Below are 56,394 nucleotides of genomic sequence, written 5' to 3' on the forward strand. Positions count from 1 at the left end.
GCCGCGCAGGTCGTTGACCGCGAACTGGCGGCAGAGAATGCGCGTGGCGCTTTCGGCGTCAAACAGCCACTCGCCCTGGCGGCGCAGGCCGCGATGGTTGGCAAGCGCGTCGGGCAGCGCCATGCTCTCGGGCAAAATCAGCTCCGCCGGGGACAGCCGCGTAAGCTCGGCGAGCATCTCCGCTTCGCTTTCCACTTCCAGCACCGAAAAGCGCCCGCTGGAAAGCTCCAGCCAGGCAAGCCCCCAGGCATCACGCGCGGGGGCAACGGCGGCCAGCAGGTTATCCTTTCGGGCGTCGAGCAGCGCTTCGTCGTGGAGCGTGCCGGGCGTGACGATACGCACCACGCGGCGCTCCATGGGGCCTTTGCTGGCATGCGGGTCGCCGATCTGCTCGCAGATCGCCACCGATTCGCCGGCCGCGACCAGTCGTGCCAGATAGCCTTCGGCGCTATGGTAGGGAATGCCCGCCATGGGAATGGTCTGGCCGCCGGACTTGCCGCGCTGGGTCAGGGTGATGTCCAGCAGCGCGGCGGCACGGCGGGCGTCGTCGAAAAACAGCTCGTAGAAATCCCCCATGCGGTAAAACAGCAAAACGTCGGGGTGGTCGCGTTTGATGTTGAGATACTGCGCGATCATCGGCGTGTGCGCCGGGGTCGTGGTGGTCATGGCTATCCTGACGTTGGCGGCGCCGGGGCACCTGCATGCCCGGCGGGCGTAGGCGGATGAACGGGCGTAATGCGTGACAGACGTTTCGTTGAGTCAACGTATGCGGGTATTCTACGCCCAACCCACCCACGACATGAAGGAGGGCGCATGGCGCCAAGCGTTGAGAGCCTGAAAAACCTGGATCTATCGCTGTTGGCCCAGCGGCTGGGTAAGCTTTGCTGCGAGCACGGCGTTGAGGTCACCACCGCTGAGTCGTGTACCGGCGGCGGTATCGCCGAAACCATTACTTCGGCGGCGGGCAGCTCGGCCTACTTTGCCAGCGGCTTTGTTACCTACGCCAACGCGGCCAAAACTCGCATGCTCGGCGTAAGCCAGGCTACGCTGGACGATCACGGCGCGGTCAGCGAAGCGGTGGTCAAGGCGATGGTGGCCGGTGCCTGCCGGGCAAGCGGTGCCGATATCGGCGTGGCGGTGAGCGGCGTGGCCGGCCCCGGCGGCGGCAGCGACGACAAGCCGGTAGGCACGGTGTGGCTTGCCTGGGGCAGCGAGCAAAACCCGCGAGCGGAGTGTCTGCATTTTCCCGGCGACCGTCAGGCCGTGCGCGAACAAGCCGTGCGTCAGGCCATGGCCCGGCTGGTAGAAGCGCTGGACGGATACAACAAGGCAGCGTAACGCGGGGACGGCCTTTGTTTGTCGGCATTTTTTTGGCATAATGCTGGTTAATTATACAGCCTATAGAGAGGAAGTACTGAATGGCTCAGGATCAAAACCGCAGCAAGGCGCTGGAAGCCGCGCTTGGCCAGATCGATCGACAGTTCGGCAAAGGCACCGTTATGCGTCTGGGCGATGCGCCCCGGGTAGCCATGCCGTCGGTGTCCACCGGTTCGCTGGGGCTGGATATTGCCCTGGGCATCGGCGGGCTGCCTTACGGTCGCGTCGTGGAGATTTTCGGCCCGGAGTCGTCGGGCAAGACGACGCTGACGCTATCGGTGATCGCCCAGGCGCAAAAGCAGGGCAAAGTCTGCGCCTTTGTCGACGCCGAGCACGCCCTTGACCCAAGCTATGCCGAAAAGCTCGGCATCAACCTTGACGATTTGCTGGTTTCCCAGCCGGATACCGGCGAGCAGGCGCTGGAAATCACCGACATGCTGGTACGCTCCGGCGGCGTTGATGTGATCATCATCGACTCCGTGGCAGCCCTGACCCCGCGCGCCGAGATCGAGGGCGAAATGGGCGATGCCCACGTTGGCCTGCAGGCGCGGCTGATGTCTCAGGCGCTGCGCAAGATTACCGGCAATATCAAAAACGCCAACTGCATGGTGGTGTTCATCAACCAGATCCGCATGAAGATCGGGGTGATGTTCGGCAGCCCGGAAACCACCACCGGCGGCAACGCGCTGAAGTTCTACTCCAGCGTGCGCCTGGACATTCGCCGTACCGGCTCGGTGAAGTCCGGCGACGAGGTGACCGGCAACGAAACCCGGGTGAAAGTGGTTAAAAACAAGGTCGCGCCGCCGTTCCGCCAGGCCGAATTCCAGATTCTTTACGGCAAGGGCATCTACCACGCCGGCGAAGTGGTCGACCTTGGCGTACAGTGCAGCCTGGTCGACAAGGCCGGCGCCTGGTACAGCTACCAGGGCAAGAAAATCGGTCAGGGCAAGGCCAACGCCGCCCAATACCTGGAAGACAACCCCGATACCATGGAAGAGATCGAATCCCAGATCCGCGCCCAGCTGCTGGCGCAGCCCGAGCCCAAAAAGGAAGAAGAGCCGGCCGGCGCGGGCAAGGATAAAAAGGACAAGAAAGCGGCCGAAGAGCCCACCGCGCCGCGCGGTGAAGAGCCGCTGTAAGCGTGGCTCCGTCAGGCTTTCAGCATGGTTCGCCGTCTCCCCGGGAGATGGCGATGAACTTTCTGGCCCGGCGCGAATATGCCCGGGCCGAACTGGAGCACCGCCTGGCGCGCAAGGGTGTCGAGTCGGGCGTCATTGCCGACTGCCTGGATACCCTGGCCGAGCAGGGGCTGCAGTCCGATGCGCGCTTTGCCGAAAGCTTTGTGCGTGCCCGGGTGCTGCGCGGCCAGGGCGTGCGGCGTATCAAAAGCGAGCTTTCTCAGCGCGGCGTGGCATCCGAGGTGCAGCGCCGAGCGATTGCCGAGGTGGAGGCGCAAGAAAACGTTGACTGGTTTGCGCTGGCCGCGGACACCTTGGCCCGGCGTTTCTCCACCCCCGGTGATTCCCCCAAAGAGCGCGCCCGCCGGGAGCGCTTTTTGGCCTCCCGGGGCTTTGAATTTGACCAGATTCGCCATGCGCTGGCCTGCCTTTAACGCCGCCTTAGCGCGCCTGCCGGACCTGTCGGATGCGGCGCTTGCGTTGCACGGCGGCTTTAGTCGGCGCCCAAGTTCGCTATAATGGCGTTTTGCGACCCCGGCGGGTAGCGTATCAAGCGCCCTGGGGCATCACGCTTTCTCGTTACGGATACCCTATGCAAAGCGCAGACATCAGACAGGCCTTTCTGGATTTTTTCGCGCAAAACGGCCATACCGTTGTGCCGACCAGCCCGCTTGTGCCGGGTAACGACCCGACGCTTTTGTTTACCAACGCCGGCATGGTGCCGTTCAAGGACGTGTTTCTGGGTCGCGATCCGCGCCCCTACGTGCGCGCCACCTCGGCCCAGCGCTGCGTGCGCGCCGGCGGCAAGCACAACGACCTGGACAACGTCGGCTATACCGCCCGCCACCACACCTTTTTTGAAATGCTGGGCAACTTCAGCTTCGGCGACTATTTCAAGCGCGACGCCATCCGCTACGCCTGGACGTTTCTCACCGAGACTCTGGGGCTGCCGGCGGAAAAGCTCTGGGTGACCGTGCACACAAGCGACGACGAGGCCGAGCGCATCTGGAAAGACGAGATCGGCGTGGACCCTGAGCGTTTTTCCAAGCTCGACGAAGACAACTTCTGGCAGATGGGCGACACCGGCCCCTGCGGGCCCAGCTCCGAGATCTTTTTTGATCACGGCGAAGGCGTCTGGGGCGGGCCGCCCGGCAGCGCCGAGGAAGACGGCGACCGCTACATTGAGATCTGGAATCTGGTGTTCATGCAGTACGACCGCGACGCTGAAGGCACGCTGCACGAGCTGCCCAAGCCGTCCATTGACACCGGCATGGGGCTTGAGCGAGTGGCCGCGGTGATGCAGGGCGTGCACTCCAACTACGAAATCGACCTGTTCCAGAACCTGCTCAAGGCAGCCGCCAAGGCGACCGGCCACGATGATACTCAGGCGCCGTCGCTGTGCGTGATCGCTGACCACATCCGCTCCTGTGCGTTTCTCATTGCCGACGGTGTGATGCCGTCCAACGAGGGCCGCGGCTACGTGCTGCGCCGCATCATCCGCCGGGCGGTGCGCCACGGCCACAAGCTGGGCGCTGCCGAGCCGTTTTTCCATACCCTGGTGGCCGCGCTTGACGCCGAGATGGGCGACGCCTACCCGGAGCTGCGTGAAACGCGCGAGCAGATCGAACGCATCCTGCTCAAGGAAGAGCAGCAGTTTGCCCGCACGCTGGAGCACGGCATGGGCCTTTTGAACGCCGCCCTCGACGAGCTTGCCGGCGATGTACTGCCCGGCGAAACCGTGTTCAAGCTTTACGACACCTACGGCTTCCCGTTTGACCTGACCGCGGATGTCTGCCGCGAGCGCGGCGTGGCGCCCGACGAGGCGGGCTTTCAGCGCGAGCTTGAGGCCCAGCGCGAGCGCGCCCGGGCGGCCAGCCAGTTCGGCGCCGACTATACCGCCGCGGTGGATATCGAAGGCGAGACGCGCTTTACCGGCTACGAGCAGCTCTCGGGCGACGCTCGGGTGGTAGCGCTGGTTGATGCCGAAGGCAACGACCTGGCCGCCCTGGAGGCCGGTCAGAAAGGCATTGTAGTGCTTGACAGCACGCCGTTTTACGGCGAGTCCGGCGGCCAGGCCGGCGATACCGGCTATCTGTTTGTGGCCGGCGGGCACTTCCAGGTCACCGACACGCAAAAGCAGGGCGGCCATCACCTGCATCAGGGCGTGATGGTAGAAGGCACCCTGACCGTCGGCGCCGAGGCGCACCCCGAGGTAGACGCTACCCTGCGCCAGGCGACGGTGCGCAACCACTCCGCGACGCATCTGTTGCACAAGGCGTTGCGGCTGGTGCTGGGCGATCACGTCCAGCAAAAGGGCTCGCTGGTGACCGCCGAGCGGCTGCGCTTTGACTTCAGCCACTTTGAGTCCATGACGGCCGAGCAGCTGGCGGAGGTCGAGCGGCGGGTCAACGAGCAGGTGCTGGCCAACGCGCCCACCCTGGTCGAAGAGATGACCCTGGCCGAGGCCAAGGACAAAGGTGCGGCAGCGCTTTTTGAGGCCAAATATGCCGACAGCGTGCGCGTGCTGACCATCGGCGCTGATGATTTTTCCATCGAACTTTGCGGCGGCACTCACGTAGCGCGCAGCGGCGATATCGGCTGCTTTCACATCGTCAGCGAAGCCGGCATTGCCTCGGGCGTGCGCCGTATCGAGGCGATTACCGGCAAAGCCGCGCTGGCCTACTTCCACGCACAGGAGGCCTGCGTACACCGCCTCGGCGAGCGGCTGAAAGCCAAGCCCGAGCAGGTCGAGACCAAGGTCGAGGCGCTGCTGGAGCGCAACCGCACCCTGGAAAAAGAGCTGGAGCAGGCCCGCGCCAAGCTTGCCAGCGCCGCCGGCAGCGACATGCTCGGCCGGGTCTGCGAGGTGGCCGGCGTCAAGCTGCTGGCCACCGAGCTTGACGGCGTCTCCGGCAAGGATTTGCGCGGCATGCTGGACCAGCTGAAAAACAAGCTGGGCTCCGGGGTCATCGTGCTGGGGGCAGCCGACAAAAACGCCGGGAAAGTGAGTCTGATTGCCGGGGTCACCAAGGATTTGACCGGCCGGATCAAAGCCGGCGAGCTGGTCAACCACGTCGCCTCCCAGGTGGGCGGCAAAGGCGGTGGCCGGCCGGATATGGCCCAGGCCGGCGGCAGCCGGCCGGAAGCGCTGCCACAGGCGCTTGACAGCGTGCCGGCCTGGCTGGAAAACGCGCTACGCTGAAAAACAGGGCCGGGGCGGGGCTGCCCCGGCCCTGTTTGTCTCTGCCTGTCTTTTTCGTTCCGTACTTTCTGTACTTTTCACTCCCGAGCGTATAAGGAAAACAACTCTCTATGGCACTATACGTACAAAAGTTCGGCGGCACCTCAGTGGGCTCGGTTGAGCGCATCAAGGCCGTCGCAGCAAAAGTCAAAGGCTTTCGCGATCAGGGCCACCAGGTCGTGGTGGTGGTCTCGGCGATGAGCGGCGAAACCAACCGCCTGACCGATATGGCGTCCTCGCTCAACGGCGATCCCGACCCGCGGGAAATGGACATGCTGCTGTCCACCGGCGAGCAGGTGACCATTTCGCTTTTAGCCATGGCGCTTCAGCAGCAAGGCGTGCCCGCCACTTCGCATACCGGTGCCCAGGTCGGCATTCATACCGACAGCGCCTATACCCGAGCGCGCATTCAGCGCATTGAAACCGATGATGTCAAAGCCGATCTCGATGCCGGTAAAGTCGTCGTGGTCGCCGGCTTTCAGGGCGTTGATGAAGACGGCAACATTACCACGCTCGGGCGCGGCGGCTCGGATACCACCGGCGTGGCGCTGGCAGCGGCGCTGGGCGCCGACGAATGCCAGATCTACACTGACGTTGACGGCGTTTACACCACCGACCCGCGGGTATGCTCCAGGGCCAGCCGGCTGGAAACCATCACCGTCGAAGAAATGCTGGAGCTTGCAAGCCTGGGCTCGAAGGTTTTGCAGATTCGCGCGGTTGAATTTGCCGGCAAATACAACGTCCCCCTTCGGGTGCTGTCGAGTTTCGAGGACGGCCCCGGCACGCTTATTGTGGCAGAATCCGACAAAGACGAGGACTCTATGGAAGAACCGCTGATTTCCGGTATCGCATTTAATAAAAACGAAGCCAAGCTGACGCTTTTGAACACGCCGGATATTCCCGGGGTGGCATCGCGCATTCTGGATCCGATCGCTGCGGCCAACATCGAAGTCGACATGATTGTGCAAAACGTAGCGCCGGCCGGCGACTACACGGATTTCACGTTTACCGTGGCCAAGGGCGATTACAAGACCACCAGAAAGCTCATCGAAGAAACCATTCTGCCCGATCTGGGCGGCGGCGAGCTGCGCGGCGATAACAACATCGCCAAGGTGTCGCTGGTGGGCGTAGGGATGCGCTCGCACGCCGGGGTGGCATCGAAGATGTTTCGCGTGCTGGCCGAGGAAAACATCAATATCCGCATGGTCTCCACCTCCGAGATCAAGATTTCCGTGGTCATCGATGAAAAGCACATGGAACTTGCGGTCAAGGCGCTGCACAAGGCGTTTGGATTAGACCAGGCCGATATTGAACAAGACTAACGATGCCATCGTTACAAGCTTCTACGCCGCTGAGGGAGGCTCTGTTACCCTCTGGCGGCGCGCTCTGACTCAACGGGAAGAGTGCGCTACGCGCCGACACCGTGAGCGACCACGATGCCAGGACGCATCATAACCGGCCATCGCCGACGGCGGTGGCATGCTGCAATCAACGTCTGAGAAGGAGATCAGCCATGCTAATCCTGACGCGCCGCGTTGGTGAAACCCTGATGATTGGTGACGAGATCACCGTGACGGTGCTCGGTGTTAAGGGCAACCAGGTGCGTATCGGCGTTAATGCGCCTAAAGACGTGGCTGTCCATCGCGAAGAAATTTATCAGCGCATCCAGCGTGAGCTTGATAGCGAAGGAAACGAGGAAAGCTGAAAGGTTGGCTGGTCCGCCCCGTGCCCGCATACGCCGGGTCATAACGCCCGCCAGCTCGGCAAAGCGCGAAAAAAATCGACGAAAGGGTAGACAGGGTAGGCTGATATCGGTAATATTCGCGCCGTGCCGTTAAGGAGAGGTGGCCGAGTGGCTGAAGGCGCTCCCCTGCTAAGGGAGTATAGGGTTTGTAGCCCTATCGAGGGTTCGAATCCCTCTCTCTCCGCCATGACTGCACACGCAAAACGGTATGCGCCCGTAGCTCAGCTGGATAGAGTACCTGACTACGAATCAGGTGGTCGGAGGTTCGAATCCTCCCGGGCGCACCACCAAGGTATCAGGATCGACGCTATCGCTTGCGCACCTGACAGCGTTTTGCCAAAACCTGACGCACGCCTTGGCAACCTTTATACAGGCAAGGCCTGAAAAAGCGCCCGTAGCTCAGCTGGATAGAGTACCTGACTACGAATCAGGTGGTCGGAGGTTCGAATCCTCCCGGGCGCACCAGTTTATGAAAAACCCGCTTCTTTCGAGAAGCGGGTTTTTTGCTGTTCAAGGCCGGCGCGTCGTCTGGGCTATTGGCCGGCCGGGGGCGTGCTGGCTGATAGCGCAGCCAGCAGCTCGTCCAGCGTTGTCAGGCGCTTAACGCGGTGGAAATGCAGGTCGGCTTCGCCGCTTCGCTGGCGCATCTGTGAAAGCCACTGTTTGACCAGCGAGGTAACAATGCGCTCGGGCAGCGTTTGGCGCTGGCGGCGGGCATAGGCCTGCAGCACCTCGGCGCGCATCGGCCAGGTGGTGTCGGCCAGGCGCTCGCCGGTACGCTGCCAGTGGCGTATACGGCCGGCAAGCCAAGGGTCGGCCAGCGCGCTGCGGCCGAGCATCACGTCATCGCAGCCGGATAGCGTGCGCGCTTTCCAGTAGTTTTCCAGCGTCCAGATATCGCCGTTGGCGACCACCGGTATGGCCAGGTGGCGCCGTATCTTGCCGATCCACTCCCAGTGGGCCGGCGGGCGATAGCCCTCGTTGCGAGTTCGGGCATGTACCACCAGCCGGCAAGCACCCCCTTGCTCGGCGGCCTGGCCGCAGGCTACGGCCAATTGCCTGTCGGCGAACCCCAGACGAATCTTGGCTGTGACGGGAATCCGCTCGCCGACGGCATCAAACACGGCCCGCACAGCCCGGTACACCCGCTCCGGACGGCGCAGCAGCGAGGCCCCGCCGTCGTGGCGATTGACCAGTTTGGTCGGGCAGCCAAAGTTCAGGTCAATACCGGTAGCGCCAAGCTTCAGTGCCTGCCGGGCGTTGGCCGCCAGCGCTGCCGCATCAGAGCCGAGCAGCTGAAGGTGCACCGGCACGCCGGTAGGCGTGGCGTTGGCGCCGGTTTCAAGCTCCGGGCAGTGTTTGTAAAACACTCGGGGCGGCAGGCGAGCGTCCACCACGCGAACGAACTCGGTTACCGTCCAGTCAAAGCCCGGGCGAGCGGTGAGAAGCTCGCGGGTGACCGCGTCGATGACGCCTTCCATGGGAGCAAGGCCGATGCGGCCGTATGGCGTAGGGCGGCTCATGAAGTGGCGTCCCGGGACGCGGCGCTCAGCGTGACGCTGGCTTTCAGGCGGTTTTCCAGCGGTGTCGAATCAACGGCAATATCACGCGGCCAGCCAAGCGTCAGGCAAACGCCTTCGCCGTCGTAGTCCGCGGCGGTCACGGGAATGTCGTTATCGCTGCACCAGGCGCGGGCCTCGGCTTCCTGGGCAAAGCCAAGGCGCAGCGTGTAGGCATCGCGCTCGACCACCTCGCGGGTCGGCAAGCCTTCCAGCGCGGTACTCACCGCCTGGGCATAGGCGCGGGCAAGCCCGCCGGTACCCAGCTTGGTGCCGCCGAAATAGCGAATGACCACGCAGCCGATCTCGCCCAGACCGCTGCCGTCGAGCACCTGATACATCGGCCGTCCGGCGGTGCCGCCGGGCTCACCGTCATCGGCAAAGCCGATGGCTTGCTGCTCGCCGGGCGCACCGGCAATAAAGGCGGTGCAGTGGTGGGTGGCGCCGGGGTGCGCGCTTTGGGCGGCGGCCAGCAGACGTTCGGCATCCGTCGGCGTGGGCGTGCGGCACAGCCAGGCAATAAACCGGCTTTTTTCGACGTCGATCTCCGTTACCCGAGGGGCATCCGTCGCCGGACAGGGAATGAGGTAGCGCATTGGGGCTCCGTTGCATGGGCGTTGTGTTGAACGCAACGCAGAATGATGACATCGCCGGTGAACGGCTGGCAATTGCACCGGGCCCGTGGCCGCACAAACGGCGTACGCGCTGTGCACGGGTTTTACATTACACAGCTCAGCGTGCGGTGGCGCCAGCGGTGTGGCCGTGCGTCGCATTATGGCTGGCGAGCCCGGGGCTTTACGTGTAAAGTCCGGTCCGCCAATATCTGCCTGGAGAGTCCCCTTGAGCCTGTGCCTTCAAGCCCGCAAGCTTGCCTGCGAACGCGACGATCGCTGGCTGTTTACCGATCTTGACGTGGATATCAAAAGCGGTGAAATCGTACGGGTGGAAGGGCCCAACGGCTGTGGCAAAACGACGCTGCTGAAGATTCTCGCCGGCCAGCTGAGTGACCATGAAGGAACGCTTTTCTGGAACGGTCGCCCCTTGCGCGAGATGCGCGATGCCTTTCTGGCCAACCTGCTGTATCTGGGGCATTCGCCGGGGGTCAAGGCAGGGCTTTCAGCGCTGGAAAACCTGGCCTGGTACCAGGCTTTGGGCGGCGAGCGTGGCGGCGAGGAAGACCGCCTTGAGGCGCTGGCGCGCGTGGGACTGAAAGGCTTTGAGGACGTGCCCGCCGGGCAGCTTTCTGCCGGCCAGCAGCGCCGGGTGGCGCTGGCACGGCTGACGCTGACGCCGCGCGCGCTGTGGGTGCTCGATGAGCCGTTTACCGCCATTGACCGCGACGGCGTGGCGGCGCTGGAGGCCGCACTTGACGAGCATGCCCGGGCCGGGGGCTGTGTGATTGTGACCACCCACCACGAGCTGGCAGCATCCCCCCGGCTACGGCGGCTGCCGCTGGGCCAATAAAGGCCGTGCGGTATAAAACGCGGCAAGCAACGAGGCGCCAAGCAATGGACAAGGCCATGGCAAACGAAACAGAAACGGCGGCAAACGCCTGGCAGCCTGCCGGGGGCAGCGTGGGGGTTGCGCTTGGGGCGACGCTCAAGCGCGATCTGGTGCTGATGCTGCGCAGCCGCGGCGAGGTGATCAACCCGCTGGTGTTCTTTGCTCTGGTGATTACGCTGTTTCCCATCGGTATCTCGCCGGATCCGGATCTTTTGCAGCGCATCGCACCGGGCCTTTTGTGGGTGGCATCGCTCCTTGCCGCGCTGCTGTCGCTGGATAGCCTGTTTCGCGGCGATTTTGACGACGGCAGTCTGGAACAGCTGCTGCTTGCCCCGCAGCCGCTGGCCGCGCTGGCGCTGGCCAAGGTGGCGGTGCACTGGCTGTTGACCGGGCTGCCGCTTGCGCTGATGGCGCCGCTTTTGGGCATCATGCTTTCGCTGCCGGCGGGAAGCTACGGCGTGCTGGCGCTGTCGCTGGCGTTGGGCAGTGCCAGCCTGAGCGTGATTGGCGCCATTGGCGCGGCGCTGACGGTGGGGCTTTCCCGGGGCGGCGTGCTGCTTTCGCTTCTGGTACTGCCGCTTTATATTCCCGTGCTCATCTTTGGCGCCGGGGCCGTACAGGCCGCGATCATGGGCGATGGTGCCGGTGCCCATCTGGCTATACTGGGTGCGCTGCTGGCGGCGTCGCTGGCGCTTTCGCCCTGGGCGATTGCCGCTGCGCTGCGCATCAGTCTTAACGGTTGAGGAAAACCACTATGTGGGCGTTTATTCACAAGCTCGGGTCGCCTAAATGGTTTTACGCCATCAGCGCCAAACTGCAGCCCTGGTTCTGGGCCGTAGCCGGGGTGCTGATCATGGCCGGCACCGTATGGGGGCTGGCCTTTGCGCCGGCGGACTATCAGCAGGGCAACAGTTTTCGCATTATCTATATCCACGTGCCGGCGGCGTTTTTGGCCCAGTCGGTGTTTATCAGCATGGCCGCCGCCGGGCTGGTGTTTATGGTCTGGAAGATCAAGATTGCCGATATGGCGGCCAAGGTGATGGCGCCTTTCGGGGCTGCCATGACGTTTGTGGCGCTTTTTTCCGGTGCGGTGTGGGGCGTGCCTACCTGGGGGACCTGGTGGATGTGGGATGCCCGGCTGACATCCATGCTGATTTTGCTGTTTTTGTACCTTGGCGTGATTGCCCTGCGCGGCGCGTTTTCCAGCCGTGACGGCGGCGCCCGGGCCGCCTCGGTGCTGGCCATGGTCGGCGTTATCAACATCCCGGTCATCAAATATTCGGTGGACTGGTGGTATACCCTGCATCAGCCGGCCACCTTCAGCGTCACCTCCAAGCCGGCAATGCCTGTGGATATGTGGCTGCCCCTGCTGGTGATGGTGGTAGGGTTTTACAGCTTTTTTATCGCCTTGACGCTGATGCGCACGCGCAGCGAAATTCTGCGCCGGGAGTTTCGCAAGCGCTGGGTAAAAGACATGTTCCGGGAGGCACGCTAGATGGCGTTTACATCGTTTGCGGACTTTATCGCCATGGGCGGCCATGCGCCTTATGTGTGGTCGGCCTGGGGCGTTACGCTGTTTCTTCTGCTGGCGTCGGTGTGGCATGCACGCCTTGAGCGTCGCCAGCTCATCAAGGGCCTGAAGCGCCGCGACCGGCGCGAGCAGACGCATCAGGACAACGCAGCAGTGGCGGGAAACGCAGCTGCCGGGGGAGGTCATCATGACACCTAAACGCAAGCAGAAACTTTATGTCATTGTCGGCCTGGTTAGCCTGACCGCGGTGGCCGTGGGGCTGACGCTGTATGCGCTGCGCAGCAATATCAACCTGTTTTTCAGCCCGGTGGAAATCGCCCAGGGCAAAGCACCGTTCGAACGCCAGATTCGCGCCGGCGGCATGGTCAAGGAAGGCAGCGTGGCGCGCGATCCGGAAAGCCTGAACGTTGAGTTCACCGTGACCGACTACGTCGACGATCTGGACGTGTACTACAGCGGCATCCTGCCGGATCTGTTTCGCGAAGGGCAGGGCGTGGTCGTGGTCGGTGAGCTGCAAAAGGGCGGGCGCCTTCGCGCCGATCAGGTGCTGGCCCGCCACGATGAAAACTACATGCCGCCGGAGGTAGCCGACGCGCTGGAAGACGCCGGCTATCAGCCGTCGGATTTTGCCGAAAAGGCCGCCGATTCGGCCGCGGGTGAATAGCATGGGAGTGACCAACGCTTTCGCCGCTGTGCTTGCCCTTCGACTCGCAGCCGTGCCCGCAGCTGCAGCCGCTTTATCGGAGTCCCCATGTTGACCAAGATGATTCCCGAAATTGGCCACTTTGCGCTGATTATTGCGCTGTTGATGGCCATCATTCAGGCCGTGGTGCCGCTGGCCGGCGCGGCGACCCGGCGGCCGCTGTGGATGGCCTTTGACCGTCCAATGGCCGCCGGGCAGTTTGTTTTTCTGGCGATTGCCTACGCCTGCCTGACGGCCAGCTATATGGCCGACGACTTCAGCGTGGCCACCGTGGCCAACAACTCCAACTCGCTGCTGCCGTGGTACTACAAGCTCAGCGCGGTGTGGGGCAACCACGAAGGCTCGGTACTGCTGTGGAGTTTGATGCTGTCGGCCTGGGGCCTTTTGGCCTCGCTGTGGTCGCGCAGGCTGCCGCGCGACATGGTGGCCCGAGTGACCGGCATTCTGGGGCTGATCGGCGCCGGCTTTTTGCTGTTCGTGCTGGTGACCTCCAACCCTTTTGCACGTCTTCTGCCCAACATGCCCGAAGACGGCACCGATCTTAACCCGCTGCTCCAGGACTTCGGCCTTGTCGTGCACCCGCCGATGCTCTATATGGGCTACGTCGGCTTTTCGGTGGTGTTTGCCTTTGCCATTGCCGCGCTTTTGGGCGGCCGGCTGGACGCCGCCTGGACCCGCTGGGCGCGCCCCTGGACCAACGCCGCCTGGGCGTTTCTCACCGTGGGCATTGCGCTGGGCAGCTGGTGGGCCTACTACGAGCTCGGCTGGGGCGGCTGGTGGTTCTGGGACCCGGTAGAAAACGCATCGCTTCTGCCCTGGCTTGCCGGCACCGCGCTGATCCACTCGCTTGCGGTGACCGAAAAGCGCGGCTCGTTCAAAAGCTGGACGGTGCTTTTGGCCATTGCCACCTTCTCGCTTTCGCTGATGGGCACCTTCCTGGTGCGCTCTGGCGTATTGACCTCGGTGCACGCCTTCGCCAACGACCCCTCGCGGGGCTTGTTTATCCTGGTGCTGCTGGCCATTACGGTGACGCTGTCGCTTTTGGTGTTTGCCCTGCGCGCTCCGCGCGTCAGCCATAAGGTGGGCTTTACCTGGCTGTCCCGGGATTCGCTGCTGCTGGTCAACAACATCCTGCTGGTCATCATGACCGTGACCATCCTGCTGGGCACGCTGTATCCGCTGATTCTTGACGCCCTGGGGCTTGGCAAAATCAGCGTGGGCCCGCCGTACTTCAATTCGCTGTTTGTGCCGCTGACGGCGATCATGAGCCTGTTCATGGGCCTTGGCCCCGTCGCGCGCTGGAAGCAGATGCCGGGTCGCGAGCTGCTCTCCCGGGTGTGGCTTTCCGGCGTCGCCGCGCTGGTGCTGGGGGCGACGATTCCGCTGTTCTACGGGCCCGAGTGGAACGCCAAGGTCATGCTGGGCATGATGCTGGCGCTGTGGATTGTGCTGCCCATGGTGCGCGATATTGTCGCCCGGGTGCGCGCTTCCAGCAGCGTTGGCCGCGGCTTCAAGAAAATTTCGCTGGCCCACTGGGGCATGGTGCTGGGGCATCTGGGCATTGCTGTGACCATGGTCGGCGTGGCCGTGGTGTCCAACGACAACATCGAGCGCAACGTGCGCATGGCGCCCGGCGACTCGGTCGAAATGGCCGGCTACACCTTTACTCTGCAGAACCTGCGCGAACGCCGCGGGCCCAACTATCTGGCCGATACCGCGACCCTGCGCGTCGAGCGTGAAAACGGCACCCACTTCATGATGCGGCCGGAAAAACGCCTGTATCTGGCGACCGGCATGCCCATGACCCAGGTGGCCCTGCGCGCCGGCTTTACCCGCGATCTCTACGTTGCCCTGGGCGAAGACCTGGGTGACGGCAGCTGGGCTGTGCGCCTGCAGTACAAACCGCTGGTGCGCTGGCTGTGGCTGGGTGGGCTGCTCATGGCCGCCGGCGGCGTAATCGCCGTCATCGACAAACGCTACCGCCGCGTGCCGGCGCGGGATCGCCACGCCGAGCGCGCCGGCGCTGCCCCTGCCACCGCGTCTCGGGAGGCCACCGCATGAAGCGCCGACTGCTGCTGTTTTTGCCGCTTATCGCCTTTTTGGGGCTGGCGGCGTTTTTCTACTATCGGCTGGGCATGGACCCGTCGTACCGCGATTCCGCGCTGATTGAGCGGGACTTCCCGGCGTTCAGCGCCTCCACCCTGGAAGATCCGAATCGCACCGTGGATGAAAGCCTGCTCAAAGGCGAAGTCACGCTGGTGAACGTCTGGGGAGAGTGGTGCCCGGCGTGCAAGCAGGAAATGCCCCAGCTGCTGGACCTGGCCGAGCGCGGCATCCGCATGGTGGGCGTGGACTACCGAGATACGCGCGAGAAGGGCAGGCAGTTTCTTGCCGAGTACGGCAATCCCTTCGAGCTGAATATTTTCGACCCCGACGGGGACCTGGGCTTTGATCTGGGCGTCTACGGCGCGCCGGAAACCTTTCTGGTCGACGCCGACGGGGTAATCCGCTACCACCACACGGGCTACATCGCCCCGGAAGACGTGCGCGAGGTGATCGTGCCGGAGGTGAAAAAATGGCGCTGATTCGCTGGCTGCTGTTTGCTTTGCTGCTGACGCTGCCCGCCGCTGCGGTGGCCGTGGGTATCGAAGTGCGCGACTTTGACGATCCGGTGATGCAGGAGCGCTACCGCGACCTCACCGGCTCCATGCGCTGCCCGCTGTGTGAAAATCAGGCGATCGGCGATTCCGACGCGCCCATTTCCGGCGACATGCGCGACCGCGTATACGCGCTGCTGCAGGACGGCAAATCGGATACCGAGATCGTCAATCACATGGTTGACCGCTTCGGCGAGTACATTTTGTACAATCCGCGGCTGGAAAACCGTACCTACCTGCTGTGGGGCATCCCCGTCGCGCTGCTGCTCGCCGGGGCGCTGCTGGTGGCGCTGATTGTCCGCACCCGGCGCAACGCCTCGGCGGCGTCGCTGAGCGCAGACGAGCAGGCCCGCCTGGATGAACTGACTAAGCGCAAGAGGTCTTCATGACGCTGCTGTGGATTGGGTTTGCCGTACTGCTTTTGCTGGCGCTCGGCTTTTTGGCGCTGCCGCTGCGCCAGTCCCGCCGTTTGCACGATACCCTGGTTGATAACGACGCCAACGATACCGCCACCGAGCAGAACGTGGCGATCTTTAACCGCCGGCTGGCCTCTCTTGAGGCCGCCCGCGAGCGGGGCGACGTCAGCCAGACGCAATACGACGAAGATCGCCTGGAGCTGGAGCGCAATCTGCTGGATGACACCCGGCGCCTGTCGCACCGCCCGCTGAAGGCAGCCCGAGCAGGGCGTCTTGCCGTGCCGGCCCTTATGCTGGCCGTGGTGCTGGCAAGCGTGGTCTGGTATCAGCGCCAGGGCGCCGAAGGCGATCTGGCGCTGTACGCCGTGCAGCAGGAGGTGCAAAGCGACCCCGAGGGCTCGCTTGCCATGTATCTGGAACGCATGGAAGCCCAGGCCCAGCGCCAGCCGGATAATCCCAGCGTCTGGGGCGAGCTGTTTCCGCTGTACCGCCAGACCGGCCAGCCGCAAAAAGCCGCCAACGCGCTGGAAAACCTGATTGAGCTGGAAGGCCGGCACCCGTCGCTTCTGGCCCAGCTGGCGCAGATTCGCTTTTTCATGGCGGATCGCAAGCTCACCGCCGAACTGGAGGCGCTGGTCGACGAGATTCGCCAAAAAGACCCGCGCGAGCCCACCATGCTCAGCGTGATGGGGGTTCACGCCTTCGACAACGGTAACTACAAAGCGGCCATCGACCGCTGGCGCCGGGCCGCTGCCAACCTGCAAAACCCGGAGACCGTGCAGTCGCTTAAACAGGGCATCAAGGTCGCCCAGCAGCGCCTGGGCATCGAACCGGACGCCGTCGAGCCGGGGCAGGGCGTGAAAGTACGCGTCGCCCTGGACGAGGCGCTGCGTGATCGAGTCCCCGGCGATGCCACCGTGTTTGTTACCGCCCGGGACCTGGAAGGTGAGAAGCCGCCGCTGGCGGTCAAGCGCACCACCGTGGCCGCGCTGCCTGAAACGGTGACGCTAAGTGAGCGCGACGCCATGTCGCCGCAGGCCTCCATGGCCGATACCGATCGCGTACGGCTTGTGGTGCGCGTCTCGCCCTCGGGCCAGGCCACCCCGCAGCCGGGGGATCTGTTTGGCGATGTTGACAAGGTGGCCGTAGGCGCGCTTGAAGGCAGCGACGCCGTTGACGTCCGTGTCAACCGCGTCTTCGAGTAAGCCCTGCCGGCATGCGTTTAACGGCCATTCATCTGGCCGGGTTTAAATCTTTTGTAGACCCGGTCAGCGTCCCCTTCGACGGCAACATGACCGCCATTGTCGGCCCCAACGGCTGCGGCAAGTCGAACATCATCGACGCGGTGCGCTGGGTCATGGGCGAATCCTCGGCCAAGACCCTGCGCGGCGAATCCATGGCCGATGTGATCTTCAACGGCTCCACCGGGCGCAAGCCCGTAAGCCAGGCCTCCATCGAGCTCAAGTTCGACAACCGCGACGGCGCCATGGGCGGCATGTACGCCCAGTACGCTGAAATCGCAGTCAAGCGCCAGGTCAGCCGGGACGGCCAGTCGGCCTACTTCTTCAACGGCCAGAAATGCCGCCGCCGCGACATTGCCGATCTGTTCATGGGCACCGGGCTTGGCCCGCGCTCCTACGCCATCATCGGCCAGGGCATGATTTCTCGGCTGATCGAGGCGCGTCCCGACGATCTGCGTGCGACCCTTGAAGAAGCGGCAGGGATTGCCAAATACAAAGAGCGCCGGCGGGAAACCGAAAACCGCATGCGCCGCACCCAGGAAAACCTCGACCGCCTCGACGACATCCGCGAAGAGCTGGATAAACAGCTCGAACGCTTGAAGCGCCAGGCCGAGGCGGCCAAGCGCTACCAGACCCTCAAACAGCAGGAGCACCGCCTGAAAGGCGAACTGGCGCTGCTGCGTGGCCGGGCCCTGCGCGCCGAGCAGAGCCATCAGGAAAGCCGGGTGCGCGAGCTGGAAACCGCCGTGGAGAAAGACCTCTTCGGCGTGCGCCAGTGCGAAACCCGCCTTGAGCAGACGCGCGAGCACCACGATGAGCTAAGTGAGGTGCTCGACCGCCACCAGCAGGCGTTTTACGCCACCACCACCCGCATTGCCCGCATCGAGCAGGACCAGAGCCACCGTAAAAGCCGCCGGGCGCAGCTGGCCGCCGACATCGACGCGGCCCGCCGGGAGCGCGACGAACAGCGCCGGATCAGCGAAAGCGACGGCGAGCGCCTGGCCGCCATCGACGAGCGTTTGGAAACGCTCTTGCCGGATATGGAGGCGCTGGAAGAACAGCTGGCGCAGCTCGACGCCGAGCTGAGCGATGCCGCCCCGGCGCTGGAAGCGGCAGAGCAGGCCCGAAACGCCGCCGACGAAAGCTGGCGCGAGGCCAGCCGTGACGCCGAGCGCGGTCAGGATCAGCTGCGCGATCTGGAGCAGCGCATCCAGCGCCTGCGCGCCGAGCGCGACCGCCGCCGCGGCCAGCGCAGCGACATGGACGACCTGGCCGAGCTTGAGGCCCGCCACGCCGAGCTTCAGGCCACGCTGGAAGACGCCGAACGCGAAGCGAAGCGCCTGGCTGCGCAGCGCGAACACGACCGGGAAGCCCTGGCCCGCACCCGGGAAGAACAAAGCGCACAGGGTCGGCGCCGAGACGAGGCCCGCGCCGCGCTCAGCCGCATGGAAGGCGAGCAGACCTCCTTGAAAACGCTGATGGACGCCGCCCTTGCCGACCACGACCCGGCGCTGGAAGCGGCCCTGGAACAGCGCGGCCTGGCCGATGCCCCACGGCTTGGCGAAGTGATCGAGGTGGCCCCGGGCTGGGAGGCCGCCGTTTCCTGGCTGCTGTCGCCCTGGCTCAGCGCACGCATGGTTGCCCCCCGGGCGCTGGCCGCGCTGCCCGAGGCGCTGGCCGCTGACTGGTGCCTGCTGGATAACGCCGACGCCCCGGCGGCGCCGGGAACCCTGGCCGAAAAGGTGCGCGGCGCGGGCGCGCTGGGCCACTGGCTGGGGCGTATTTACTGTGTGGAGCGTGCCGCCCAGGCCGGCGCGCTGGCGCCCACGCTAGACCGCGTAGAAAGCGTGCTCAGCCCGGACGGCGTGTGGCAGGCGCCGGGGTTTGTGCGCCAGCAGGCCGCAGGCGAGGGCGTGGATGCCCTGCTGGTGACCCGGCGGCGCTACGCCGAGCTTGCCGCGCAGCAGGAAAAGCAAGCGGCGGCGCTGGAGCAGGCGCAGTGCGCGCTCGACGACGGCCGCGAACGCCTCAAAGCGCTGGAAGCCGCCGGGGAAGACCATGCCCGCCGGGAGCGCGAGCACGCCGCCGTTTTGCAGCAGGCAGCCCTGGCCGAACGCAGCCACGCCCAGCGCATCGAACACTTGCAAAGCCGTGCCGCCGAGCTTGACGAAGAGCTTTCCCGGCTCGACGAAGACGACGCCGAACTGACGCTTGCGCTTGAAGAGCAGCGCGAACGCTGGAGCGAGGCCATGGCACGCCTGGAGCAGGCCAGCGAACGCCGTGAAAACGCCCGCGCCGAAAGCCAGCAGCAGCGCGAGCAGCGCCAACGCCTTGAACAGCAGCAGACCCCACTGAAGGTCCGTCAGCAGGAGCGGGCGATCGAGCGCGAGCGGCTGACGGTTGAGCGCGACAGCCTGAACGCCCAGCGCGCGCGCAGCGACGAAGGCGAAGAGCGCCTGGCGCTGCGTATCGCCGAGCTGGAAGAAAGCCTTGAAGCGCTTTTTGAGCCTGACGAGCTGGCCGCCGAGGAGCTCGAAGGGCTTTTGCACCAGCGCGAACAGCAGGAGCGCCGGCTGACCGACATCAAAGATCAGGCCCAGACGCTGGTTGAAGCGCTGCGCCACGACGAGCAGGCCCGGCAGAACCACGAGCGCTGCCTGGAGCAAAACCGCGAGCAGCTTCAGCAGCGGCGCATGGACGCCCAGGCGCTTTCGCTCAAGGCCGCCGCCCAGGAGGCGCAGCTGGCCGAGCTTGAACTCAGCGCCGAGGCGCTGGAAAAGACCCTGCCTGCTGATGCCGACGAGGCCCGCTGGCAGGCCACGCTTGAGGCCACCGCGGACAAGATTCGCCGGCTGGGCGCGATCAACCTGGCCGCCATCGAGGAATACGACCAGCAGGCCGAGCGGCGCGACTATATTGAAGCCCAGCACGACGAGTTGACCGAGGCGCTTGTGACGCTGGAGCGAGCGATTCGGCGGATCGATCAGGAAACCCGCGTGCGCTTCAAGGCCACCTTCGACGAGGTAAACGCCGGGCTGCAGGCGCTGTTTCCCCGGGTGTTCGGCGGCGGCACGGCCTGGCTTACGCTCACCGACGACGACCTGCTGGCCACCGGCGTTGCGATCATGGCGCGCCCGCCGGGTAAGAAAAACACCACCATCCATCTGCTTTCCGGCGGGGAAAAGGCGCTGACCGCACTGTCGCTGGTGTTTGCCATTTTCCAGCTCAATCCTGCACCGTTTTGTATGCTCGATGAGGTAGACGCGCCGCTGGACGATGCCAACGTGGGCCGCTATGCCAAGCTGGTCAAGGAAATGTCAGAGACCGTGCAGTTTATCTATATCACCCACAACAAGATTGCCATGGAGGCCTCGGAGCGGCTCATGGGCGTCACAATGCAAGAGCCCGGCGTCTCGCGTCTGGTCGCGGTAGGCGTCGAAGAGGCCGCAGCGCTTGCCAGTGCCTGACCTTGGCGCAAAAGCCGGGGCCCCAGGTCGGATAGCGTCGGCTCATCCTGTAAGATAGCGGCGAACAACGGGGCTAAAAGCCGCGAAAAAAAGCACGCAAAGGTGAAAAATCGCAAGAACTGGCGCTGCTTATGGCAATCAAGCTATGCTTCAGGTAGAACGGCCGCAACGATACGTCAGGTGCTGTAGCTACATACGGCAATTATTACAACGACGCTTTGCCATCGGCTTATATAGCCGATAAAAGCAGCCGGCTAGAAAACCGGAAAACGACCCATGGAAAGTGCAACATGGAACTAAGAGAGTGGCTCATCATTTTGGGGCTGGCGCTGGTTTCGCTCATCGTCATTGACGGCATTCGCCGGCTTCAACGCCAGCGCCGCGTTCCGCGTCTGGATCAGGCCGAAAGCAGTGCGGCCGGCCGTGATGCCGAACAAGCCTCGCGCGATGCCGAGGTCGACTGGGAGCTGCCCAACGGCGGTGCCCGCGTGACCAAGCCGGCGGATTACACCGGTCTGAGCGAAAAACCGCCGCTGGAGCGCCAAGAGCCCGAGCATCCCGGGCCTTCGCGCGTGCTCGCTGGGTTTCGCCACTCGTCTTCCTCTGCGTCGCGCCGTGAAGCCCGCCCGCACAGTGAGCCTGGGCTGCGCGTGCCTGCCGCCGAAGGCCCGCCCGAGGCAGCGCCGCAGCACTCGGCCCGGGAAGAAACCGCGCCGGCGCATGAAGCCTCGCAGGATGGTACACAGCAGAACGTAGCCGACATGGCGCTACGCGCTGAGGCGGACGACGCCCGAGCGCATCAGGTCAGCCATCGCCCGGCGTCGCGTCGTCAGCTGCGCCGCGATACCGTCGGCGATCATGACGACCGCGATCATAACGACCATGGAGAGTATGGCGACCATGGAGAATATGACGACCATCGAGAGTATGACGACCATAGAGAGCATGACGACGACGAAGCATATCGGCTGGTGGACATCGAAGGCATGAGCCGTTCGGTCAAACAGCGCTTTGTCGAGCGTCGCCGCGCCAAGCAGGAAACCAAAAAGCGTCGCCGGCAGGACAAGGCGCACCGGGCCGAGGTGCGAGCCAAAGAGCAGGCCGAGCGCGAGGCGCACAAGCGCCAGGCCGGCCACGACGCCCAGGCCGAACACGCCCGGCCCGCGGAGCCGGCGCGCCAGGCCGACGCCGCGCACGCCGACAACGCCCCGATCGACCCCCGTCCTGCGGACGATCCGCCGATGGACCCGGTGCTGGAAAAAGCCCTGCGCAACGATATACCCGGCGGCTATGCCCGCAAGACGCTCAGTGCCGCTGACGAAGTGGTCGTTATCAGCGTGATGTCCCGAGAGCCCGAAGGGTTTGACGGCGTACGCCTGCTGAAGCTGCTGATGGCCTGCGGGCTGCGCTATAGCCGCGGTCTTGGCGTTTTTCACCGCTTCGAGACCGAAAGCGAAGACAGCGAGCTGCAGTTTTCCATGGTCAACGTGGTGAAGCCGGGATCGTTTCCCGTGGAAGACGGCGAGCCGTTTACCTGCCCCGGCATCACTTTTCTCATGCCGCTGCCCGGTGCCAAGGACAGCACGACCGCCTTTGAGGCCATGGTGGAGACGGCCATGGTCGTGGTGCGCCATATGGGCGGCGAGCTCAAAGACGAAAATCGCAGCGTGATGACCGCACAAACCATCGAGTTTGCCCGCCAGCGGGTGCACGAGTTTGAGCGCCGACATCGGCTGCACCGCCAGCTGCAGGCGCAGTAGGCCCGCCGCGCAAGGCCCCGGCTACGCACCCGCCGCCAGGCGGGTGTTGTGTTTTATCATGGGGCGCTTGTCTTCGCTTATCCGCCCGAGAGTTTGCCGCCATGCGCCAGTCTGATTTCTCATCGCCGTCTGCTCAGCCGTTGCCCGCCGCCGTGGATGACCAGGCCCGAGCCCTGCGTGCCGCGCTTGACGACGCCAACTATCGCTATTACGTGCTCGATGAGCCGACGCTGACCGACGCCGACTACGACCGCACGCTGCGCCGCCTGCAAACGCTTGAAGCCGAATATCCCGCGCTGGTGACGCCGGACTCGCCCACCCAGCGGGTAGGGGCGCCGCCGGCGGATGGCTTCGCCGAGATTGAGCACGCCGTGCCCATGCTCTCGCTTGCCAACGCCTTTGACCGCGACGAAGTCTTCGCCTTTGCCCAGCGCGTGGCCGAGCGGCTGGAGTGCGAGCCCGACGAGGTAACCTTTACCGCCGAGCCCAAACTCGACGGCGCGGCGGTTTCGCTTGTGTACGAGCGCGGCGAGCTGGTGCGCGGGGCCACCCGCGGCGACGGGCGCACCGGCGAAGACATTACGGCCAATTTGCGCACGCTGCGTTCGGTGCCGCTGGCGCTGCGCGGCGATAGCGTGCCGGCGCTGCTGGAAGTGCGCGGCGAGGTCATCATGCGCCACGCGGGTTTTGAGCGGCTCAACGCCAAGGCGCGTGAGGAGGGCGGCAAGGTGTTTGCCAACCCGCGCAATGCCGCCGCCGGCAGCCTGCGCCAGCTCGACCCAAGCGTTACCGATACCCGGCCGCTGGAATTTCACGCCTATCAAACCGCGCGCATCACGCCGGATTCGGGCGAGGCCAGCCACAGCGAACGGATGGCGCGTCTGGCTGAGCTGGGCTTTCATACCAGCCGCGAGCTTGAGCGGCTCACCGGGCCCCAGGCCGTGGTGGACTATTGCAAGGCGCTGGGCGAGCGCCGCGATACGCTGGGCTTTGACATCGACGGCGTGGTGATCAAGGTCGACAACCTGCGCCAGCAGCGCGAGCTGGGCTTTGTGGCCCGGGCGCCGCGCTGGGCCACGGCCTACAAGTTTCCCGCCCAGGAGGAAACCACCCGCCTTGACGATGTGGAGTTTCAGGTCGGGCGCACCGGCGCGATTACCCCGGTAGCGCGCCTTTCTCCGGTCACCGTGGCCGGCGTTACCGTATCCAACGCCACCTTGCACAACGCCGACGAAATTGCCCGGCTCGACGTGCGCATCGGCGACACCGTGGCGATTCGCCGGGCCGGCGACGTGATTCCCCAGGTGGTGCGGGTCGACGTCGACAAGCGCCCGGCGGATGCGCAGCAGATTGTCTTCCCCGAGCGCTGCCCGGTGTGCGAGGCCGAAGTGGAGCGCCCCGCAGGCGAGGCGGTGGCGCGCTGCTCCGGCGGGCTTTTCTGCCCGGCCCAGCGCAAGGAAGCGCTCAAGCACTTTGCCAGCCGCCGGGCGCTGGACATCGACGGGCTGGGAGAAAAGCTGATTGCCCAGCTGGTGGACAACGACTGGGTGCAAACCCCGGCCGAGCTGTTTGCGCTTACCGCCGAGCAGCTGCAGACGCTGCCGCGTATGGGCGAAAAATCGTCGCAGAACCTGCTGGACGCGCTAAAAGCGGCCAAGGCCACCACCCTGCCGCGTTTTATCTACGCGCTGGGCATCCGCGAGGTGGGCGAAGCTACCGCCGCCGGGCTGGCTGCGCACTTCGGCACCCTGAATGCGCTGGAGAACGCCGATCAGGAAGCGCTTGAGGCCGTGGACGACGTCGGCCCTATCGTGGCCGCTCACGTCCACACGTTTTTCCGCCAGCCGCATAACCGCGAGACCATCCAGGCGCTGCGCGCCGCCGGCGTGCACTGGGACGAGCAGGAAGTTACCGCCGGCCCCACGCCCCTGAAAGGCCAGAGCTGGGTGCTGACCGGCACGCTGGAAAGCATGACCCGGGACGAAGGCAAGGCCCGCCTGCAGGGGCTGGGGGCCAAGGTGGCCGGCAGCGTGTCAAAAAAGACCGCCTGCGTGGTGGCCGGCGAGGCCGCCGGCAGCAAGCTGGAAAAGGCCGAAACGCTGGGCGTTGAGGTGCTCGACGAAGCCGAGTTTATCGCCCGGCTACAAGCGTGGGAAAACGACACGTCGCGCTGAGCGAATCACGATCACGGAGGGCTGCATGAGCCGCTTTATCGAAGTGCCGGCGCGGATGCTGCCGGCGGATACGCTGACCGCGCTGCTGGAGGCGTTTGTGACGCGGCAGGGCTATGACACCACCGACACCACCGGCGCGGGCATGGCCGGCTGGGTAAACGAAGTTAAACAGCAGCTGGAACGCGGCGAGCTATTGATCGCCCACGACCTTGAGCTGGAGATGACTGAGGTGATGACGCTTGAGCAGTGGCGCACGTTTGGCCGGGATATCGCCGACGACGAAGAAGAAGGCGATATCTAGCCTTTTACGGCTGCTAACCGCTTTCTTCGCCGCGTATTAGCGCGCGGATCAGCCGCCGGCCGGGGTGCAGGTGGTCCGCCAGCGGCCCCTCCACCGGCAACGGCTCGTCGCACAGGCGCGAGGCGATCACCTCGGCGCACAGCGGCGCGCTTGAAAGCCCGCGCGAGCCGTGGGCGGCGCTGATCCAAAGCCCCGGGTGGTGCCGGCCGGGCGTGTCGAACGTGCGGGTAGCGTCCTTGTTAAGCGCCGCGTAGTCCGCCGCCCAGGCGGCGGCGTCCGGCACCGGGCCGGCGTAGGGGGTTTTGTCCGGGCTGGCCGCGCGAACGCCGGCTCGGCCCTGCATTTGCGCGGGGTCAAGCTCGGCGCCGGCCGCCTTAAGCCGGCGATACAGCGCGGGCAGCATCTTTTCCAGCTCGGTGAGGTTGTGGGCGTGGTCGGCCTCGCGCAGTGCGGTATCCGTGTCGCGGGGCACAAAGCTTGCGCCGACGGTGAGCACGCCGTTCAGCGCCGGCGGGGCGTAGCCGCCGGCACATACTACGCGTTCGGGGCCCGCTACGCCTGCAGGCAGCGGAATTTCGCTGATTTGGCCGCGCACCGGCTGCAGCGCCAGCTCGCGGGTTTGGGCAAAGCGATTGGCCCGGTGCGCGCTGGCAATGACCAGCTGATCGGCGGCAAGCGTTCGGCCGTCGGCGAGTATCACCTGCCAGCCGTTTTCGCTGTTTTCCAAGCGCTCCAGACGTTCGGCCTCGCCTTGAATGAGCGTGATAGTGGGATGTTCCAGCAGACGCTTGCACAGCGCAGCCGGGCGCACCCAGCCGGCCTGCGGGTACAAAAGCCCCTGTTCGCCGGCGACATCCAGGCCGGCCTCGCCGCGTAAATCGCTCTGTTTGCGCTGGCCGACCAGCGCCGCGGGCAGCGGGTGATGCATCGCAAAGCGTTGCTGGCGTGCGGCTTCCTTTTCGCCCAGCGCCAGCTGCAGCACGCCGCTTGGCTGCCACAGCGTGCCGCCGGGATCGACGTTTTCCATAAAGCGGCGGCTATACATCAGCCCGGCCAGATAAAAGCGGCTTTGCAGGTTGGTGTCGGCGGCGAGCTTGACGTACAGCGCGCCCTGACGGTTGCCCGAGCCGCCGGCGGCCGGCGCGTTTTTGTCTACCACGGTGACGGCCACGCCGCGCCGAGCGAGGGCCTCGGCGACGCAGGCCCCGGCGATTCCCGCGCCGATGACGATGGCGCTTTTTGCCGGCCCGGCGGCCGGCGGGGTAAACCAGGGCGTAGCCTGGCGCCGGGTATCATCGGGCGGGGCGTCGATGTGGCCGGCGAGCATCTCGCGCTTGCGCCCGAAGCCCGGCACTTTCTGCCAGTGAAAGCCTGCCGCCGCCAGGCCGCGCTTGACCACGCCCGCGCAGGTAAAGGTGGCAAAGGTGGCGTTCGGGCGCGAGCGTGCGGCCATGGCGGCAAACAGCGCCGGGTGCCACATCTCGGGGTTTTGCGCCGGGGCAAAGCCGTCAAGAAACCAGGCATCGACCCTGCCGTCCAGCAGCGCCAGGCGTTCGCAGGCGTCGCCGAAGTGCAGGTCGAGAATAACCCGGTCGCCGAGCTGCAGCCGATGGACGCCGCTCACCGCTTCCGGCCACTGACGGCAGAGCGACTCGGCTTCAGCGGCGAGATCCGGCCAGGCGCTCAGCGCCCGGGCCAGGCTTTCGCCGTTCAGCGGGTATTTTTCCGTGGAAACCAGGTGCAGCCGGGCCTCGGGCGGGGCGTGGTGGGCAAAGCACGCCCAGGCGCAGAGCATGTTCAGCCCGGTGCCAAAGCCGGTTTCGCCGATGACAAAGGGGCGCGGCTCGCGCCAGGCGGCAAAGCGCTCGGGTAGGCGGTTGGCGTGGATAAACACGTGCTCGGTTTCTGCGCGCCCATCCTGGCGGGAAAAATACACGTCGTCAAAGGCGTGAGAGTGCGGCGCGCCGTTTTCCCAGCCCAGCGTCGGGGCCGGCAGCGCTTCGAGCGCGGGCAAGGGAGAAAAGCGCGATTCGCCGTTTGCGTGGGTCACGAAAGCATCCGCCGTGGTCGAAGGGGGTGAAAAAGCGTGCGTCTGCTCGCCGCTCAGGGCAGTACTTTTTTGAACGGCTTGACCGTGACGCGGGCGTAAACGCCGGCGATCACGTAGGGGTCGGCATCGGCCCAGGCCCGGGCGGCGTCGAGGCTTTCGAACTCGGCGACGACCAGGCTGCCGCTGAAGCCGGCTTCGCCCGGGTTGTCGGTATCAACGGCCGGATGAGGGCCTGCCAGCACCAGCCGGCCTGCGTCGCGCAGCGCCTCAAGCCGTGCCAGATGATCCGGCCGGGCGGTCAGGCGGCGCTCCAGGCTGTGTTCGACGTCGTCGCTGATAATGGCGTAAAGCATAGGGGGACTCCTTGAAGACAGGGGCGGGCGAGGTGTCATTGACCGTTGTGGCCGTGGCCCGCACTATAAAGGCATGGCGCAGCGCGGCACGCGCCGCCAGGGCGGGGCTGCTGACAAGCGGTCTGCCGCGCTCAATTCTGACAAACTTCCTACCCGGCGTCATGCCTATGCCTATCGTAACTTCTACCACGGCTGCCGCAGTTTCTGCCACGGTCGCCGACCCGCTGCCCGACAGCCTCGACGCCGATCGCCGCTATCCGCTGGATTTTCACATGCACTCCACCGCCTCTGACGGGGCGCTGTCGCCTACCCAGCTGGTGGCGCTGTGCGCTGAACGCGGCCTTCGCCACATAGCGCTCACCGACCACGACACCATGGACGGCGTGGCCGAGGCGCAGGCGGCGGCGCGCCGGGCGGGCATTGGCCTGCTGCCGGGCTGCGAGCTTTCCACTCGCTGGCAGGGCATCGGCATTCACCTGGTTGCCCTGATGCCCGACGGCGCCCGGGGAGCGCTTGCCGAGGGGCTTGTGCATCAGCGCCGGGCGCGCATTGAACGCGCCGGCGTTATTGCACAGCGGCTGGAAAAAGCCGGCTTGACCGATGCCCTGGCCAAGGCGCGCGCCCAGGCGGGCAGCGAGCGCCCGCTGGGGCGGCCGGATTTTGCCCGAGCGCTGGTGGCAGACGGTCTGGTGAAGGATTTTCCCGAGGCGTTCAAGCGCTACCTGGGCAGCGGCAAGAAAGGCGACGTCAAGGCCCAGTGGCCGGAGCTCGGCGAGGCCGTGGGCTGGGTGGTGGCAGACGGCGGCGTGGCGGTGCTGGCACACCCGCTGCGCTACGGGTTGACCCGGCGCAAGCGCGGCCAGCTGATCGACCGCTTTGTCGAGGCCGGCGGCCAGGCGGTGGAGCTGGTCAGCGGCCAGCAAAACCCGGACACCACCCGAGATCTGGCCGGCCAGCTGGCAACGCTTGGGCTTTATGCTTCCATGGGCAGCGACTTTCACTTTCCCGGCGGCCACGCCGCGCCGGGCAGCATGAGCGCTGTGCCGCGCACGGCGGCACCGCCGATATGGCAGCATCCGCGCCTGCGTCTGGTTTAGCATGGCGGTGCAAAGCGCTTGTTTTTGCCCCAGATTTTCAGCACGAGTTCTCAGCACAAGTTTTTAGCACAGCAAGGAGAGACGACGATGACGCAGTTTTTCCAGATCCATCCGGAAACCCCTCAGAAACGTTTGATAGATCAGGCCGTGGAGATTGTCCGCCAGGGCGGGGTGATCGCCTATCCCACCGATTCGGGCTATGCCCTGGGCTGCCAGATGGGCGAAAAGAAAGCCATTGAAAAAATCAAGTGGCTACGCTCGCTGGATCAAAAGCACAACTTTACCCTGGTATGCTCGGATCTTTCCGAGATCGGCACCTACGCCAAGCTGGACAACGCCGAGTTTCGCCTGCTCAAGGCGCACACGCCGGGGCCCTATACCTACATCCTGACGGCAACCAACGAAGTGCCGCGCCTTTTGCTTCATCCCAAGCGCCGCTCTATCGGCGTGCGCGTCCCCGACCACGACATTACCCATGCGCTGCTTGAGGCACTGGGCCAGCCGCTGATGAGCGTGACGCTGATCCCCGTGGACGACGATCTGCCGATGACCGATGCCGAGGAGATACGTGAACGCTTTGGCGCGCACCTGGATCTGGTCATCGACGGCGGCGCCTGCCATCTGGAACCCACCAGCGTGATTGATCTGCGCGAGCTGCCGCCGATCATCGTGCGGGAAGGGCGCGGCGACGTGACGCCGTTTCGCGAGTACTAAGTGCGCGCGTACTAAGCGCACGCGTACTAAGCGCACACATCGGCGTTTTCGCGCCGCCGGCGCGCCTTGTCAGCCTTTCGGCGACGGCGCGTCGTCCTCGACTTCTTCCGCCTGGCGCGGGTCCTCGCTGTATTCGTCCAGCCAGGTGCCGCACAAAAGGCAGTAATAGGCGCCTTTTTCGTGGCGGTCGTGGCCGCAGCCGGGGCAGGCTTCATCGGAGTAACGGTCGGCGCGGATGGAGCGAATGACCTGGGCGGAAAACACGCCGGTAGGCACGGCGATGATCGAATAGCCCAGCAGCATCAGCAGCACGGTAATGGCCTGGCCCAGGGCGGTGACCGGGACGATATCGCCGTAGCCTACCGTGGTCATGCTGACAATCGCCCAGTAGACCGAACGCGGGATGCTGGAAAAGCCGGCCTCGGCCGGCTCGATGGTATACATCAGCGCGGCAAACAGCGTCACCACCATCAAAATGCTGACAAAAAACAAAAGGATCTGGCGAATGCTGCGGCGTATAGCGTCCATCAGCAGCTGCGCCTCGCCGACAAACTCCATCAGCCGCAGAATGCGGAAAATTCGCAGCACCCGCAGAAGGCGCACAATCACCAGCCCCTGAGAGCCGGGAATTATCAGCACCAGCCATGCAGGTAGAATTGCGACGATATCCACAAGGCCGTAGAAGCTTTTGAGATACAGCGATGGGCGCTCAAGGCAGTAGATGCGCGCGGCCAGCTCCAGCGTGAACACCACCGTCAGCGTCCATTCCACATAGCCAAACAGCGCGGCGAAACGCTGGTGATACGCCGGGACGCTATCCAGCATGATGGCCGCTGTGCCGGCCAGAATAGCGACGATAAGCGCAATGTCGAAGCTTTTCGCGGCAGGCGTGTTGGACTCAAAAATGATGTGGAAAAGGTGCGTGCGCAGCCCTTCTGCGGCGGGTTTCAAGCTCATGGGGCTTTCCTCTAGTGGCCTGGCAGCGTCGCGGCGAACGCACAGCCCACCGTCAACCCGCGCCCGGTTCAGCGCGGTCGGGCCAACAGGCGGCGACGTAAAAAGCTCGGGTCAACGAGAGTCTAGCTAAGCGGCGCGCCCCGGGCGAATCCTCGGGCAAGTATGAGCGCGGCCCGGCCGAACGCCACGTCGGGCTGGCCGTCTTTTCCCAGCCCGTTGCACAGTGTAAGGGCTGGCTGCTGCTGCTGGGGCAGCCGCTCAGAGGCGGCGGCCAGCGCAGCCAGGGCGTGTCGTGCGGCGTTGAGAAAAGTGGTACGGCCGCTGTCGTGCCAGGCGTCCAGGGCCAGCAAGGCACGGTGAAAGTGTTCAGCGGGGGTGTGCGCCTCGGGCAGCGGCCAGCGGGCCTTTCCCAGCGCGTTCCCCCGGGCTGCTTTGCTGCTGTCTGACGGGCGCAGCGCTGCGCTTTCGGCAAGCGTGTCGGCCAGCGCCCAGAGCGCATCCGGGCTGCCCGCCTTGAGCTCCAGCTCCAGCTCGCGGATGGGCGCGCGGCGCTTTCCGGCGATGATGTCGCCGTTGTCCAGCGCCACTTCGATTACGCTGCGGCGGTAACGTATTTCATAGCGCCGGCGAGTAAAGTCGGTGCGCAGCTGCGGGGCAAGGCGTGACAGCGCTGCATCGCCCAGCGCCTGTACCGGGGCCAGCGCGGCCAGCCCGGCCAGGTCCAGCGCGTCGTCGGCGACGCGCCATTCCCACTCGCTGCGGGTGGAAAGCCCGCCGCCGCCGTGGCCGGCGGTTTTCAATGTTTGCAGAATAACGCCGTCCATTCGGCGCAGCCGCAGCGCAATGCGCGCGGCGGCCAGCGTGCCTTCAGGGGTGTCGTAGTAGGTGTTGGCAAGGGTTTGGACGGCCGGTGCGTGTGCGGCCAGCAAAGGATGGCAAGGCAGCGTGTCGGCCGCTTCAGGGGTCAAGGCGAGCTTGAGCTCGATTTCCTGAGGTGCTACGTCGGCAAAAGAAGGGGCGGAATCGGACATGGCACATGCGCTCTCTTTATAAGGCGGTTGGATAGGCGACAATCGGCGGAAAGTTTGACGANACAACAGGCTTGAAAACTTTATGGTTACTTCGAATCCTTTCTCCGCCATGTTTGGCCGTTCGCCATTCCAGCCGCTGCTGGCCCACATCGTCAAGGCGAACGAATGCGCCGACCAGCTGCTGCCGTTTTTTGAGGCCACGCTGGATGGCGACTGGGACAGCGCGGCTCAGCTGCGTGAAAACGTCACCCGCCTGGAGCATGAGGCCGACGAGCTCAAGACCGAACTGCGGCTGAACCTGCCCAACACCATGTTTTTGCCGGTATCGCGCTCGGATCTGCTGGATCTGATCAGCGTTCAGGACAAGATCGCCAACAAGGTGCGCGACATTACCGGGATCATGGTCGGGCGCAAGATGCAGGTGCCCCAGCCGCTGGCCGGCCCCATGCGCGACTATATTCGCACCAGCGTCAAGTGTGTGGTTCAGGCGCGCCAGGCGCTGGAAGAGCTCCAGGAGCTGCTGGATTCAGCCTTTGGCCGCAACGTCGCCGACGTTATGCAAAACATGATCCGCGAGCTTCATGTGCTGGAACACCAGACCGACAGCCAGCAGGTGGCGATCCGCCGTCAGCTGTTCGAGCTGGAAGAACAGCTGCCGCCGGTAGACGTGATCTTTATGTACAAGATCATCGACGGTATCGGCGAGCTTTCTGACCGCGCCGAGCGGGTGGGCAGTCGTCTGCAGGTTCTTACCGCACGCTAAAAGGGGGCAGCATGCAGGTTATTGCTCAGCACGGCGACGTCTTTATTTTGTTGGCCTGTGCGTTCGGCTTTTTTATGGCCTGGGGGGTTGGGGCCAACGATGTGGCCAATGCCATGGGAACCTCAGTGGGTTCCCGGGCGGTCACCATCAAGCAGGCGATTATCATCGCGGTGGTGTTTGAGTTTCTCGGTGCCTGGCTTGCCGGCGGCGAAGTCACCAATACAATCCGTAAAGGCATCATTGACCCTGAACTGTTGCGCGACGACCCGCACCTGCTGGTGTATGGCATGCTCGCCGCGCTGCTGGCGGCGGGGACCTGGCTGCTGCTGGCTTCGCTCAGGGGCTGGCCGGTCTCTACGACACACTCGATTGTCGGCGCCATCGTCGGCTTTGCCGTGGCCGGCCTGGGGGCTTCCACGGTGGACTGGGGCGCTGTCAGCTCGATTGCGGCCAGCTGGGTCGTTTCCCCGATGCTTGCCGGCACCGTCGGATTTGTGCTGTTCAAGTCGGTGCATCTGCTGATTTTTGATGCCCGCGATCCGCTGGCAGCGGCCAAGCGCTACGTGCCGCTTTATATGTTTCTGGTCGGATTCATCATTTCCATGGTGACCATGACCAAAGGGCTCAAGCACGTCGGCCTGGACATCAGCTTTGTGCAAAGCCTGGGGCTTTCGACCGTGGTGGGGGCGGTGATTACCGGCCTTGGCATTGTGCTTGAGCGTCGCGTCAAGTACGTCAACACCCACGAAGATCAGTTTGGCTACGCCAACGTCGAGCGGGTGTTCGGCGTGCTGATGCTGTTTACCGCCTGTGCCATGGCCTTTGCCCACGGCTCCAACGACGTGGCCAACGCTGTAGGTCCGCTGGCCGCGGTCATCAGCGTGGTGCAAAGCGGCGGCGACATCAACGGCGCTGCGCTGGTGCCCTGGTGGGTGCTGGTGCTGGGCGGCGGCGGCATCGTGGTCGGGCTGGTCACCTACGGCCACCGGGTGATTGCCACCGTGGGCACCGGCATCACCGAGCTTACGCCCAGCCGCGGCTTTGCCGCGACCCTGGCGGCCGCTGCCACCGTGGTGCTGGCCTCGGGCACGGGGCTGCCGATCTCGACCACGCAGACGCTGGTCGGCGCGGTGCTCGGGGTAGGGCTTGCCCGCGGAATGACGGCGCTCAACCTGCGGGTGATCGGCACCATTGCCATGTCCTGGCTGATTACGCTGCCTGCCGGTGCCGGCCTGGCGATTTTGTTTTTCTTTATGCTCAAGGGCATGTTCGGCGCGTAATCCGGCGCGGGTATAAGTGTTAGCCAAGCGGCGCCTGCGGGCGCCGCTTGGCCGTTCGCCCCTTGCGTCGGGTTTTCCTGTCTTCTCATTGGGCCTTTGTCTTTTGTATCACCGCCACCGGAGAGTCACCCGTGGATACCCACTTTCCCTTTGTTGACTGGTTTCGTCACGCCTCGCCGTACATCAACGCGCACCGTGGCCGGACCTTTGTTGTCCTGGTGGAAGGGGAGGCTTTGGGCGCGGAACGCGGCGAGCCGCTGATTCAGGATCTGGCGCTTTTGCACACGCTTGGCGTGCGCCTGACGGTGGTATTCGGCGTTCGCCCCCAGGTAGAAGCCGCCCTGGCGGCGGATAATATTGTGCCCGAACGCGCAAACGGCCGCTGGGTTGCCGATGCCGCCGTGATGCGCCGGGTCGAGCAGGTAGCAGCGCAGCAGCGGCTGTGGCTGGAGGCACGGCTGTCGCTGGGGCTGCCCAGCACCCCGCTGCACGGCGTTGAGCTGAGCGTGGTATCGGGCAACCTGGTGACGGCCAAGCCGCTTGGCGTGCGCGAGGGCGTTGACTTTGACCACAGCGGCGAGGTGCGCCGGGTGCGCGCAGCGGCCATAGACGGGCTGCTGGATCACGGCTCGCTGGTGCTGCTGCCGCCGCTGGGCTTTTCCAGCACCGGCGAGGTGTTCGACCTGGACGCCGCCGAGGTGGCCCGCCACGCCGCCGTGGCGCTGGAAGCCGACAAGCTGATTTTGCTGGGCGAATCCGACGGCTTGCGTGACGAGCAGGGCACGCTGCTGCGCCAGCTGCCTCCCCATGACGCCGCGCCGCACCTTGAGCGAGCCGCGCCGGACGGCGAGCTTGCTCGCCATCTGCAGGCGGCCTGCGCGGCCGCTCGGGAGGGCGTGGCGCGCACCCACCTTTTGTCTTGGCGCAATCACGATGCGCTGCTCGGCGAGCTGTTTACCCGCGACGGCGTAGGCACCATGATCACCCGGCAGCGCTATGAGCAGCTGCGCCCGGCCACGCTTGCCGACGTCGCCGGGCTTTTGGAGCTGCTCGAACCGCTGGAGGCGCGCGGGATGCTGGTGGCCCGCTCCCGGGAGCGCCTGGAGCATGAAATCGACGACTATCTGGTCATCGAACGCGACGGCATGGTGATCGGCTGCGGGGCGCTGCAGCTGTTTGACAGGACCGAAGTGGCCGAGATTGCCTGCGTAGCGGTGCACCGTGACTACCGCGGCGGCGCCCGGGGCGAACGGCTGGTTGAGGCGCTGGAGCAGCGTGCGCGAACGCGCGGCGTCGGTGCGCTTTTTGTGCTCACCACGCACACCGTTCACTGGTTTGCCGAGCGCGGCTTTTGCCCGGCCAGTCTTGACGAACTGCCGCCGCTCAAGCGCGATGCCTATAACCATGCGCGGCGCTCAAAGGTGCTGTTCAAGGTGCTGGACTAGCCGCGGCGATGCCGGCAAGGCCGCGGCCTGGCTTTATTGTTTATAGCGCCTTTTGACCTCGACGCTCAGCGAGCCCTCGCTTAGCCGAAGCGTCAGCCGCTGGCCCGGCGTGGTATCTGCCGCGCGGCGAATGATCTGGCGCCGGGCATCTCGGGGAAGGGCGTAGCCGCGCTCCAGCACCGCCAGCGGGCTGACGGCGTTGAGCTCGCGGGCAGCGCCGCTGAGGCGCGCTTGGTGGGTTTGCCACTGCTGGCGCATGGCGCGCCGGAGCCGGGCGTTCAGCGTATCCAGCTGCCGGCGGTGGTGGCTGAGCCTTTCGCGTGGGTGGCGCAGCCGGGCGCGCAGGGCGTCCAGCCGCTGGCTGTCGCGTTCCAGCCGCGCCGTGATCGCCTGGCCGAGCCGGCGCTGCCAAGCGGCGATGTCCGCCTTCAGCGCGGCGCGCTCGGGCACCAGCTGCTCGGCGCCGGCCGAGGGCGTGGGCGCTCGGCAGTCGGCGGCGAAGTCGGCAAGGGTGGTATCCGCCTCGTGGCCCACGGCAGACATCACCGGCAGCCGCGAGTGATGGATGGCCCGGGCCAGATGTTCGCTGTTAAACGCCCAGAGATCTTCCAGGCTGCCGCCGCCCCGGGTGAGCAGCACGGCGTCGCGCTGTGCGTCCAGGCGCGTCTGGCGGTTCAGCAGCGCCAGCGCGGCGATCATCGCCGGTGCGGCTTTGTCGCCCTGCACCGGCACGGCAACAACCGTCACCTCCACCAGCGGCCAGCGTTTTTCCAGTACCGCCAGCACGTCGTGCACCGCCGCCCCGGTGGCCGACGTTATGACCAGCAGCCGTCGGGGCGGATGGGGCAGCGCCCGCGCGTTGGCGAACACGCCCTCGGCGTCGAGCGCTTTTTTCTGCCGCTCGAAGGTCGCCAGCAGCTCGCCGACCCCGGCGGCCTGCACCGCTTCCACGATCAGCTGGTAGTCGCCCCGGGGCTCAAACAGCGATACCCGGGCGCGCACCTTGACCTGCTGGCCGTCTTTGAGCGGTGCTGCCACAAAGCGTGCCCGGGCACGAAACAGCGCGCAGCGCACCTGGGCGCTGTCATCCTTGAGGGTGAAATAACGGTGCCCGGAGGCCGGGCTTGTAACGTTGGAAAGCTCGCCTTCAACCCAGACTTCGCCCAGGTCGCGCTCCAGCGAGCGGCGCGCCTGCTGGTTGAGCTGGCAAACGGAAAGCGGCGTGGAACGGTTGGGCGGCATGGGTTCCTGAGGGCGGCTGCGCCGGCGGTTCGGTGCGTAAAAGTTGCCTGTCCGGTCAGGAAAAATCCCGCAGGATCAAGGCCCTAGCGCCAGGCCTCAGCGTCGGGCGAAGGCCGGCTGGGCGAGGCGGATAGTGCGGATTGACATTGCTGAAAAGCCGGACAGAGCGCTACAATACGCGATTATCTTTTCATGCCCCATCTTCCCTCTCAACCTGGGTGTTGCCGCTATGCTACGTATGGCCCAAGAAGCGCTGACGTTTGACGACGTTCTCCTTGTTCCCGGTTTCTCCGACGTGTTGCCCAACGACGTCAGCCTCAGGACCCGCCTGACCCGCGATCTCGCCCTTAATATCCCGCTGGTATCAGCGGCGATGGACACCGTCACCGAAGGACGGCTGGCGATCGCCATGGCCCAGGAAGGCGGCATCGGCATCATTCACAAGAACATGACCGTGGCCCAGCAGGCGGCGGAAGTGCGCAAGGTCAAAAAGCACGAAAGCGTCATCGTCAACGATCCGGTAACGGTCAACCCCAAGGCCAAGCAGGCCGAGCTGCTGGCCATGGCCCGGGAAAACGGCTTTTCCGGCTTTCCGGTCATCGAGGGTGAAACGCTGGTGGGGCTGGTGACCGAGCGCGACATGCGTTTTCAGCCCAACCACGGCGACAGCGTGGCCGACATCATGACCCCGCGCGAGCGGCTGGTCACCGTGCCTGAAGGCACCACCCTTGACGTGATCAAGGCCAAGATGCAGGAGCACCGCGTTGAGAAAATGCTGGTGGTCGACGCCGATTTTCGCCTGCGCGGGCTGGTAACGTTTCAGGACATCGAAAAGGCCCGCACCTATCCCAGAGCCGCCAAGGATAGCGACGGCCGCCTGCTGGCCGGCGCCGCTGTGGGCACCGGCCCGGAAACGCCGGACCGCATCGCCGCGCTGGCCGAGGCCGGTGTGGATGCGATTATCGTGGATACGGCCCACGGCCACTCCCGGGGCGTGATCGAGCGGGTGCGCTGGGTCAAGCAGACCTTTCCGCAGATTCAGGTGATCGGCGGCAACATCGCCACCGGTGATGCCGCCCGGGCGCTGGCCGACGCCGGCGCCGACGGCGTCAAAGTGGGCATCGGCCCCGGCTCTATCTGCACCACCCGGGTAGTCGCCGGCGTGGGCGTGCCGCAGATTACCGCGGTCTCCAACGTCGCCGCCGCCCTTGAGCCCTACGATATTCCGCTGATCGCCGACGGCGGCGTGCGCTTCTCCGGGGATCTCGCCAAGGCCGTGGCCGCCGGTGCCAGCACGGTGATGGTCGGCGGGCTTTTGGCCGGCACCGAAGAAGCGCCCGGCGAAGTCGAGCTCTACCAGGGCCGTACCTACAAGGCGTACCGCGGCATGGGCTCCATGGGGGCGATGGCCCAGAACCAGGGCAGCGCCGACCGCTACTTCCAGGACCCGGCCGCCAGCGCCGAAAAGCTCGTGCCCGAAGGCATTGAAGGCCGCGTGCCGTATAAAGGCATGATGGGGGCGATCGTCCACCAGATGATGGGCGGGCTGCGTGCCTCCATGGGCTACACCGGCTGTCGCGATATTCAGCAAATGCGCACTCAGCCGGAGTTTGTCAAGATTACCGGCGCCGGCTTCAACGAGTCCCACGTCCACGACGTGCAGATCACCAAGGAAGCCCCCAACTACCGCGCCGGCTAGTACGGCAAGCGCGTTCTACGGCGGCGGGGCAATCCCGCCGTTTGCTTTTCAAGAGACTTCGCGATGACTGATATCCACGCCCATAAAATCCTGATTCTTGATTTCGGCTCCCAGTATACCCAGCTGATCGCACGGCGCGTGCGCGAGCTGGGCGTCTACTCGGAAGTGCGCGCTTTTGACATGAGCGAAGAAGAAATCCGTGCCTACAACCCCAACGGCATCATTCTTGCCGGCGGGCCGGAATCCGTGGCCGAGCTGGGCTCGCCCCGGGCGCCGGAGTGCGTCTTTACGCTGGGGCTGCCGGTATTCGGCATCTGCTACGGCATGCAGACCATGGCCGAGCAGCTGGGCGGCAAGGTGGAAGGCGCCAACAAGCGCGAGTTCGGCTTTGCCGAGGTGGGCATTGACGCTGAAACGGCGCTGTTTGCAGACATCGCCGACCGGCTCGATACCGACTCCGGCAAGCGCACCCTGGAAGTGTGGATGAGCCACGGCGACAAGGTGGCCGAAGTGCCGCCGGGCTTTACCGTGACCGCATCCACGCCAAGCTGCCCCGTTGCCGCCATGAGCCGGGAAGACAAGCAGTTTTTTGGCGTGCAGTTCCACCCCGAAGTGACCCACACGCTGCAGGGCCAGCGGATTCTCGAACACTTTGTGGTCGGCATTTGCCGGGCAGAAACCAACTGGACACCGGCGCAGATCATTGAAGATCAGGTCAGCCGTGTCCGTGAGCAGGTGGGCGACCGCCACGTGCTGCTGGGCCTTTCCGGCGGCGTGGATTCCTCCGTGGTCGCGGCGTTGCTGCACCGCGCCATCGGCGATCAGCTCACCTGTGTATTCGTCGACAACGGCCTTTTGCGCAAAAACGAAGGCGAGCAGGTGATGGAAACCTTCGCCAGCCACATGGGCGTCAACGTGATTCGGGTAGACGCCGAGCAGCGCTTTCTTGACAAGCTGGCCGGCCAGGCGGATCCGGAAATCAAGCGCAAGCGTATCGGCAACACCTTTATCGAAGTGTTTGACGAAGAGGCCGCCAAAATTGACGGCGTGGACTTTCTCGCCCAGGGCACCATCTACCCGGACGTGATCGAATCCGCCGCCGCCAAGACCGGCAAGGCCCACGTCATCAAGTCCCACCACAACGTTGGCGGGCTGCCCGACACCATGAAGCTCAAGCTGGTCGAGCCCCTGCGCGAGCTGTTCAAGGACGAAGTGCGCCGGCTCGGCGTTGAGCTCGGCCTGCCGGCGGACATGGTCTACCGCCACCCCTTCCCGGGGCCGGGCCTGGGCGTGCGCATTCTTGGCGAAGTGAAAAAGGAATACGCCGATATCCTGCGCGAAGCGGACGCCATCTTCATCGAAGAGCTGCGCCGTTCCGGCTGGTACGACAAAACCAGCCAGGCCTTTGCCGTCTTTCTGCCGGTGAAGTCCGTGGGCGTGGTCGGCGACGGCCGCCGCTACGAGTGGGTCATCGCCCTGCGCGCGGTGGAAACCGTCGACTTCATGACCGCCCGCTGGGCGCACCTGCCCTACGAGCTTTTGGAAACCGTATCCAACCGCATTATCAACGAGATGGAAGGCGTCTCCCGCGTCACCTATGACGTCTCCTCCAAGCCCCCCGCGACCATTGAGTGGGAGTAAGCGCTTGCTGCGCTGAAAGCCGCTTGAAGTCAGTCAGCAAAACCCGCCGCAAGGCGGGTTTTTTATGGGAGAAGCCGCGGCTTTTGGTTAAGGTGGCAAGCCGTTCGCCGGGGCAGTATGCCGCCACGCTCATGCGCTTGCCGGCCGTGCTGAACCGCCTTTTATTCATGTTGGGAATACTAAAATTTCTAATTAGCCTGCTTGGTAATAAAGCGGTTGTATTATACTGTGTCGCCCGCATCTAGCCCTTGATTCGCTTACCCACGGTGGTTGATATGCATTGGATATGGAAAAAATACGCCGATACCTCGCTGATCGCGCGGGTCACGATTGCGCTGGTGGCCGGCGTGGCCGTTGGCCTGCTGGGCAGCCAGGAAACGGTCGGCTGGCTGGCGCCGCTGGGGGATCTGCTGCTGCGGCTTTTGACTTTCCTGATCGTGCCTATCGTGCTGTTTACCCTGATGGTGGGCGTGAACCAGTCGCGTGAAGGCAGCGTCGGCCGGGTGGGGCGCAAGGTGTTCGTTTACTACCTGGCAAGCACGGCGTTTGCGATCGTGGTCGGGCTTTTCGTGGCTTCGCTGTTCAGCCCCGGCAGCGGCATGACGCTTGACGACAGTGCGAGCTTTTCGGTGCCGGAAAATCCGGGGCTGATCGACGTGCTGCTGGGGATCGTGCCCGGCAATATTCTTGAGGCCTTCACCGAGCTCAACATGCTGGGCATCATTTTTACCGCGCTGGTGTTCGGCATCGCGCTGCTTAAGCTGCGCGAGTCCGGCAGCGAGCGGCAGTCCGGCGTCGGCGAGCGGCTTTTCGAGGTGCTTGAAGCGCTCAATGAAATGACGCTGAAGGTGATGGCGGGGGTGCTGCACTATGTGCCCATCGGCGTTTTTGCCATTGTTGCCGATACCGTGAGCCGCCAGGGAATGGGTACGCTTTTGTCGCTGGGCGATATGGTGCTGGTGCTGTATCTGGCGCTGGCGATTCAGCTGGCGCTGTACTGCGGCGCCATGCGCCTGTTCGGCGTGCGTATCGGCGCGTTTTTTCGCGAGGCGCGCACGCCCATGGCCACGGCCTTTGCCACCCAGAGCAGCTCCGGGACGCTGCCGCTGACGGTCAACGCGGCCAGCCGGCTGGGCATTCCCAAGCCCATTTACGGCTTCAGCCTGCCGCTGGGGGCGACGCTGAACATGGACGGCGCGGCGATTCGCATTGCCATCTCGGCGGTGTTTGCCGCCAACGTTATCGGTGCGCCGCTGGATTTCATGAGCATGGTGCAGATCGTGCTGATCGGTACGCTGGTCTCGGTGGGCACTGCCGGGGTGCCCGGCGCAGGGATTATCATGATCGCCACGGTGTTTGCTCAGGTGGGGCTGCCCATCGAGACGGTGGCACTGCTCACCGCCATTGATGCGCTGGTGGGCATGGGCTGCACCGCGCTCAACGTCACCGGAGATTTGGTGGGCACCTCGATTATTAGCCGCAGCGAAGGCGGCAGGCTCAGCGAGCAGTCGGTCGGGGCTGCCTGCGGGGCAAAAAGCTGATAGCGTCGGCGGGGCGTAGAGAGGCAAACACCGTTCAACCATCGGGAGGCCGTGATGATCGCAGAAAACGAAATGCCCTATCTGACGCGCAGCGTCGAACTGGCCAAAGAGGCGCTGCAAGCCGGCGACGAGCCGTTTGGCAGTCTGCTGGTCAGCGCCCAGGGCAAGGTGCTCCAAGAAGAGCGTAACCGCATTGCCAGCGGCGACAGCACCCGCCACCCGGAAATCGCCCTGGCCTACTGGGCGGTGGAAAACCTGACGCCGGCAGAGCGTGCCGCCGCCACCGTGTATACCTCCGGCGAGCACTGCCCCATGTGCGCCGCCGCCCACGGCTGGGTAGGGCTTGGGCGCATTGTCTACGTCAGCTCGTCAAAGCAGCTCGGCCAGTGGCTAAGCGCGATGGAAGTGGCGCCGCCGCCGGTCAAGGCCCTGCCCATCCAGGAAATCGTGCCCGGCCTTGAGGTCGACGGCCCGGTGCCGGAGTTTGCCGAGACCATGGAGTCGCTGCATCGCCGGTATCATCAGCAACCGGCCGCGTCGCGCTAGTCGAGCACCGTTACCTTGACTTTGGTCACGCCGCGCTCGATAAATTCCAGCTTGCGCGCCGCGCGCTTGGACAGGTCAATAATGCGCCCGCGCACGTAGGGGCCGCGGTCGTTGATCACCACCTTGACGCTCTTTCCGGTATCCGGACGGGTGACCTTGACCTTGGTGCCCATGGGCAGCGTCAGGTGGGCGGCGGTCAGCGCCTGCTGGTCGAAAGGTGTGCCGCTGGCGGTGAGCGCACCTTGAAAACGGTCGCTGTAGTAGGAGGCCTTGCCTTTTTGCGTTACAGGCGCGGCATCGGCCAGCGCCGCGGTGCTTACGGCAATACTCAAAAAAGCGCCGGCCAGTGCGCCGGCCGCCAGCGTAGCAGGGAAAGAGCGGGTAGCCATTGGCGTTCCTCCCGGGTTGGGCACAAAGCGTAGCACGCTTTGGCTGTCGTCGGGTAGCGTGTGACGCCAGCCCGTGGCGGTCTTACCCGTGCTGCGTGAAGTAGGCCTGCATTACGGCGAGCACCTGATCGATATCAGCGTCGCTGATGTCGCGGTGGGTGACCAGCCGTGCGCTGCCCAGCAGGTCGATAAAGATGCTGTGTTCGCCAAGCCAGCCGGCCAGCGGCGCGGCGTGCGGGGCAAAGTCGGCGAACACCATGTTGGTGGCCTGCGAGGTGACGCGCACGCCGGGCAGCTTTTCCATGCCTTGGGCCAGCGCTTTGGCCCGGCGGTGATCTTCGGCAAGCCCCGAGAGATGATGCTCCAGCGCATACCAGCAGGCCGCGGCGATAATGCCGGACTGGCGCATGCCGCCGCCGGCTACCTTGCGCCACCGCCGAGCGCGCTCGATCAGCTCGGTGGAGCCGACAAGTACCGAGCCCACGGGGGCGCCGAGTCCTTTGGAAAAGCACAGCGAAACGCTGTCAAACGGCTCGCAGAGTGCCGCCAGCGGCGTATCCGTGGCCACGGAGGCGTTGAACAGCCGTGCCCCGTCCAGGTGGGTGGCCAGGCCGTGTTCGCGGGCCAGTGCCGTGGCCGCCTGAGTGTAGTCGTGGGGGATGACCTTGCCGGCGATGGTGTTTTCCAGTGCCAAAAGCCGGGTGCGGGCAAAGTGGACGTCGTCGTCCTTGATCGCCGCGCGGATCTTGTCCAGCGGCAAAGTGCCGTCGGCGGCATTTTCCACCGGCTGGGGCTGAATGCTGCCCAGCACAGCAGCACCGCCGCCTTCATAGCCATAGGTGTGGGCCTGCTGGCCGACGATATACTCGTCGCCGCGCCCGCAGTGGGCCATTAGCGCGATCAGGTTGCTTTGGGTGCCGCTGGGAAATAAAAGCGCGGCTTGCTTGCCGGTGATGTCGGCCACGGCCTTTTGAAACGCGTTGACGGTGGGGTCGTCGCCCCACACGTCGTCGCCGACCGGGGCGGCGCACATGGCCTCAAGCATGGCCGGAGAAGGGCGGGTGACGGTATCGCTGCGCAGGTCGATCATAGTGGCTCCCTGAAAAAAAAGTGGGACAGGCCCGGTGGTAAAACAAAGCGGGTGAGAAATAAAGCCGGGCGGGCGCCGCTTCCCGCTACTGATAGCCCCGGGCCTGCAGGCGGAACAGCGCGGCGTAGCGGCCGTTTTGCGCCAAAAGCTCGGCGTGGGTGCCGCGCTCGATAATCCGCCCGGCGTCCACCACCAGTATCTGCTCGGCGCTTCGCACCGTTGAGAAGCGATGCGAGATCAGAATCGTCATCTTGTCCCGGCTGTGCTGGCGAAAGCGGGAAAACACCTCGGCCTCGGCGGCGGGGTCCATGGCCGCGGTAGGCTCGTCGAGCACCAGAATATCGGCGTTTTCGCGCATGTAGGCCCGGGACAGGGCGATTTTCTGCCACTGGCCGCCGGAAAGCTCCTGGCCGTTTTTGAACCAGCGCCCCAGCTGGGTGTGATAGCCCTCGGGCATGTCGCGGATAAAGTCGTCGGCCATGCCGTGCCTTGCGGCGTGCTTCCAGCGGGCCTCATCGTCAAAGGCGTGGGTGTCGCCGACGCCGAGATTCTCGCCCACCGGCAGCTGGTAGCGCACGAAGTCCTGAAAGATCACCCCCACGCGTTCGCGCAGGGCCACCGCGTCCCAGTCGCGCAGGTCCGTGCCGTCGAGCACAATGCGCCCGGCGGTGGGGGAATAAAGCCGCGTCAAAAGCTTGATCAGCGTGGTCTTGCCCGAGCCGTTTTCCCCCACCAGCGCCAGGCTCTGGCCCGGCGTCAGGTGCAGCGAAATCCCGTGGAGCACTTCCTTGCCGCCGGGGTAGGCGAAGCTGACGTTTTCAAAGCGCAGGCCGTCGCCGGGCGTCTGGCCCCGGGTGGCGGTGCCGGCTTCTTCCTCTACCGGCTGCTCCAGGTATTCGTAGAGGTTGGAAAGGTACAGGTTGTCCTCGTACATGCCGCTGATGGCGGTGAGGCTTGCCGAAAGCGCGCTCTGGCCCTGTTTGAACACCATCAGGTACATGGTCATCTGGCCAAGGGTAAGCGCCCCGGCTACGGTTTCCACCACCACCCAGCCGTAGGCGGCGTAGAACGTCAGCGTGCCCAGAAGCCCCAGCGCAAAGCCCCAGCCTTCGCGGCGCAGGGTCAGGCGGCGCTCTTCAGTGAACAGGCGGTTGAATATGGCCCGGTAGCGCTGAAGAAACAGCCCTTCAAGGCCGAACAGCTTGACCTCTTTGATGCTGTCTTCCCGGGCGAGCACGGTTTCCAGATACATCTGCATCCGCGACTGGGGCGAGCGCCAGCGAAACAGCCGAAACGCCTCGCCGGAAAACTTCGCCTCGGAGACAAACACCGGCAGCGCGCCCGCCACCAGAATCAGCAGCGCCCAGGGCGAAAACTGCACCAGCAGCACGCCGAAGCTGCCCAGCGAAATGGCGTTTTGCAAAAGCGAAAACGTCTTGTTGACCAGCCCCAGCGGCCGGGTGGAGGCCTCGCGCCGGGCCCGGGTGAGCTTGTCGTAAAGCTCGGAGTCCTCGAACTGGGCAAGGGACAGCGTGCCGGCCTTTTGCAGAATCATCACGTTGACCCGGTGGCCCAGCCGCGCGCGCAAAAGCGATTTTTGCGCGTCCAGCCCGCGCTGGGCCATGGCGATCAGGCCGATCACTGCGCCTTCCAGCGCCACCAGCCACAGCACCGGCGCAAGGCTTTGAGCAAGCGGCGGGGCGCTCGTCGTTTTCTGAACCTCCATGGCGGCCACCACGCCGTCAACGATCAGCTGGCCCACCCAGGCGGCCACCGCGGGCAATACCCCGGCTACCAGCGTGCACAGGGCAAGGCCCAGCATCATCGGCCGGGAGGTTTGCCACACCAGCGCAAGCGCTCGCCGGCTGTAGCGAAAGACGCCGAAAAATCCGCTCAGCGGTGCTGCACCGGCGGGACGATGACGAGAGGCATGAAAAGCAGACAAGGTGATAGGGCCGGCTGCGCTAGCGCTGAGCCAGCTGTTGCCCGGCGGCCGCGTCGCAGCGGCGCTCGGCCGAGCTTGCCAGCCATTCCTCGTCGGGATAGTAGGCAAACACGTACTGCTCGTCTTTGATGCTGTCGATCAGCGGGTAGGTGACCGCGGTGCGCACCGCGGGGCAGCCGTGGCTGCGGCCCAGCCGGCCGGTCTTGTCGATAAAGGCTTCGCTGACGTAGTCCGCGCCGTGAATGACGATGGCGCGCTCGAAGGCGTGGTCGTTAACGTCGGGTTCCAGGCCGTCCAGGCGCAGCGAATAGCCGTTGCGCCCGTAGTAGCTGTTCATGGTGCGAAACAGCCCCAGGCTCGACTGGTGGCTGTCGGGCACGTTGGAAAACGCCGTCGCCCGGGCATCTCCGGAGCCCTGGCCGTGGGATACAAGCTCTTTGAACAAAAGCCGGTGGTGTTCCAGATCAAACACCCACAGGCGCGGCTTGGTAGACGGCCGGGAAAAATCAATCAGCGCCAGGCGCCGGGCGTTCGGGTCGGCGCAGGCAAGCGCCTCGGCGGCCATGCGCAGCGCCTGGGGGCTGGCGCCCGGTGCCAGCTGGCCAAGCCGGCGGTGAAGAGAGGGCGTGCCGAGCGCCGGCGCGGTGGCCAGCTGCGCGAAGAAATCCGCCGCCGGCAGTGGTAACGTAACGCTGAAAAGGGACACGCTCAGCAGCAGCGCCGAGGCTTTGAGTCGAAACGCCATGTCATCATCCTTGAAGATGTATGAGAAATGAACGGCCGGGCCGCCGTGCTTTGGCTTATGGCAAGTCCAGGACGTATCGTAACGCAAGGGGAAGGCAATGGATAAGACGCGGCGGAGAAAAAGCGGCGCAGCACCGGGAAAAGCAGCGCCGGGAAAGGCGATAGGGCTGGCGGCTTTCGCGCTCAGCGTCGCGCTGGCGGCTGCCCCCGCGACGGCCCAAACGCCGCCGGCCGGGGCCGTGACAGAAGAAATCGCCAGAGTGACAGGCCGGGCGGGCGATCCTGTGGCGGCCTTTTATCAGCGTACGCAGCAGCAGCCGGCCTGGTTGCGGCTTGAACAGGTGGAGTCGCTGGCCGCGGCGCTGCAAACGCTGCCGCGCGACGGCCTCGACCCCGCCGACTACTGGGACGGGCCGGACTCTTTGAGGGAGGCGTTTGCGCGCAGCCGGAGGGCAAGCGCACAGGCCCGGGCCGCCTTTGACGTGCGCGCTACCCAAACCCTGCTTGGCGCTCTGGACGATTTGCAGCGGGGCAGGCTTGACCCCGGCGAGCAGGTGGCCGGCTGGGAGACGCCGCGGCCGGCGCGCACGTACGCCATGAGCCGGGTGGTGGACGCCGTGCGAGATGCCGACGTGGCCAGGGCGCTGGCGCTGGCCCGGCCGGACACCGCCGCCTACGGGCAGCTGCGCCGGGCGCTGGCGAAGTATCGCGCCCTGGCCCGCCGGGCTCGGCAAACGAACACGCCGCTGCTGCCCGTCGATGGCGCCGCGCTGCGACCGGATGATACCGGCGAGGAGGTGGCGATTCTACGCCGCAGACTGGCCTACTGGGGGATATCCGAAGCGCTGTTCGGCGACCCCGGCACCTACGCCCGGGTGGCGGCCCGCGCGCCTGATCCGCAGCGTTTTGATGCCGGCCTGGAGGCGGCGGTCAAAGCCTTCCAGCGCCGCCATCTGCTGGACGAGGACGGCGTGGTGGGCCACAAAACGCGCCGGGCGCTCAACGCCGCGGTCGGCCCGCGGGTGGCAACGCTGCGCGTCAATCTGGAGCGCGCCCGGTGGATGCCGCCGGTAACGGCACGCAAGCCCGGCGTGTGGGTGGATATCGCCGGCTACCGCATGCACTATACCCGCCCGAGCGGCGAGCGCTGGTCGTCGAAGGTGATCGTCGGCCGCGCCGGGCGCGAAACGCCGGTGCTGCACTCGGTGATTACCCACCTGACCGTCAACCCCACCTGGACGGTGCCGCCCACCATCTGGCGCGAAGACGCGCTGCCCAATATCCGGCGTGATCCGGGCTATCTGGCCCGGCGTAACATGCGGGTATTAAGTCCGGACGGCACCCGGCTGGATCCGCAGAGCATCGACTGGCAGTCGCCGGGCAACGTCATGCTGCGCCAGGCCGCCGGGCCGGGTAATCCGCTGGGGCGCGTAGTGGTGCGCTTTCCCAACGATCAGCTGATTTATCTGCACGATACTCCGTCCCGGGGGCTTTTCAACCGCGACCGGCGAGCGCTGAGCTCCGGCTGCGTGCGGGTAGAAGGCGTGCGCGAGCTGGTGCGAATGCTGCTCGACGACACCGGCAGCGACTATCGGCTGGATATGCTGCTGCGCCGCGGCAAAAGCGACCGCAACGTTTATCTGCCAAGGCGAGTGCCGCTGGCGCTGGTGTATCTGACGGCCTGGCCCAGCGCCCGCGGCGAGGTGGTGTTTCGTCCGGACGTGTATCGCCGCGATGCCGCCCTGCTGGGCGCGCTGTAACGCCCGGAAGCGGTGCTAGTTGTCGTTCTGCGCGTTTGCCTCGGGACGGTAGGCGGCCACGCTTACGGTACCGGTATCGCCGCTTTCCAGCGCGGCAATCATGGGCCTTGCCTGCTGCTGAAAAGCGACCAGCGAATCGCCGTGCAGGCGCGTATTTTCCGGCAGCTTGACCTTCATCGCATTAACCGGCGCGTTGTTGACGTGGACTTCATAGTGCAGGTGCGGGCCGGTGCTGCGCCCGGTATTGCCGGACAGCGCGATGCGCTCGCCCATTTCCACCCGCTGGCCCTTTTTCACCAGCGGCTTGGAAAGATGCAGATAGCGGGTGCGATAGCCGTTGTCGTGGCGAATGACGATATAGCGCCCGGCGGCGTAGTGCTTGACCACGCGCTCCACGCGCCCGCCGGCGGGCGCGGTCACCGGTGTGCCGATGGGCATGGCGAAGTCGGTGCCGTTATGCGGGCTGGTGCGGCCGGTGACGGGATGATGGCGGTTGGGGTTGAAGTTGGAGCTCAGCCGGTAGCTGCCCTCGAACGGGTAGCGGGCAAAGGCCGGGTCAAGGCTATGGCCGTCCGGCGTGTAAAAGCGGTTGTTATCGGCGTTGCGCACCAGCGTCAGGTCCATGCGCTGGCCCTGGTATTTCACCGCCAGCACGCGGGAGTCCAGGGGTTCATCGTCGATCATGTCGGATTCGACCAGCACCTGAAACGCGTCGCCCCGGCGGCTATCTCGGCGGAAGTCGAACTTTTTTTCCAATAGACGCGTAAGCTCGGTGACGGCACCGCTATCCAGCCCCGTGGCCTGGGCGGAGCGCGCAAAGCTGCCGCTGACGCTGCCGGCGTACAGGCGCTGAACGGGCTTGCCTTCGCGCTCGATGGCCGTAACTTCAAGATCTTCCTGCTGACGGGTGACAAGCACGCCGCTGCGCGTGTTTTTCATCATTTTAAGCGTCAACAGCCTGCCGTTTTCATCGACCCGGTAGTCAAAGCGCTGTCCGGCGCGCCAGCGGGTGAGCATCTCGGCGTCGGGCAGCTTGTCCAACAGCGTAAGCACTTCGCTGTAGCCCAGGCCCAGCTTGTTCTGGGCCATCACGGCAAAGGTCTCGCCGGCGTTGACGATATGGGTTTGCCACCGGGGCACGTAGGGCTTTTGCGCTTCAAGCTCCAGCGGCAGAAAGGACACCTCGTCGAAGCGGTCGATGCCGTAGTCTTCATAGGACGTGGCATCGGCCACCGGAGTGGCTTCTGGCTCGCTGACCGTCATGTTGCCGGCCAGCGTGCCGATCACCACCGCCATGTGCTGCGCGCCTTCGTCAAGCGCTGCCGTGTCTGCCGGGGCGAGGCGTTCGGTGGGCGTTGCACGGGGCGTTTCGACCGCGTCGGCCGATGCCGTCTGTACCACGTCCAGGTCGATGACTTCCGTTGCCTTGAGCTTGTCCAGGGGCAGGCCGCGCAGCGAGAAAGCGCCCTGGCCGGCATCCAGCAGGCGGGAGGCCTCGCCGATGGCCGTGGCAATGGGCGTTTTTTCACGCTGAGCGTCGGCGTCGGCCAGCGCCGGCAGGCCGGGTGCGCTATCGTCAGCCAGCGGGACCAGCACGCTGTCGGCCGGCATAGCCGGCTGGCTGTATTGATGATAGGTCGTGAGTAACTTGTGCCCGCCCAGCACGGTGACCATGGTCGCCACCGGTAACAGTAAAAATTTGTGTGTGCGGGGCAGCGAATGAAGGATTCGCAACATGGGGAAAAGGCCGCCAGATAATGTCAGAAAAAGTATATAAAGCAGTAAACTCGGGAACTTTAACGCATGCGCGGTGGGGTGCCTAGACTGTACGTTCGTACACAGAGGCGATATTTAATACAATAATATTAAGCTACCTGCTTCATTGAGGGGGAAAATTGGACATTCTGCTGCCCGGCGATTTTGCGTTATCGTCAAAACGGCTACGCATGAGATGAGCCACCGTTTTGTTGGCATGCCCGGCGCGTTACGGGCAGACTGCGCAGCGGCCGCCGCGGTGCGGCCGTCTCGTCAGCGCCGTGTTTTTTGAGGAAATGTCATGTCGCGCGTCACTCTTGCCCAGTGGCAGATGCTGGTTGCCGTGGTCGATCATGGCGGCTTTGCCCGGGCAGCCCAGGCCGTTCACAAAAGCCCTTCTACGCTGAACCATGCGGTGCACAAGCTAGAGGAGCAGCTTGGCGTCAAGGTGCTTGAGCCGGTGGGGCGCCAGGTTTGTCTGACCGACGCCGGTAAGCTGCTGCTGCGCCGGGCACGCCAGCTGATCGAGCACGCCACGGCCCTTGAGGACGTGGCTCAGCGGCTCTCGTCGGGCCTGGAGGCCGAGGTGGTCGTGTCGATCGACCAGATTTTTCCCGAAGCGGCACAGGCAAGCGCGCTGGAAACGTTTGCCTGCTGCTATCCGCAGGTGCGCGTGCAGCTTTATGAAAGCGTGCTCAACGGCGGCATTGAGATGCTGGAGGAAAGCCGGGCCGATCTGGTGGTAACGGGGCTGCAAGCCCGGGATGTGCTGGGCGAGCCGCTGGGCAGCGTGCGCTTTATTGCCGTGGCCCACCCGGGGCATGCGCTGCACCGGCTCGGGCGCCGGCTGGATTTGCGCGATCTGGCACACTACCGCCAGCTGGTGGTGCGCGATTCCGCGTTGAAACAGGCCACCAGCGCCGGCTGGCTAAAGGCGGAAGGGCGCTGGACGGTAGGGCACCTGAGCACCTCGCTGGATATGGTCCGGCGCGGGCTGGGATTTGCCTGGCTGCCGGAAACCCGAATCGCCGCGGCACTCTGTGAAGGCTCGCTGAAAGCGCTGCCGTTAACCGCCGGCGGCGTGCGCCACGTGCCCATGCAGCTTTACTTCACTGATCGCGATCGCGCCGGCCCGGCCACCCGGGCCATGGCGCAGGCGCTGCGCCAGGCGGTCGCACGTCTGGAAGAAACGCCGCCTGAGCACCTGCGCGAATAGCGGCGCGCCCAGCCCGGTTCATCAAGGCGCCGGCCGCGCCGATCGTCCGGCAGGGCGCGCTAGTTGGCGCTGTCCTCGGTCATGTCAGAGGTGGCCTGCCGGGTTTTTTGCCAAATCTCCCTGGCGCTTTTCTGGGTGGTTTGCCAGGCGCTTTCGGCGCCTTGCTGGGTCGTTTGCCAAGCGCTCTTGGCGTTGGCCTTGGCCTGTTGCCACCAGTCGCGGCTATAGGCCGGGAACTGCTCCATTTCTTCGGAGGTGGCGTTGATCATGACCCGGTGTTCGGTACGGTTGACGTCGTCGTCTTCTTTGTCGGCGTAGGTCTGCAGGGAAAAATAGGGCGTGGCCACGACCAGCTCGCGGCCGCCAAGCCCGAGAATGTCGCCGCTTTCCACCACCAGGCCGGATACCTTCATCTGCTCGTCGAGCAGAATATCCTCGACTTCGCCGATCGGCTTATCCGAGCCGTTCACGATATAGACATCAGCCTCCATGATGCTGTCGGCGGAATAGATGCCCTGGGGGTCGGCGTTTGCGTTCGGCCGGGTGCTTTGTGCCTGTGTGCCCAAAGAAATGCTGAGCACGCAAAGGCCAAGTGAGGTCATCAGAATATGTTGGCGCATGGCGTGATTCCTTGTTGGTGAGTTCGGCTCCGGCGGTGCTGCCGGTAGGGCAGCAGCGCTTCGCTCGCTCCTTACACGCTAGACGGCCAGCGCAAGACTGCAAAGTCGCAAATAGATAAAAACGATGAAAGCGGCAGCGCTATTGCAGGCGCGTCGGTAAAAAGCTGGCGTGGCACCGGCAGAGGTGATAGAGTGCGCGCTCCTCGCATGTGTTGACCCCTCCATCACGACGTAGCGCCGGCATTGACCGCCGAGCGTATGAGCAGCATCGGCCGTTGCGGATGCTGACTGATGTGAAGATGGCGCGCTTGGCCTTGGCCCTCAGCGGTAAGGCGAGCGCAGAAGGTCGCCACAGTGGCCGGCGCCGTATACACGCGCCGACCCTATGCCAGGTGCGACCGGCGTCTCAGACTCCTTGTTTTCAGCCGTTGTTGAGCTGTCAGCCGTTGCTGAAGCGGACCGCGTGAAACCGGCTCCTGTTACCTGCTAACGCCCGATGCGGCGGCAATGCCCGGCTTGGCCGGCATCGTTCAGGCCCGGAGTCAGAGACGCTTTTGATGATTTTTGCCGGCATGGCCGGCCTACCAAGGTGTGATTAATGACCTCGACTTCTGTCGCTTCGCCGAGTTTTGGCGATCTTGCCCTATTGCCCGCCGTTTTGTCCGCAGTAGAAAGCCAGGGCTATAAAGAGCCATCGCCGATTCAGGCAAAAACCATTCCCGCGCTGCTGGAAGGCCGCGATATGCTGGGCCAGGCTCAGACCGGCACGGGCAAAACGGCCGCCTTTGCACTGCCGCTGCTGTCTCGGCTGGAAATGGATCGGCGCGAGCCCCAGGTGCTGGTGCTGGCCCCCACGCGCGAGCTGGCTCAGCAGGTGGCCGTATCGTTTGGCAAGTACGGCCAGAACATCAAGGGGCTGGAAGTGGCGACCCTGTGCGGCGGTCAGGAATACCGCGAGCAGCTTTCCGCGCTGCGCCGCGGTGCCCAGGTTGTGGTGGGCACGCCGGGCCGGGTGATTGATCATCTGGATCGCGGCAGCCTAAAGCTTGACGGTCTGTCCGCGCTGGTGCTGGACGAAGCCGACGAAATGCTGCGCATGGGCTTTATCGACGACGTCAAGCGCGTGGTGGCCGACACGCCCCAAAACGCCCAGCGGGTGTTTTTCTCGGCGACGCTGCCGACCGAAATCGAGCGTATCGTCAACCGCTATCTGGTGGAGCCGGTCAAGGTCACCATCGAGTCGCGCACTACCACAGCGGACAACATCGAGCAGCGCGTGGTCCGCGTGGACGGCGGCGCCAAGCTGGAAGCGCTGTCGCGGATTCTGGAAGTCGAGCCGGTGGATGCCGCCATCGTCTTTGTGCGCACCCGTGCGGCCTGCACCACCCTTGTCGAGCAGCTGACCGCCCGCGGCGTCAACGCCGCCGGCCTGTCGGGCGATCTCGACCAGAGCCTGCGCGAGCGCACCATTACGCGGCTCAAGCGCAGCAAGGTCGACGTGCTGATCGCCACCGACGTGGCCGCCCGCGGCCTGGACGTGCCGCGCATCACCCACGTGATCAACTACGATCTGCCCCAGGACAGCGAAGCCTACACCCACCGCATCGGGCGTACCGGCCGGGCCGGGCGCAGCGGCATCGCGATCACCTTTGCCGGCTTCCGCGAAGGCCGCAAGGTTGGCTGGATGGAGCAGGCCACCGGCCAGAAAATGACCGACATGGCGCTGCCCGACGAAGCGGCGATCCGTGCCCATCGGGACAACGTCTTCCATGAGCGCGTGGTGGCATCGCTGACCCAGGGCGCCGACGAGCAGCGAGCGCTGGTCGAGCGCCTGGTCGAGGAAGGCCATGATCCCGTCGAGCTGGCCTGCGCTTTTGCCCAGATGGCCCGCGCCGACGAAGCGCCGATCGGCCGGCTGCAGGCGCCGCGTAAAGAGCGCGCCCCGCGCGAAGGCCGTAACGCGAGCGGCCCGCGCCGGGATCGCGGCCCCAGCGAAGGCATGACCCGCTACCGCGTCTCCGTGGGTCACAAGGACGGCGTCAAGCCCGGCCAGCTGGTCGGTGCGCTGGCCAACGAAGGCGGCATCGAAGGGGCGCGCATCGGGCGTATCGATATCCGCAACGCCTTTTCCGTGGTCGAGCTGCCCAAGGGCCTGCCGGCATCGCTGCTGGCCAAGATGGCCCGGGCAAAAGTCTCCGGGCGCCCGCTGGAAATCAGCGAAGACCGGGGCGGTGCAGAACGCGCCCCGCGCCGCCGCCGGGACGGTGAGGCTCCGGTTCGCCGTCGCGAACATGCCTGAGCCACGGCGCTGAGCGAAACGCTGACACCCTCGTGCCTACGGCACGGGGGTGTTTCGCTATCAGGAGGTCCTTATGCCTTTGCTGCCCCCGCAGCCCCTGCACGACTGGCATCTGACGCCGGGCGAGGCCGTAGCGCTGCAAAAGCGCCTGGCGCCGCGCGTGGAGCGGTCAGACCGCATAGCGCCGGTGCGCCATATTGCCGGGGTGGATATCGGCTTTGAAGACAGCGGCGCTACCACCCGAGCCGCGGCGGTGGTGCTGAAATGGCGCGAAGCGGGGCCGCCGTTCGAGGTGATCGAGCAGGTGGTTTACCGCGAGCCTACGCGCATGCCCTACATCCCCGGGCTTTTATCGTTTCGCGAGACGCCGGCGGCGCTGGGGGCCTGTGCCCGGCTGGAAACCACCCCTGAGCTGGTGATGGTGGACGGCCAGGGGCTGGCTCACCCGCGCCGGCTGGGCGTGGCCTCGCACCTGGGGCTGTGGCTGGACGTGCCCACCGTCGGGGTGGCCAAGTCGCGGCTTTGCGGCCGCCACGCGGAGGTGGGTGAGACGCGCGGTGACAGCGTGTGGCTTGAAGACAAGGGCGAGCGGATCGGCACGGTGCTGCGCTCGCGCACCCGGGTCAAGCCGCTGTACGTCTCGCCCGGCCACCGGATCAGCCAGGCAGCGGCGCTTGAGTGGGTCAAGCGCTGCCTGTACCGCACCAAGCTGCCCGAGCCCACGCGGCAGGCAGACCGCCTGGCTAGCCGCCGCGATGGGCCCGGGCGGCGCTGACCAGCGCGCGAATCAAACGCTGCTGTGGGCGGTTGAAAATCAGCCATTCCGGATGCCACTGCACGCCCATAAGAAAGTCGTGTTCCCGGGACTCGATGCCCTGCACCAGCCCGTTGCGGTCCCGGGCGACGATATCCACGCCCCTGCCTGCGCGGTTGACCGCCTGGTGGTGCAGGCTGTTGACGCGGCACCAGCGCACGCCGAGAAGCCGGTGCAGGCGGCTGTTTTCGGTAATGTCTACGGTCTTGCGCGGCAGCACCGTGCGCCGGCGCTTGAGCCCTTCGTGGGTGGTATAGATGTCCGGGTCCAGGGTGCCGCCGAGGTGGACGTTGATCAGCTGAGCGCCCCGGCAGATGCCCAGCACCGGCGTGTTCCGGGGGATGAAGTGCTCCAGCAGCGCCAGCTCCAGCTCATCGCGCAGCGGGTCCACGCGCACGTCAAGCTGGAGCTCGGCGTCGTAGAGGTTGGCCTGGATATCATCGCCGCCGCCGATGATCAGCCCGTCCAGGCTTTCGGGGCGGGGGCGGTTCGGCGACAGGCGCAGCGGGCGGCCGCCGTGACGCCAGACGGCGAACCAGTCAAACCACCAGGCCAGGCGGCTTTTACGGTCGGAGGTGGTGATGCCGATAAGAGGACGTGACATACGGCTTGGGTTTTCCTGGTGGGTGGCGAATAAAGAAGTCGCGTATCGATCAGCGCGAGCGCCAGGGGCGCAGCAGCGCGTCAAGCCAGCGGCGATAAAACGGACGGCCGTGGTCGGCAACGTACGCGGCACTGCGCTGTGTCAGGGCCTGGCGGTCGGCGGCGAGTTTTTCCACTTCCACCCAGCGGTTCCACTCGGTGACCGCCCCCCACTCGGGCTCGGAGAGCTGCGCGTTGGGCAGCCGATAGTGAAACGTGGGCCGGGGCTTGGTAAGCCCGCTGTGCAGCAGCGCGTGGGGATGCTCGGGGCAGAGGTGGGCAAAAAGCGGCAGCATATCCAGCTCGCGGTTGCGCGTGGGGTTATCGTGCAGGTAGTCGTCGATAAGCTCGGTCATGTCAGGCCGGTAGTCGGCGGCAAGCACCTTCAGTGCGTAGTCCTTGGGGAAGGGGTTGGCGTGGGGCAGCACCTCGCGGGTGATGTCGACCTTGATTTCGTCGCGCAGCCAGGGGGCCAGCAGCATATAGGCCTGGAGCATGGCGCGGATGTCGTCGGCTTTTGGCGAGGCGATTTCCGGGTTGAGGTGCAGGCCAAAACCGTACAGCAGGCTGGCATCGGTGCCCTTGGCGCCGTGTTCGCGCAGGGCGTCAAACAGACGGTCCAGGCGCTCCAGCTCGTTCCAGGGCACCGGCGGGCAGATGATCTCGGTCGGCACAAGCCCTGTGACCATATCGCCGATCAGCTCTCGGGCCTTGGCGTGAAATTCGGCGCGCAGCTGATGCTGGTGGCGCGCCCATTCGCCGTCCAGTGCGGCGCCGTCATCGAGCACTTTCTGGTCAGGGTGGGCATACTGGGTGTCCAGCTCGATGACAAACTCGCCCCAGCAGGTGTTGCTTACCTGTAGCCGGTGGGGGCTCTCCGCGTTAAGCTCACCGCCGAAAAGCTCGCGTACAATCAGTGCGGTATCCCGGGGCGGCAGGCCGGCAAACTCGATTTCCACGCCGACACGGCGCATCTGGCCCTGGGGATTGCGGGGGGTGGGGGGCGCTTGCAGCGTCATCTCGCGTCCTGTGGAATTGATCAACGAGCGGCTAGACTATCATATCGGGCAGGACCCACACGTTCAGGAGAGCCACGTGCGACAGCACTTTCTTACGTTTAGCGCACTGATTCTGGCGCTTCTTACCGCGACTTTGATGTTGGCCTCGCCGGCTCAGGCCCAGGGCGTGTCGATTCCCGGGCTTAACCCGCAGGCCTCTCAGGAGCAAAAGCCCGATAGCGCATCGCTGCAAAAGTCGCTCGATGACATCATTGCCACGCTGGAAGACAGCCAGCAGCGCGAGCAGCTGCTCAAGTCCCTGCGCGATCTCAAAACCGCCGCCGATGCCTCGGTGGAGCAAAGCGGCGGCCGCCAGGGGCTGCTGGGGGCGCTTGCCGATACCCTCACCGACATTAACGAGCAGGCCCAGGAAGGCGGCTCACCCATTGAACAGTGGGAAGAGCAGCTGCGCGAAGGGGGAAACGAGCTGCGCGAGCTGCTCAACCGGCCCGGACGTGACGGCACGATTCGCGCCGTCGTTGACGGTGCGGTACTGGGCACGTTCTGGGCGGTGCTGCTGGTGGTGATGATTGCCGCGGGGCGATTGCTCGCCACGCGCCGGGGCTGGCCCCATGATCTGCCGCGAAACCCGCCCGGCAGGCTGATGGCGATCCACTTCTTTCGCCGCATGCTGCCCTGGACGCTGGCTTTCGCCGTGGTGTTCAGCCTGGGCCAGATCATGTCGCCAAGCCCGGGGCGTACCGTGGTGCTGGTGCTGGCGTATGTCTGCGTGTGCGGCCGGGCGCTGTCGGTGGTGTTTGAAACCGTGATTGCCTTTTTCAGCAGCGGCCACCGCTTTACCGCCGTGCGTCTGCTCCAGGAGCGTGCGCTGCGCGGGCTGTTTGTGATCG

General features: G+C 65.1%; 49 protein-coding genes and 3 tRNA genes (2 of these 52 cut by a window edge). 36 read left to right on the plus strand and 16 right to left on the minus strand.

What is annotated here, in order from left to right:
- On the minus strand, positions 1-666 hold the beginning of the coding sequence (gene mutS, locus ABD654_RS04210) for a DNA mismatch repair protein MutS (protein WP_344702568.1). 1,905 nt of this gene lie to the left of the window's left edge; the window shows 666 of its 2,571 coding nt (coding positions 1-666); the start codon lies at positions 664-666; its stop codon lies off the left edge, out of view.
- Between the two features lie 147 nt (positions 667-813).
- Here mutS and ABD654_RS04215 point away from each other — a divergent pair, with 147 nt between their 5' ends.
- From ABD654_RS04215 to ABD654_RS04255, 9 genes are all read left to right on the plus strand, one after another.
- The gene (locus ABD654_RS04215; protein ID WP_344702570.1) at positions 814-1,338 is read left to right on the plus strand and encodes a CinA family protein; all 525 of its coding nucleotides are present in this window, start codon (positions 814-816) and stop codon (positions 1,336-1,338) included.
- Positions 1,339-1,418: 80 nt separating this feature from the next.
- Positions 1,419-2,516 carry a recombinase RecA gene (recA, locus tag ABD654_RS04220; protein WP_344702572.1) on the plus strand — a complete coding sequence of 366 codons (1,098 nt, stop codon included), beginning with the start codon at positions 1,419-1,421 and terminating at the stop codon, positions 2,514-2,516.
- A gap of 53 nt (positions 2,517-2,569) precedes the next feature.
- A complete protein-coding gene (locus ABD654_RS04225; protein ID WP_344702574.1) occupies positions 2,570-2,989 on the plus strand; it encodes a regulatory protein RecX in 420 nt (139 codons plus the stop codon).
- A gap of 158 nt (positions 2,990-3,147) precedes the next feature.
- Entirely contained in the window at positions 3,148-5,757 is a 2,610-nt protein-coding gene (gene alaS, locus ABD654_RS04230; protein WP_344702576.1) for an alanine--tRNA ligase, read from the plus strand.
- Positions 5,758-5,867: 110 nt separating this feature from the next.
- Positions 5,868-7,118 (plus strand): aspartate kinase, encoded by a 1,251-nt coding sequence (locus ABD654_RS04235; protein WP_344702578.1) that lies wholly within the window; start codon positions 5,868-5,870, stop codon positions 7,116-7,118.
- 191 nt (positions 7,119-7,309) lie between these two features.
- On the plus strand, positions 7,310-7,501 hold the full coding sequence (gene csrA, locus ABD654_RS04240) for a carbon storage regulator CsrA (RefSeq protein ID WP_344702580.1): 192 nt from the start codon (positions 7,310-7,312) through the stop codon (positions 7,499-7,501).
- Positions 7,502-7,634: 133 nt separating this feature from the next.
- Positions 7,635-7,727 (plus strand) — tRNA-Ser (locus ABD654_RS04245).
- Between the two features lie 23 nt (positions 7,728-7,750).
- Positions 7,751-7,827: transfer RNA gene (locus ABD654_RS04250), tRNA-Arg, on the plus strand.
- Between the two features lie 101 nt (positions 7,828-7,928).
- Positions 7,929-8,005 (plus strand) — tRNA-Arg (locus ABD654_RS04255).
- 68 nt (positions 8,006-8,073) lie between these two features.
- Here the strand turns inward: ABD654_RS04255 and ABD654_RS04260 are convergent.
- Positions 8,074-9,021, minus strand: coding sequence for a tRNA dihydrouridine synthase (locus ABD654_RS04260; protein ID WP_344703087.1), 948 nt, complete (start codon positions 9,019-9,021; stop codon positions 8,074-8,076).
- A 38-nt stretch (positions 9,022-9,059) separates the two neighbouring features.
- Positions 9,060-9,695: an IMPACT family protein gene (locus ABD654_RS04265; protein WP_344702582.1), complete on the minus strand. Its 636-nt coding sequence runs from the start codon at positions 9,693-9,695 to the stop codon at positions 9,060-9,062.
- A 178-nt stretch (positions 9,696-9,873) separates the two neighbouring features.
- Here ABD654_RS04265 and ccmA point away from each other — a divergent pair, with 178 nt between their 5' ends.
- The 13 genes from ccmA (at position 9,874) to ABD654_RS04330 (ending at position 24,852) form a co-directional block, all read left to right on the plus strand.
- Complete coding sequence (ccmA, locus tag ABD654_RS04270) at positions 9,874-10,563, plus strand: cytochrome c biogenesis heme-transporting ATPase CcmA (protein ID WP_425552726.1); 690 nt, start codon at positions 9,874-9,876, stop codon at positions 10,561-10,563.
- 56 nt (positions 10,564-10,619) lie between these two features.
- A complete protein-coding gene (ccmB, locus tag ABD654_RS04275; RefSeq protein WP_344702586.1) occupies positions 10,620-11,345 on the plus strand; it encodes a heme exporter protein CcmB in 726 nt (241 codons plus the stop codon).
- Between the two features lie 11 nt (positions 11,346-11,356).
- Positions 11,357-12,097: a heme ABC transporter permease gene (locus ABD654_RS04280; RefSeq protein ID WP_344702588.1), complete on the plus strand. Its 741-nt coding sequence runs from the start codon at positions 11,357-11,359 to the stop codon at positions 12,095-12,097.
- A complete protein-coding gene (gene ccmD / locus ABD654_RS04285; protein ID WP_344702590.1) occupies positions 12,098-12,331 on the plus strand; it encodes a heme exporter protein CcmD in 234 nt (77 codons plus the stop codon).
- Entirely contained in the window at positions 12,321-12,797 is a 477-nt protein-coding gene (ccmE, locus tag ABD654_RS04290; RefSeq protein ID WP_344702592.1) for a cytochrome c maturation protein CcmE, read from the plus strand. Before ccmD ends, ccmE begins: the two co-directional genes overlap by 11 nt.
- 87 nt (positions 12,798-12,884) lie before the next feature.
- A complete protein-coding gene (locus ABD654_RS04295) occupies positions 12,885-14,897 on the plus strand; it encodes a heme lyase CcmF/NrfE family subunit (protein ID WP_344702594.1) in 2,013 nt (670 codons plus the stop codon).
- On the plus strand, positions 14,894-15,421 hold the full coding sequence (locus ABD654_RS04300; protein ID WP_344702596.1) for a DsbE family thiol:disulfide interchange protein: 528 nt from the start codon (positions 14,894-14,896) through the stop codon (positions 15,419-15,421). Before ABD654_RS04295 ends, ABD654_RS04300 begins: the two co-directional genes overlap by 4 nt.
- The gene (locus ABD654_RS04305) at positions 15,412-15,882 is read left to right on the plus strand and encodes a cytochrome c-type biogenesis protein (protein ID WP_344702598.1); all 471 of its coding nucleotides are present in this window, start codon (positions 15,412-15,414) and stop codon (positions 15,880-15,882) included. Before ABD654_RS04300 ends, ABD654_RS04305 begins: the two co-directional genes overlap by 10 nt.
- A complete protein-coding gene (gene ccmI / locus ABD654_RS04310) occupies positions 15,879-17,114 on the plus strand; it encodes a c-type cytochrome biogenesis protein CcmI (RefSeq protein WP_344702600.1) in 1,236 nt (411 codons plus the stop codon). The genes ABD654_RS04305 and ccmI overlap by 4 nt, the downstream gene beginning before the upstream one ends.
- Before the next feature lie 11 nt (positions 17,115-17,125).
- Complete coding sequence (smc, locus tag ABD654_RS04315; RefSeq protein WP_344702603.1) at positions 17,126-20,617, plus strand: chromosome segregation protein SMC; 3,492 nt, start codon at positions 17,126-17,128, stop codon at positions 20,615-20,617.
- Between the two features lie 290 nt (positions 20,618-20,907).
- Positions 20,908-22,377, plus strand: coding sequence for a cell division protein ZipA (locus ABD654_RS04320; RefSeq protein WP_344702605.1), 1,470 nt, complete (start codon positions 20,908-20,910; stop codon positions 22,375-22,377).
- A gap of 101 nt (positions 22,378-22,478) precedes the next feature.
- The gene (gene ligA, locus ABD654_RS04325) at positions 22,479-24,551 is read left to right on the plus strand and encodes an NAD-dependent DNA ligase LigA (RefSeq protein WP_344702607.1); all 2,073 of its coding nucleotides are present in this window, start codon (positions 22,479-22,481) and stop codon (positions 24,549-24,551) included.
- Positions 24,552-24,576: 25 nt separating this feature from the next.
- The gene (locus ABD654_RS04330; protein WP_344702609.1) at positions 24,577-24,852 is read left to right on the plus strand and encodes a YheU family protein; all 276 of its coding nucleotides are present in this window, start codon (positions 24,577-24,579) and stop codon (positions 24,850-24,852) included.
- A gap of 13 nt (positions 24,853-24,865) precedes the next feature.
- Here the strand turns inward: ABD654_RS04330 and mnmC are convergent, their stop codons facing one another.
- Both mnmC and ABD654_RS04340 read right to left on the minus strand, forming a co-directional pair.
- Positions 24,866-26,902: a bifunctional tRNA (5-methylaminomethyl-2-thiouridine)(34)-methyltransferase MnmC2/FAD-dependent 5-carboxymethylaminomethyl-2-thiouridine(34) oxidoreductase MnmC1 gene (gene mnmC, locus ABD654_RS04335; RefSeq protein ID WP_344702611.1), complete on the minus strand. Its 2,037-nt coding sequence runs from the start codon at positions 26,900-26,902 to the stop codon at positions 24,866-24,868.
- A gap of 53 nt (positions 26,903-26,955) precedes the next feature.
- Positions 26,956-27,255 (minus strand): YciI family protein, encoded by a 300-nt coding sequence (locus ABD654_RS04340; protein WP_344702613.1) that lies wholly within the window; start codon positions 27,253-27,255, stop codon positions 26,956-26,958.
- 167 nt (positions 27,256-27,422) lie between these two features.
- Here ABD654_RS04340 and ABD654_RS04345 point away from each other — a divergent pair, with 167 nt between their 5' ends.
- Both ABD654_RS04345 and ABD654_RS04350 read left to right on the plus strand, forming a co-directional pair.
- Entirely contained in the window at positions 27,423-28,352 is a 930-nt protein-coding gene (locus ABD654_RS04345) for a PHP domain-containing protein (protein ID WP_344702615.1), read from the plus strand.
- An 87-nt stretch (positions 28,353-28,439) separates the two neighbouring features.
- Positions 28,440-29,066, plus strand: a complete 627-nt coding sequence (locus ABD654_RS04350) for an L-threonylcarbamoyladenylate synthase (protein ID WP_344702617.1) — start codon at positions 28,440-28,442, stop codon at positions 29,064-29,066.
- A gap of 69 nt (positions 29,067-29,135) precedes the next feature.
- Here the strand turns inward: ABD654_RS04350 and ABD654_RS04355 are convergent, their stop codons facing one another.
- The gene (locus tag ABD654_RS04355; protein WP_344702620.1) at positions 29,136-30,023 is read right to left on the minus strand and encodes an ion transporter; all 888 of its coding nucleotides are present in this window, start codon (positions 30,021-30,023) and stop codon (positions 29,136-29,138) included.
- A gap of 122 nt (positions 30,024-30,145) precedes the next feature.
- Positions 30,146-31,054 carry a CYTH domain-containing protein gene (locus ABD654_RS04360; RefSeq protein WP_344702622.1) on the minus strand — a complete coding sequence of 303 codons (909 nt, stop codon included), beginning with the start codon at positions 31,052-31,054 and terminating at the stop codon, positions 30,146-30,148.
- An 82-nt stretch (positions 31,055-31,136) separates the two neighbouring features.
- Here ABD654_RS04360 and ABD654_RS04365 point away from each other — a divergent pair, with 82 nt between their 5' ends.
- The 3 genes from ABD654_RS04365 to argA all read left to right on the plus strand — a co-directional run bounded on the left by ABD654_RS04365 (position 31,137) and on the right by argA (position 34,542).
- Positions 31,137-31,817, plus strand: a complete 681-nt coding sequence (locus tag ABD654_RS04365; RefSeq protein ID WP_344702624.1) for a TIGR00153 family protein — start codon at positions 31,137-31,139, stop codon at positions 31,815-31,817.
- Between the two features lie 11 nt (positions 31,818-31,828).
- The gene (locus tag ABD654_RS04370; protein ID WP_344702626.1) at positions 31,829-33,097 is read left to right on the plus strand and encodes an inorganic phosphate transporter; all 1,269 of its coding nucleotides are present in this window, start codon (positions 31,829-31,831) and stop codon (positions 33,095-33,097) included.
- A 131-nt stretch (positions 33,098-33,228) separates the two neighbouring features.
- Positions 33,229-34,542: an amino-acid N-acetyltransferase gene (gene argA, locus ABD654_RS04375; protein ID WP_344702628.1), complete on the plus strand. Its 1,314-nt coding sequence runs from the start codon at positions 33,229-33,231 to the stop codon at positions 34,540-34,542.
- Positions 34,543-34,575: 33 nt separating this feature from the next.
- Here the strand turns inward: argA and xseA are convergent, their stop codons facing one another.
- Complete coding sequence (xseA, locus tag ABD654_RS04380; protein ID WP_344702630.1) at positions 34,576-35,784, minus strand: exodeoxyribonuclease VII large subunit; 1,209 nt, start codon at positions 35,782-35,784, stop codon at positions 34,576-34,578.
- 229 nt (positions 35,785-36,013) lie between these two features.
- Between xseA and guaB the strand changes: the two genes are divergently transcribed.
- The 4 genes from guaB to ABD654_RS04400 all read left to right on the plus strand — a co-directional run bounded on the left by guaB (position 36,014) and on the right by ABD654_RS04400 (position 41,211).
- Entirely contained in the window at positions 36,014-37,483 is a 1,470-nt protein-coding gene (guaB, locus tag ABD654_RS04385; protein ID WP_344702632.1) for an IMP dehydrogenase, read from the plus strand.
- A 63-nt stretch (positions 37,484-37,546) separates the two neighbouring features.
- Entirely contained in the window at positions 37,547-39,124 is a 1,578-nt protein-coding gene (guaA, locus tag ABD654_RS04390; RefSeq protein WP_344702634.1) for a glutamine-hydrolyzing GMP synthase, read from the plus strand.
- 275 nt (positions 39,125-39,399) lie between these two features.
- The gene (locus ABD654_RS04395) at positions 39,400-40,665 is read left to right on the plus strand and encodes a dicarboxylate/amino acid:cation symporter (protein WP_344702636.1); all 1,266 of its coding nucleotides are present in this window, start codon (positions 39,400-39,402) and stop codon (positions 40,663-40,665) included.
- A 54-nt stretch (positions 40,666-40,719) separates the two neighbouring features.
- Positions 40,720-41,211 carry a nucleoside deaminase gene (locus ABD654_RS04400; protein WP_344702638.1) on the plus strand — a complete coding sequence of 164 codons (492 nt, stop codon included), beginning with the start codon at positions 40,720-40,722 and terminating at the stop codon, positions 41,209-41,211.
- Here ABD654_RS04400 and ABD654_RS04405 read toward each other — a convergent pair.
- The 4 genes from ABD654_RS04405 to ABD654_RS04420 all read right to left on the minus strand — a co-directional run bounded on the left by ABD654_RS04405 (position 41,208) and on the right by ABD654_RS04420 (position 45,380).
- Positions 41,208-41,600, minus strand: a complete 393-nt coding sequence (locus ABD654_RS04405) for a septal ring lytic transglycosylase RlpA family protein (protein WP_344702640.1) — start codon at positions 41,598-41,600, stop codon at positions 41,208-41,210. The genes ABD654_RS04400 and ABD654_RS04405 overlap by 4 nt on opposite strands.
- Before the next feature lie 82 nt (positions 41,601-41,682).
- Positions 41,683-42,690 (minus strand): low-specificity L-threonine aldolase, encoded by a 1,008-nt coding sequence (gene ltaE, locus ABD654_RS04410; protein WP_344702642.1) that lies wholly within the window; start codon positions 42,688-42,690, stop codon positions 41,683-41,685.
- A gap of 85 nt (positions 42,691-42,775) precedes the next feature.
- Complete coding sequence (locus tag ABD654_RS04415) at positions 42,776-44,635, minus strand: ABC transporter ATP-binding protein (RefSeq protein WP_344702644.1); 1,860 nt, start codon at positions 44,633-44,635, stop codon at positions 42,776-42,778.
- 19 nt (positions 44,636-44,654) lie between these two features.
- A complete protein-coding gene (locus tag ABD654_RS04420) occupies positions 44,655-45,380 on the minus strand; it encodes a murein L,D-transpeptidase catalytic domain family protein (RefSeq protein ID WP_344702646.1) in 726 nt (241 codons plus the stop codon).
- Between the two features lie 97 nt (positions 45,381-45,477).
- Between ABD654_RS04420 and ABD654_RS04425 the strand changes: the two genes are divergently transcribed.
- Complete coding sequence (locus ABD654_RS04425; RefSeq protein ID WP_344702648.1) at positions 45,478-47,139, plus strand: L,D-transpeptidase family protein; 1,662 nt, start codon at positions 45,478-45,480, stop codon at positions 47,137-47,139.
- A gap of 15 nt (positions 47,140-47,154) precedes the next feature.
- Here the strand turns inward: ABD654_RS04425 and ABD654_RS04430 are convergent, their stop codons facing one another.
- Complete coding sequence (locus ABD654_RS04430; RefSeq protein WP_344702650.1) at positions 47,155-48,876, minus strand: peptidoglycan DD-metalloendopeptidase family protein; 1,722 nt, start codon at positions 48,874-48,876, stop codon at positions 47,155-47,157.
- A 319-nt stretch (positions 48,877-49,195) separates the two neighbouring features.
- On the opposite strand from ABD654_RS04430, the gene ABD654_RS04435 reads away from it, so the two are divergent.
- Positions 49,196-50,110: a LysR family transcriptional regulator gene (locus ABD654_RS04435; protein WP_344702652.1), complete on the plus strand. Its 915-nt coding sequence runs from the start codon at positions 49,196-49,198 to the stop codon at positions 50,108-50,110.
- 59 nt (positions 50,111-50,169) lie between these two features.
- Here the strand turns inward: ABD654_RS04435 and ABD654_RS04440 are convergent, their stop codons facing one another.
- Positions 50,170-50,730 (minus strand): PRC-barrel domain-containing protein, encoded by a 561-nt coding sequence (locus ABD654_RS04440; RefSeq protein ID WP_344702654.1) that lies wholly within the window; start codon positions 50,728-50,730, stop codon positions 50,170-50,172.
- 598 nt (positions 50,731-51,328) lie between these two features.
- On the opposite strand from ABD654_RS04440, the gene ABD654_RS04445 reads away from it, so the two are divergent.
- Complete coding sequence (locus ABD654_RS04445; protein ID WP_344702657.1) at positions 51,329-53,029, plus strand: DEAD/DEAH box helicase; 1,701 nt, start codon at positions 51,329-51,331, stop codon at positions 53,027-53,029.
- Between the two features lie 73 nt (positions 53,030-53,102).
- Positions 53,103-53,804 (plus strand): deoxyribonuclease V, encoded by a 702-nt coding sequence (gene nfi, locus ABD654_RS04450; protein ID WP_344702659.1) that lies wholly within the window; start codon positions 53,103-53,105, stop codon positions 53,802-53,804.
- Here nfi and ABD654_RS04455 read toward each other — a convergent pair.
- Together ABD654_RS04455 and ABD654_RS04460 are read right to left on the minus strand one after the other, a co-directional pair.
- Positions 53,773-54,447: a gamma-glutamyl-gamma-aminobutyrate hydrolase family protein gene (locus ABD654_RS04455; RefSeq protein ID WP_344702661.1), complete on the minus strand. Its 675-nt coding sequence runs from the start codon at positions 54,445-54,447 to the stop codon at positions 53,773-53,775. The two genes, nfi and ABD654_RS04455, sit on opposite strands and share 32 nt — an antisense overlap.
- Before the next feature lie 49 nt (positions 54,448-54,496).
- Positions 54,497-55,504 (minus strand): amidoligase family protein, encoded by a 1,008-nt coding sequence (locus tag ABD654_RS04460; RefSeq protein WP_344702663.1) that lies wholly within the window; start codon positions 55,502-55,504, stop codon positions 54,497-54,499.
- Positions 55,505-55,580: 76 nt separating this feature from the next.
- Between ABD654_RS04460 and ABD654_RS04465 the strand changes: the two genes are divergently transcribed.
- Positions 55,581-56,394, plus strand: partial view of a mechanosensitive ion channel family protein gene (locus ABD654_RS04465; RefSeq protein ID WP_425552715.1) — the start only. The gene runs 1,625 nt beyond the window's last position; 814 of the gene's 2,439 nt are visible here — the first part of the coding sequence; its start codon is at positions 55,581-55,583; its stop codon lies beyond the right edge, outside the window.

It is taken from the genome of Halomonas cibimaris (assembly GCF_039537045.1).
Taxonomy (GTDB): domain Bacteria; phylum Pseudomonadota; class Gammaproteobacteria; order Pseudomonadales; family Halomonadaceae; genus Vreelandella; species Vreelandella cibimaris.

Excerpts from the sequence above, each read along its gene's own strand:
- ABD654_RS04215 (WP_344702570.1), top strand. The coding sequence starts at position 814 with ATGGCGCCAAGCGTTGAGAGCCTGAAAAACCTGGATCTATCGCTGTTG.
- recA (WP_344702572.1), top strand. The coding sequence starts at position 1,419 with ATGGCTCAGGATCAAAACCGCAGCAAGGCGCTGGAAGCCGCGCTTGGC.
- ABD654_RS04225 (WP_344702574.1), top strand. The coding sequence starts at position 2,570 with ATGAACTTTCTGGCCCGGCGCGAATATGCCCGGGCCGAACTGGAGCAC.
- alaS (WP_344702576.1), top strand. The coding sequence starts at position 3,148 with ATGCAAAGCGCAGACATCAGACAGGCCTTTCTGGATTTTTTCGCGCAA.
- ABD654_RS04235 (WP_344702578.1), top strand. The coding sequence starts at position 5,868 with ATGGCACTATACGTACAAAAGTTCGGCGGCACCTCAGTGGGCTCGGTT.
- csrA (WP_344702580.1), top strand. The coding sequence starts at position 7,310 with ATGCTAATCCTGACGCGCCGCGTTGGTGAAACCCTGATGATTGGTGAC.
- ABD654_RS04260 (WP_344703087.1), bottom strand. The coding sequence starts at position 9,021 with ATGGAAGGCGTCATCGACGCGGTCACCCGCGAGCTTCTCACCGCTCGC.
- ABD654_RS04265 (WP_344702582.1), bottom strand. The coding sequence starts at position 9,695 with ATGCGCTACCTCATTCCCTGTCCGGCGACGGATGCCCCTCGGGTAACG.
- ccmA (WP_425552726.1), top strand. The coding sequence starts at position 9,874 with ATGGCTGGCGAGCCCGGGGCTTTACGTGTAAAGTCCGGTCCGCCAATA.
- ccmB (WP_344702586.1), top strand. The coding sequence starts at position 10,620 with ATGGCAAACGAAACAGAAACGGCGGCAAACGCCTGGCAGCCTGCCGGG.
- ABD654_RS04280 (WP_344702588.1), top strand. The coding sequence starts at position 11,357 with ATGTGGGCGTTTATTCACAAGCTCGGGTCGCCTAAATGGTTTTACGCC.
- ccmD (WP_344702590.1), top strand. The coding sequence starts at position 12,098 with ATGGCGTTTACATCGTTTGCGGACTTTATCGCCATGGGCGGCCATGCG.
- ccmE (WP_344702592.1), top strand. The coding sequence starts at position 12,321 with ATGACACCTAAACGCAAGCAGAAACTTTATGTCATTGTCGGCCTGGTT.
- ABD654_RS04295 (WP_344702594.1), top strand. The coding sequence starts at position 12,885 with ATGTTGACCAAGATGATTCCCGAAATTGGCCACTTTGCGCTGATTATT.
- ABD654_RS04300 (WP_344702596.1), top strand. The coding sequence starts at position 14,894 with ATGAAGCGCCGACTGCTGCTGTTTTTGCCGCTTATCGCCTTTTTGGGG.
- ABD654_RS04305 (WP_344702598.1), top strand. The coding sequence starts at position 15,412 with ATGGCGCTGATTCGCTGGCTGCTGTTTGCTTTGCTGCTGACGCTGCCC.
- ccmI (WP_344702600.1), top strand. The coding sequence starts at position 15,879 with ATGACGCTGCTGTGGATTGGGTTTGCCGTACTGCTTTTGCTGGCGCTC.
- smc (WP_344702603.1), top strand. The coding sequence starts at position 17,126 with ATGCGTTTAACGGCCATTCATCTGGCCGGGTTTAAATCTTTTGTAGAC.
- ABD654_RS04320 (WP_344702605.1), top strand. The coding sequence starts at position 20,908 with ATGGAACTAAGAGAGTGGCTCATCATTTTGGGGCTGGCGCTGGTTTCG.
- ligA (WP_344702607.1), top strand. The coding sequence starts at position 22,479 with ATGCGCCAGTCTGATTTCTCATCGCCGTCTGCTCAGCCGTTGCCCGCC.
- ABD654_RS04330 (WP_344702609.1), top strand. The coding sequence starts at position 24,577 with ATGAGCCGCTTTATCGAAGTGCCGGCGCGGATGCTGCCGGCGGATACG.
- ABD654_RS04340 (WP_344702613.1), bottom strand. The coding sequence starts at position 27,255 with ATGCTTTACGCCATTATCAGCGACGACGTCGAACACAGCCTGGAGCGC.
- ABD654_RS04345 (WP_344702615.1), top strand. The coding sequence starts at position 27,423 with ATGCCTATCGTAACTTCTACCACGGCTGCCGCAGTTTCTGCCACGGTC.
- ABD654_RS04350 (WP_344702617.1), top strand. The coding sequence starts at position 28,440 with ATGACGCAGTTTTTCCAGATCCATCCGGAAACCCCTCAGAAACGTTTG.
- ABD654_RS04355 (WP_344702620.1), bottom strand. The coding sequence starts at position 30,023 with ATGAGCTTGAAACCCGCCGCAGAAGGGCTGCGCACGCACCTTTTCCAC.
- ABD654_RS04360 (WP_344702622.1), bottom strand. The coding sequence starts at position 31,054 with ATGTCCGATTCCGCCCCTTCTTTTGCCGACGTAGCACCTCAGGAAATC.
- ABD654_RS04365 (WP_344702624.1), top strand. The coding sequence starts at position 31,137 with ATGGTTACTTCGAATCCTTTCTCCGCCATGTTTGGCCGTTCGCCATTC.
- ABD654_RS04370 (WP_344702626.1), top strand. The coding sequence starts at position 31,829 with ATGCAGGTTATTGCTCAGCACGGCGACGTCTTTATTTTGTTGGCCTGT.
- xseA (WP_344702630.1), bottom strand. The coding sequence starts at position 35,784 with ATGCCGCCCAACCGTTCCACGCCGCTTTCCGTTTGCCAGCTCAACCAG.
- guaB (WP_344702632.1), top strand. The coding sequence starts at position 36,014 with ATGCTACGTATGGCCCAAGAAGCGCTGACGTTTGACGACGTTCTCCTT.
- guaA (WP_344702634.1), top strand. The coding sequence starts at position 37,547 with ATGACTGATATCCACGCCCATAAAATCCTGATTCTTGATTTCGGCTCC.
- ABD654_RS04395 (WP_344702636.1), top strand. The coding sequence starts at position 39,400 with ATGCATTGGATATGGAAAAAATACGCCGATACCTCGCTGATCGCGCGG.
- ABD654_RS04400 (WP_344702638.1), top strand. The coding sequence starts at position 40,720 with ATGATCGCAGAAAACGAAATGCCCTATCTGACGCGCAGCGTCGAACTG.
- ABD654_RS04405 (WP_344702640.1), bottom strand. The coding sequence starts at position 41,600 with ATGGCTACCCGCTCTTTCCCTGCTACGCTGGCGGCCGGCGCACTGGCC.
- ltaE (WP_344702642.1), bottom strand. The coding sequence starts at position 42,690 with ATGATCGACCTGCGCAGCGATACCGTCACCCGCCCTTCTCCGGCCATG.
- ABD654_RS04420 (WP_344702646.1), bottom strand. The coding sequence starts at position 45,380 with ATGGCGTTTCGACTCAAAGCCTCGGCGCTGCTGCTGAGCGTGTCCCTT.
- ABD654_RS04425 (WP_344702648.1), top strand. The coding sequence starts at position 45,478 with ATGGATAAGACGCGGCGGAGAAAAAGCGGCGCAGCACCGGGAAAAGCA.
- ABD654_RS04430 (WP_344702650.1), bottom strand. The coding sequence starts at position 48,876 with ATGTTGCGAATCCTTCATTCGCTGCCCCGCACACACAAATTTTTACTG.
- ABD654_RS04435 (WP_344702652.1), top strand. The coding sequence starts at position 49,196 with ATGTCGCGCGTCACTCTTGCCCAGTGGCAGATGCTGGTTGCCGTGGTC.
- ABD654_RS04440 (WP_344702654.1), bottom strand. The coding sequence starts at position 50,730 with ATGCGCCAACATATTCTGATGACCTCACTTGGCCTTTGCGTGCTCAGC.
- ABD654_RS04445 (WP_344702657.1), top strand. The coding sequence starts at position 51,329 with ATGACCTCGACTTCTGTCGCTTCGCCGAGTTTTGGCGATCTTGCCCTA.
- nfi (WP_344702659.1), top strand. The coding sequence starts at position 53,103 with ATGCCTTTGCTGCCCCCGCAGCCCCTGCACGACTGGCATCTGACGCCG.
- ABD654_RS04455 (WP_344702661.1), bottom strand. The coding sequence starts at position 54,447 with ATGTCACGTCCTCTTATCGGCATCACCACCTCCGACCGTAAAAGCCGC.
- ABD654_RS04460 (WP_344702663.1), bottom strand. The coding sequence starts at position 55,504 with ATGACGCTGCAAGCGCCCCCCACCCCCCGCAATCCCCAGGGCCAGATG.